The following is a 46,566-nucleotide window of genomic DNA, read 5'->3' as shown; positions in this document are numbered from 1 at the left end:
ACCGCCGCACCGGATCGTTCCTGCTGATCGACCCGGCCGACGGCACCACCCTCACCGCCGGCATGGCGGGCGAGGCCTTCGCGACCGTACGCACCACCACCGACGCCACCGACGAGGAGGACTGGGTCTGATGCCCAGCGAGGCGTTCTCGGGCATGGACAAGGAAGGCGGCCGCATCGGCAGCGGCGTCCTCGGCAGCGGCCAGGGCGGCCTGACCCGATGTGTGGGCCGACAGGGCTGAGAACGCTCTGTCACCGGGCCACCTCCCCTCGACCGGCCCGGCTTGCCCGGCATCCACGATGCCGCAAGCACAGCTTCCGAACTTCCGTCCCGAGACCGTCTCCTGACGGTCCGTCCGTGAACAGGACCTGCCATGGCACCGAACCCGACGCCTTCGCATACCCTCGTCCGCCCCAACGCCGGCCGGATCAGACGCTCCGCCGTGGCCGCGGTGGCCGGCCTCACCGCCGTGACCCTGCTCTCGGCCTGCAGCTACGGCTCCAAGGCCGACGACAAGAAGCCCGCCGCCGCGGGTGACGCCGCCTCCAGTGCCTCCGGCGCGAAGCTCTCCGCCGACACCGTGAAGATCGGCTACTTCGCCAACCTCACCCACGGCACCGCCCTGGTCGGCCTCCAGGAAGGCCTCTACCAGAAGGAACTCGGCGCCACCCAGATCAAGACCCAGGTCTTCAACGCCGGCCCCGCCGAGATCGAGGCCCTCAACGCCGGCTCCATCGACATCGGCTGGATCGGCCCCTCCCCCGCCATTAACGGCTACACCAAGTCCGACGGCAAATCCCTCAAGATCATCAGCGGCTCCGCCTCCGGCGGCGTCAAACTCGTCGTCAACCCCGACAGGATCTCCACCCTCGACGACCTCAAGGGCAAGAAGATCGCCACCCCCCAACTCGGCAACACCCAGGACGTCGCCCTCCTCAACTACCTCGCCGGCAAGGGCTACAAGGTCGACGCCAGCTCCGGCGCCGGCGACGTCAGCGTCGTGCGCACCGACAACAAGGTCACCCCCGACGCCTACAAGCAGGGCTCCATCGACGGCGCCTGGGTCCCCGAACCCACCGCCTCCAAGCTCGTCACCCTCGGCGCCAAGGTCCTCCTCAACGAGAAGGACGTCTGGCCCGACAGGAAGTTCGTCATCACCAACCTCATCGTCAGCCAGAAGTTCCTCACCGAACACCCCGACGTCGTCGAAGCCGTCCTGCGCGGCTCCGTCACCACCAACGCCTTCATCAAGGCCAACCCCGACAAGGCCAAGGCCGACGCCAACGAGGCCATCAGGAAGGAAGCCGGCAACGCCCTCGAACCGGCCGTCCTCGACCCCGCCTGGGCCGACATCGACTTCCTCGACGACCCCCTCGCCGGCACCCTCCAGGCCGAAGCCGACCACGCCGTCACCGCCGGCCTCCTCAAGAAGCCGAACCTGAACGGCATCTACGACCTCACCCTGCTCAACAAGGTGCTCAAGGAGAAGGGCCAGAGCCCCGTGGCGGACGCCGGGCTCGGTGCCAAGTAGCGCCGGGCAGCACCGAGTCCCGCTCCCCGACTCCGCGGTCCGGACCCCCGCCCGCCCGGTCGATCCACGATCGATGCCCACCGGGACGGGCGGGGCCGGGCCCCGGCCCCGAACCCGCCAGACCACTCACGCAGGAGGTGCCCGGATGACCCCGGCACTGACCACCTCGGCGGACGCCGCCGGCACCGACGCCCCCGTCGACACGCCCGCCGTCCGGATCTCGCACGTGCACAAGTCCTTCGGCCGCCCTGGCGCGCAGACCCACGTCCTGGACGACATCACCCTCGACGTCGCGCCCGGCGAGTTCGTCACCCTGCTCGGCGCCTCCGGCTGCGGCAAGTCCACCCTGCTCAACCTGGTGGCCGGCCTCGACCGGCCCACCGCGGGCAGCATCGAGGTGCCCGGCGGCCGCCCGGCCCTGATGTTCCAGGAGCACGCGCTGTTCCCCTGGCTCACCGCCGGACGCAACATCGAGCTCGCCCTCAAGCTCGCCGGCGTCCCGCGCGCCGAACGCCGCGCCGAGGCCGAGCGCCTGCTGGAACTCGTCCGCCTCAAGGGCTCCTACGGCAAGCGGGTGCACGAGCTGTCCGGCGGCATGCGCCAGCGCGTCGCGATGGCCCGCGCCCTCGCCCAGGGCAGCAAGGTGCTGCTGATGGACGAGCCCTTCGCCGCGCTCGACGCCATCACCCGCGACGTGCTGCACGACGAGATCACCCGGATCTGGGCCGAACGGCAGCTGTCCGTCCTGTTCGTCACCCACAACGTGCGCGAGGCGGTGCGGCTCGCCCAGCGCGTCGTGCTGCTCTCCTCCCGCCCGGGCCGGGTCGCCCGCGAGTGGCGGATCGACCTGCCGCAACCCCGCCGGATCGAGTCCGCGGGCGTCGCCGACCTGTCCATCGAGATCACCGAAGAACTGCGTGGGGAGATCCGTCGCCATGGCCAGCACTGACACCACTCCGGTCCTGGACAAGACCGACCGGACCCCGGCCGACCGGGCCGCCCCCACCGACACCGCGGACGTCGGCGCCGGCCTCGACGCCCTGGACGCCGTCTCCGCCCAGCGCGGCTCGCTCGGCGAGGCGCTGCGGGCCAAGGCACTGCCGCCGCTGATCGGCGTGCTGGTGGTGCTGGCGCTGTGGCAGGGCGCGTACAGCCTGCACCTCACCTCCGCCTACAAGCTGCCCAGTCCGGCCGACGTGTGGCACTCCGCCCAGGACCTCTGGTACCAGGGCACCCTGTTCTCCATCATCTGGACCAGCGTCTGGCGCGGCCTGTCCGGCTTCGTGCTGGCCGTCGTCATCGGCACCCCGATCGGGCTGGTCGTGGCCCGGGTGCGCCCGGTGCGCACCGCGATCGGGCCGGTGCTGCAGGGCCTGCAGTCGCTGCCCTCGGTCGCCTGGGTGCCGGCCGCGGTCATCTGGCTCGGCATCAACGACCGGATGATGTACGCGGTGATCCTGCTCGGCGCCGTCCCGTCGATCGCCAACGGCCTGGTGGCCGGCATCGACCAGGTGCCGCCGCTGTTCCTGCGGGCCGGCCGCACCATCGGCGCCACCGGCCTGACCGGCGCCCGGCACGTGCTCATCCCGGCCGCGCTGCCCGGCTACCTGGCCGGCCTCAAGCAGGGCTGGGCCTTCTCCTGGCGCTCGCTGATGGCCGCCGAGCTGGTGGCCTCCTCCCCCGACCTGGGCCTCGGCCTCGGCCGGTACCTGGAGAACCAGCGCGAGTTCTCCGACATGTCCGGGGTGCTGCTCGGCATCGTCCTGATCCTGTTCGTCGGCATCGCCATCGAACTGCTGGTGTTCACCCCGGTCGAGCGCCGGGTGCTGCGCAACCGCGGCCTGCTGGCCGCCGCCAAGTGAGGTGACGACCGATGACGCCCGCCCTGCTCCTGATCGCGCACGGTAGCCGCGACCCGCGGCACGCCGCGACCGTGGCCGCGCTCGTCGAGCGGGTGCGGGCGCGGCGGCCCGGCCTGGAGGTCGCCACCGCCTACCTGGACCACTGCGCCCCGCGGATCCCCCAGGTGGTCGGGCGGCTCGGGGCGGCGGTGGCGGTCCCGCTGCTGCTCAACCGGGCCTTCCACGCCAAGCACGACGTCCCGGGCGCGCTGCGGGCCGCCGGCTCCGGGCTGCCGGTGGCGGACGTGCTCGGGCCCTCCCCGCTGCTGCTCGCCGCCCTGGAGCGGCGGCTCGCCGAGGCGGGACTGGACGTGGGCTCCGCGGCCGTCAGGGCCCGGACCGGACTGGTGCTGGCGGCCGCGGGCTCCTCGGACCCGGCGGCCGACGCGGCGACCCGCGCGGTGGCCGACCGGTGGCGCCGCGCCCGGGGCTGGGCCGGCGTCGAGGTGGCGTACGCCTCGGCCTCCGGTCCGCGCGTACCCGCGGCGCTGGCGGCCCTGCGCGCGGCCGGGGCCGTGCGCACCGCCGTCTCGCCGTACCTGCTGGCACCGGGGCTGCTGCCCGACCGCATCGCGGCGGAGGCGGCGGGTGCCGACCTGGTCGCCGGGGTGCTGGGAGCCGCCCCCGAGGTGGCGGAGCTGCTGCTGGAGCGCTACGACGGGGCGCGGGCGGCCGCGCGGGCGGCGGTCCCGGCGCCGGCGGCGCTGTCCGCCTGAGCCCGCCCGGACGGCTGGCCGACCGGCTGGCCGACCGCTCGCCCACCCGGCCACCCGCTGGACCACCCGCCCGCGGCATCACCGGCCCGGTCGCGGATCAGGCCGCCGGGGCCCAGCCGGTGATCGCGAAGCGGCTGCCCTCGCGCCGGACCTCGGCCGCGCCGGCGCCGGCGAAGTGCGCGGGCACGACGAGTTCGCGGTCGTCGGCGGCGCGTTCGAGCACGCCGCGCCGGGTGGCGGCGGCCTGCTGCGGGGCCTCGCAGAAGCAGCTGCTGTGGCTGGGGTCGAGGATCTGCACGGGGCTGTGCATCAGGTCGCCGACGAACACGGCGCGGTCCGTCCCGGACCGTACCCGCAGGACGGCGGATCCGGGGGTGTGGCCGGGGGCGGCCTCGAGGGTGAGGGCGGCGTCGATGCGGTGGGTGCCCTCCCAGAGCACGGCCTGGCCGAGCACGGGGGCGATGCTGTCGGTGTAGACGAGCTCGTCGCCGGCCCGGGCGGCCCGCTCCTGCTCGTTCCGGGCGGCGGGGCGCCGGTGGGCGTTGCGGGGGTCGAAGTGGCGCTGGTCGGCGAGCGGGATCAGGTAGGTGGCGTTGGGGAACGTCGGCGTCCACGCGCCGTTCTCCAGCCGGGTGTTCCAGCCGACGTGGTCGTAGTGGACGTGGGTGTTGACGACGAAGTCCACGTCCTGCGGCCGGACGCCGGCGGCGGCGAGCCGGTCGAGGAAGTCGCCCTCGAGGCCGCTGAAGAGCGGGGCCTGGGGCCGGTCGCGGTCGTTGCCGACGCCGGTGTCGACGAGGACGACCTTGTCGGCGCAGTTCAGGATCCAGGTCTGGACCGCTCCGACGAGGTGGTCGTCCGCGGGGTTCCAGTGGTCGGGGGCCAGCCAGGCGGCGTTGTCCCGCCAGAGCTCGGGGGGCGAGCCCGGGACGACGGTGCGGGCGGGCGCGAACGGGCCCTGGAGTTCGACGATCTTGGTGACCTCGATCTCGCCGAGGTGGAAGGTCTGCATGACTCCACGTTAGGTCGGGCGGGCGAGCGTTCCGATGCCCGATCGGCTCGGATGATTGCGCGATCGTCTCGCCACCTGGCGCCCGTACGATGAGCCGGTGGACGTACTGAGCGACGCGATCGCCGCCATGCGCACCGGGCGGCCCTCCTCCGACCGGCTGCGGGTCCTCGGGCCGTGGTGCCAGCGGTTCGAGCCCTACGACGGGGCCGGGTTCCACGTCCTGCTGCGCGGCGCCGGCTGGCTTGTCCCCGAGCACGGCGAGCCGACCCGGCTGGAGGCGGGGGACGCGGTCCTGGTGCCGCACGGCGGCGCGCACGCGCTGTCCGACTCGCCGCGGGTCACGGGCCCGGCGCCGTTCGGCACGCTCGTCGACGGGGCGGACGCCCCGGACGGCGCCGCCGACTTCCTGTGCGGCAAGTACCGGCTGGACCGCACCCGCGCGCACCCGGTGCTGGCCGGCCTGCCGGAGGTGGTGCACGTCCCGGCCCGGCTCGGCCGCCACCCGGAGCTGCGCGCGGCGATCGAGCTGCTGGCCGCGGAGGCCTCCGGGGCCCGGCCGGGCCGGGACGCGGCGGTCTCGGGGCTGCTCGACCTGCTGCTGGTGTACCTGGTGCGGGCCTGGCTCGACGGGAACGCGCAGGAGGGGTGGCCGCTGGCACTGCGGGACCGCGAGGTGGCGGCCGCGTTGGAGGCGATCCACTCCGACCTGACCCGGCCCTGGCGGGTGGAGGACCTGGCGGCCCGGGTCGGGCTGTCGCGGGCGACGCTGGCCCGCAGGTTCACCGCGCTCACCGGGCAGCCGCCCATCGGCTACCTGACGTGGTGGCGGATGACCACGGCGGCGCGGCTGCTGCGCGAGACCGACCAGCCGCTGCCGGCCGTGGCGCGGCAGGTCGGCTACGGCTCGCCGTTCGCGTTCTCGCACGCCTTCAAGCGGCACGCGGGGCTCACCCCGGGCCGCTACCGCGCGGCGGCGGAGCGGCCCTGAGGCGGTGCGGCCGACGGCTCCCCGGAGGGGCCGCAGGAGCGTCGGCCGCACCGCCCCGCGCGGGGCGCCCGGATCAGACGGGCAGGTTCCACTTCTGGTTGGCGGCGCCGTTGCAGTCCCAGATGCCCAGCTGGTTGCCGTTGGTGGTGGAGAACCCGAGGTCGTCCAGGCAGCGGCCGGACTGCGGGTTGAGAAGCGAGCCGTCGGGGCGGGCCTGCCACTGCTGGGCGCCGGTGCCGTTGCAGTCGTAGAGCTGGGCGAGGGTGGCGTTGCCGGTGCCGCCGCCCTTGATGTCCAGGCACTTGCCGAGGGCGCGGACGGTGCCGTCGACGCCGATCCGCCACTTCTGGGCGACGCTGCCGTTGCAGTCGTAGATCTGCACGGGGGTGCCGTTGCCGGCGTTCGCGCCCTTCACGTCCACGCACTTGCTCGCGTAGCCGGTGATCTGGCCGGTCGGACCGGCGGGGGGCGTGGCGCCGAGGACGACGCGCGGGAACCAGACGGCGTCGCCGACCATGCAGCTCGCCGAGACGCTGCCGTCGCCCATCCCGAAGCCGCCGAAGGCCGGGCGGAAGAGCTGCATGGTGTGGTCGGCGTTCCAGTACTGACAGCTGGCCGTGACGGCCCAGGTCTGCATCGGGTCGAGGCCGGTGCAGGTGCCGACGGCGTTCCACGGGCCGGCGTAGACCGTGCAGGACGGGGCCGCCTGGGCGGCGGTGGCCGGAGCGAAGAGCGCGCCGGCGGCGGCGATCAGGGAGGAGGCGAGCAGGGCGGTGGTGCGGCGCATGGAACCGGTCCCCTTCGTGGATGACTGTTCGTCAGTCGGCTTGTTCGGCTTGGCCCGTGACAGTTCCGTGCGGAATGTGCGGGGCTCGTGAAGCCTCGGGGAAGCGGTATCGGGCGTCAACCGGCAGCTCGCCGGAACTGCCGGTCGCACCGCTGCTGAGCGGCCGCGGTGCGGCGACCGGCGGTTTCCGGCGGGGGCGGCCCGGACGGGCGCCGGTCGCCCGGTCGTTCGTGGGCGCGGGCACCGCCGCCACCCGCGCGGGCACTGCCGGTCGCCGCACCGGCACCCCGCGCGGGCACCGGCACCGCCCCGCCGGAACGCCACCGGCCCGGCACCCCCGTACTGCGGGGGGTGCCGGGCCGGTGTCCGTCCACGGGCTGCGTCAGTCGAACTTGCGCCGCTGGCGGCCGGTGCCGTAGTTGGAGCCGCTCTTGGCGCCGCTGCCGGGCTTGGCGCGGCCGGAGGAGCGGCCGATGAACCCGGCGGCCTGCGGGCGGTCGCCCTGGGCGGCGGCGCCCATCCGCTGCTTGGGGCGGGGGCGGCGCGGGTTGCCGTTCATGTCGACGTCGGTGGGCAGCCCGGAGCGCTTGCCGGCGCGGCGGCGCGGGGCGCCGGTCCGGCCCTCGGCGGGCTTGTCGGCCGCGGGTGCGGCGACGACCGGGACGGCGAGGGTGACCGCGACGCCGCTGGGGGTGCGGGCGCCGGTGATCTTGGCGAGGTCTGCGTCGCCGGGGCGGACCTTGGTGACGGTGGGGCGGATGCCCGCGACCGTCATCAGCCGGTTGACCTCGCGGCGCTGCTCGGGCAGCACGAGGGTGACGACGGTGCCGGACTCGCCGGCCCGGGCGGTGCGGCCGCCGCGGTGCAGGTAGTCCTTGTGGTCGACCGGCGGGTCGACGTTGACGACGAGGTCGAGGCCCTCGATGTGGATGCCTCGGGCGGCGACGTTGGTGGCGATCAGCGCGGTGACGTTGCCGTCGCGGAACTGGTCCAGGACCCGGTTGCGCTGCGGCTGGGACTTGCCGCCGTGCAGGGCCGCGGCCTTGACGCCGTTGGCGAGCAGCTGCTTCGCGAGCCGGTCGGCGCCGTGCTTGGTGTGCACGAACATGATCACGCGGCCGTCGCGGGAGGCGATGTGCGCGGTGGTGGACGCCTTGTCGGCCGGATCCAGCTGGAGGACGTGGTGGTCCATGGTGGTGACCGCGCCGGCCGAGGGGTCGACCGAGTGGGTCACCGGGTCGGTGAGGAAGCGCTTGACCAGGCGGTCGACGTTGCGGTCCAGGGTCGCGGAGAACAGCATCCGCTGCCCGCCCTCGGCGACCTGCTCCAGCAGCTTGCTGACCTGCGGCAGGAAGCCCATGTCGGCCATCTGGTCGGCCTCGTCGAGGACGGTGACGGCGACGTCGGAGAGGTTGACGTCACCGCGGCCGATCAGGTCGTCGAGCCGGCCCGGGGTGGCGACCAGGACCTCGGTGCCGCGCCGCACCGCGTTGGACTGCCGCCCGATGGACATGCCGCCGACGACGGTGGTGATCCGCAGGTTGACGGCGGTGGCGTACGGGGTGAGCGCCTCGGTGACCTGCTGGGCCAGCTCGCGGGTGGGCACCAGGACGAGCGCCAGCGGGTAGCGGCCGACGGCGCGCTTGCCGGCGGTGCGGGCCAGCAGCGGCAGGCCGAAGGCGAGGGTCTTGCCGGAGCCGGTGCGGCCGCGGCCGAGCACGTCGCGGCCGGCGATCGAGTCGGGCAGCGTGGCGCCCTGGATCGGGAAGGGCTCGGTGACGCCTTCGCGGGTGAGCGCGGCGAGGATGCCCTTGGGCAGTTCGAGCTCGGCGAAGGTGGCCGCCGGGGGCCGGGCCGGGGTGCCCTCGACGACGGTGAAGTCGGCGGCCTCGGGCGTGGTGGTGCGGGGGGCGCCGGCGCGGCTGCGCGGCTTGCGCGAGCGGTCGGCGCCGGTCGCGCGCGGGTTGTCACCGCGGCGGGCGCGGTCGGCGTTCTCGCCGCGGCGCGGGCGCTCGGTGCGGCGGGCCTGGTCGGCACCGCGGTCGGCGGTGCGGGCGGCGCGGTCGCGCGGGGGGTGGGCAGGCGTGGTCAAGGGGTCTCCGTCCGGAGGTCTACAGCCCCGGTGTCGGGGGCTGGTCGGCCGTCGGATTGGAGTTCGCCGCCCCGGCCGTACGGCGGCATGGGCGAGGGCCCGCACCGAGTGGTGCGGGCCCCCGCTTCGCGATATCGCGAGTCAGCGCGGAGGCTGACGTCAGCCGATGACGCGGATGTTCTCGGCCTGCGGGCCCTTCTGGCCCTGGGTCACGTCGAACTCGACCTGCTGGCCCTCGAGCAGCTCACGGAAGCCGTTCGCCTGGATGTTCGAGTAGTGGGCGAACACGTCCGGGCCACCCTCGGCCTGCTCGATGAAGCCGAAGCCCTTCTCGCTGTTGAACCACTTCACGGTGCCGGTAGCCATAACCGTCTCCTCTAAAACTGGGGCATCAGGGATCCACACCGTGTGGACCCCGGAGTAGCCGCGATCCCCATCCGGAGACTGAAACACCGGACAAAACAAATGCGCCTGTTGGTTGGAACCAGCAGGCGCACACATACGTTCATGGGAACCAAAACTGCAACTGAGTCGACTGTAGCACGGCGGCACCCCGATTGACCGGGGACTTTTCTGCCCGACAGATCACGTTTGGCGGCGCCGGGAAAGGGGCAGGCGGCGCCCCGCCGAAGCGGGGCGCCGCCTGTTTCCGGACGAACCGGTCAGCGCCGGCCGGCCGGCTCCGGCACGCCGTGCGAGCCCGCCACCGGAGCGGGGCGGCCGCCCTGGCCGTGGCCGTGGCCCGGGGTCGCGCCGTGACCGGGCCACCACGCGGCGTTGCCGATCAGCGCGGTGAGCGACGGGGTGAAGAACATCGCCATGACGAAGGCCGCCAGGATGATGCCGAAGGCCATCGCGAAGCCGAACTCCATCATGAAGGTGTTGCCCGCGAGCATGAACGTCCCGAACGAGGCCGCCAGGATGAACCCGGCCGCGGCGACGGTCGGACCGCCGTGGCGCAGCGCCTCGCGGGCCGCCTCGCGCGGGCTGCGGCCCTCGCGGGCCTCCTCGCGCAGTCGGGCGATGATCAGGATGTTGTAGTCCGTCCCGATCGCCACCACGAAGAGGTAGATCAGGATCGGCATCATGAACATCAGGCCGGTCTCGTGGCCGATCTTCTGGAAGAGCAGCGTGGTGGCACCCAGCGTGGCGCTGAAGCCGAGGCCGACCGAGGCCATCAGGTACCAGGGGGCGACCACGCTGCGCAGCTGGAGCGCCAGGATGAGCAGGATCAGCAGCCCGGCGATCGGGAAGACCAGCTTGTAGTCGTGGGTCATCGCCAGGTTGATGTCCTTGTACACCGAGGTGAGGCCGGCGACCTTGGCCTCGGTGCCGGCCGGGGCCTGGCCGTGGGCGACCTCGCGCAGCGCGGTGACGGCGTCGATCGCCTCGTTGCTGGCGGGCGCGTCCTTGAGCATGACGGTGAACTGGGCGGTGGTGCCGTCGGCGCTGACGCTCTTGGCCTCGGCGCTCGGCACGTAGACCTTGGACACCCCGGTGACGCCCTGGAGCTTGTCGGCGTAGGCCTGGAAGGAGGCCGGGTCGAGCTTCGCGCCCCCGGTGCTGCTCAGGTAGACCTGGCTCGGGTCGGCGGCGCCGGCGGAGAAGCCGGTGGCCATCTTGTCCTGGACGACCATCGACTCCTTGTCCTTGGGCATGGAGCTGCCGGCCATGTCGAACAGGCCGTTGTAGCTCAGCGCGCCGACGGACAGGGCGATCAGGACGGCGCCGGAGGAGGCGGCGACCAGCGCCGGACGCTTCTGGACGACGCGGCCGAGCGCGGTGAAGCGCGCGGTGCTCGGCTCGTTCATCCACTTCTTGCCGGGCCAGAAGACGGCGCGGGCGGGGATGACGGCGAGCAGCGCCGGGGCCAGGGTGAGCGCGGCCAGGGCGGTGACGACCACCGCGATGGCCAGCGCCGGGCCGAGGGCCTGGAACATGCCGAGGCTGGAGAGGATCAGCGCGGCGAAGGCGATGGTGACGGCGCCGGCGGCGGAGGCGATCGCCTCGCCGACCCGGCCGACCGCGTTGACCACGGCGTCCTTGCGGTCGTCGCCGGCCCGCAGCCGCTCGCGGTAGCGGAAGGCGAGGAACAGGAAGTAGTCGGTGCCGACGCCGAGCACGACGACGATCAGGATCGCCATCAGCACCGGTGTGCTCTTGAGGTCGAACGCCTTGGTGGCGTAGTTGATCATGCCCATGGAGGCGGGCAGCGCGACCACCAGCGAGACCAGGATCGGCAGCAGGCCGGCCAGGACGCTGCGGAAGATGATGCCGACGATCAGGATGACCAGCAGCAGGGTGGCCATGGTGATGATGCCCTCGGCCGAGCCGGAGGCGTCCTTCTGGTCGAGGGCCTGCGCGGCGGGGCCGCCGAGCTGGAACTTCAGCTCGGTGCTGCCGGCGAGCGACTTGCCCTCGTCGCGGATGGCCTTGGCCACGTCCGCGATCTGGTTCTGGTCCTGCTGCTTGGCCTTGTCGACCTCGATCATGGCCATCGCGTACTTGTGGTCCGGCGAGAAGCCGAACTGGTCGCTCGGCGGGACGATCTTCGCGACGCCGTCGATCTTCTTGGCGGTCATGTCGTCGACGAGCTTGCCCATCGCGGCCTTGTCGCCGTCGGTGAGCACGCCACCGTCGTTGCGCTCGAACAGGGCGAGCGCGGACGGGGTGAAGGCGGACGGGAAGGCCCGCTCCTGCACCTGCATGGCCTGGATGGACTCGTAGTGCTTGGGGAGGAAGGCGGCCTCGTCGGTCTGGGAGCTGACCTTCGGCGCCGTGGCGACGACGGCGATCATCCCGACCACCCACGCGATGATCACCCACCACGCGCGGCGGACGACGAATTGTCCTAGTCGGTGGAACATGCTCGATGCCTCCTGGGCATGGTTCACCGCAGCCCTTGGGGGACGGGACGCCGGGCGACGGCAGGACCGGCGGGAGACGCTCGTCGACGCTCCCTAGCCGGTCGGCAGGTAAGTAGGTCTGGGCGTCATCCTACGAGCACGTGCTTGCCGACCGGCAAGGAGCCCCCGTGTTCCAACCCCCGTCGGGCCGCCCCGAACCGGCCCCGACCCAGTCTCTCCCGAACGGACCCCTCTTGACCTCGTGCTCCGGGTGGAGACAGCTCCCCCTCAGGGTGGATCCCACCCCCTACCCCCGGGGAGGAGACATCAGGGTAGGACGGTAGGGAAAACCCCACCCCGCCCCCGAGGCAGGCCCCCGGGCGGGCTCACCCGCCAGCCGGATACCTGGTCAACGGCCGTTTCCCTACTGTCTGTTGCGGCGCCGGACCGCACCGGCGCCCGCTATCCGGCGGCCACCACCGGCCGGTCCGGCACCACCGCGCCGGCGACGACCGCCGCACTCCCCGGGGGGACCCACCATGACGACCAGATCCGGCACGGCCGCCGCCATCGGCGCCTGGAGCGCCCGGCACAGGAAGACCGCCGTCTTCGGCTGGCTGCTCTTCGTCGTGCTCGCCGCCGTCCTCGGCGGACTGCACGGCAGCACGCAGGTCACCGAGTCCGAGGCCATGCCCGGCCAGGTCTCCCGCGCCGCCAGGCTCCTCGACGAGGCCGGCCTCAAGAGCCCGGCCACCGAGAACGTCCTGGTCCAGAGCGCCACCCGCAAGGCCGACGACCCCGGCTTCCGGGCCGTCGTCGACCAGGTGACGAGCGCCGTCCGGGCCACCGGCAAGGTCACCGCGGTCCGCTCCCCCGCCGACACCGGAGCGGTCTCCGCGGACGGCCGTTCCGTCCTCGTCCAGCTCACGCTCGACGGCGACCACGACCGGGCGCTCGCCGACGTCCCCGCCGTCCTGGACGCCGTCGCGGCCGTGCAGCGGCAGCACCCCGACCTCACCGTCGTCGAGCTCGGCGACGCCAGCTCCGGCAAGTGGATCCAGGACCAGTTCGCCGACGACTTCGCGCGCGCCGAGTGGACGGCCGTGCCGCTCGCCCTCGGCATCCTGCTGGTCGCCTTCGGCGCCCTGGTCGCCGCCGTGCTGCCGGTGGTGCTCGCGCTCACCGCCTTCGTCGCGGCCGGCGGACTGGTCGCGCTGACCAGCGGCCTGCTGCACACCAGCAACGACGCCAGCTCGGTCATGCTGCTGGTCGGCCTCGCCGTCGGCGTCGACTACTGCCTGTTCTACCTGCGCCGCGAACGCGAGGAACGGGCCGCCGGCCGCGACCCGCACACCGCGCTGGCCGTCGCCGCCGCCACCAGCGGCCGGGCCGTGCTGGTCTCCGGCGTCACCGTGGTCGTCGCCATGGCCGGCATGTTCCTCACCGGGATCGCCGACTTCCGGGCCATGGCCTTCGCCACCATCGTGGTCGTCGTCACCGCCGTGCTCGGCTCGCTCACCGTGCTGCCCGCCCTGCTCTCCCTGCTCGGCGACCGGGTCGAGCGCGGCCGGGTGCCGCTGCTCGGCAGGCTCCGCCGCCGGGACACCGCGCACACCGGCGGCCGGTTCTGGAACGCCGTGCTGACCCCCGTGCTGCGCCGCCCGCTCGCCGCCACCCTGCTCTCCGGCGCCTTCCTGCTCGCGCTGGCCGCGCCGCTGCTCACCATGCACACCGCCAACCTGACCTTCCAGCAGCAACTGCCCCGCGGCAACGCCCTGGTGACCGCGGCGCAGCGGATCGACGCCGCCTTCCCCGGCAGCCCCTCCCCCGCGACCGTCGTCGTCAAGGCCGCCGACATCACCTCCCCCGCGATGACCGCCGCCCTGGCCGACCTCAGGGCGCGGGCCCTGGCCAGCGGCCGGATGCACGGGCCGGTGGACGTCACCGTGCACGCGGAGCACGGCATCGCCACCGTCGACGTCCCGCTCAACGGCACCGGCAACGACGCCACCAGCAACGAGGCGCTGCGGACCCTGCGCGAGGACCTGGTGCCGGCCACCGTCCTGCGGGTGCCCGGCACCGAGGCCCCGGTCACCGGGCAGACCGCCGGATCGTACGACTTCAACGCCCGGATGACCGGCTCGATGCCGCTGGTGTTCGGCTTCGTGGTCGCCTTCGCCTTCCTGCTGATGCTCACCTCCTTCCGCTCGCTGGCCGTCGCCGCCACCGCCGTCGTGCTCAACCTGCTCTCGGTGGGCGCCGCGTACGGGGTGCTGACCCTGGTCTTCCAGCACGGTGTGGGCGCCTCGCTGCTGGGCACCGCCGGGGTCGGGGCGGTCGAGTCCTGGGTGCCGCTGTTCCTCTTCGTGATCCTCTTCGGTCTCTCGATGGACTACCACGTGTTCGTGGTCTCCCGGATCAAGGAGGGCCACGACCGCGGCCTGCCCACCCGGGCCGCGATCGCCCACGGCATCCGCTCCACGGCCGGGGTGGTCACCAGCGCCGCGGTGATCATGGTGGCGGTGTTCGCGGTCTTCGGCACGCTCTCCATGCAGGCGATGAAGCAGATGGGCGTCGGCCTCGCCGTCGCCGTCCTGATCGACGCGACGGTGATCCGGGCCGTGCTGCTGCCCTCCGTGATGAGCCTGCTCGGCGAGCGCAACTGGTACCTGCCGCGCTGGCTGCACTGGCTGCCTGACCTCTCGCACGGCGAGGCGGCCCCGCCGGCCGGTGCCGGCGACACCCCGCACGGCGGTTCCACCGCGCCGCTCGGATCCGCCCCGCCGGTCGGTCCCGGCCCCGCGCCGGACGGCGGGCTGCCCGCCCCGGCCCCACAGGGCGCGCGGCACCGCCGGATCGGGGTCTGAGCCCCGGCGCCCGTCCCGCCGCCGTACCACCCGTACCACCCGCGCCGGCCCGCCGGCCCGCCGGCCGCCACGCACCGGTGCCGGACCCCGCAGCCCGCGGGGCCCGGCACCGGTGCGTCATGATGATCACGACCCGGAGGCCTCCGGATGAACGCCGGCACAACGGAGCACCCCATGATCCCCTTCGACGAGGGCCGCGCCCGGCTGCTGCTCGCCCGGGCCTGCACGTCCGCCGGCCTGCCCGGCCCCGACGACGCCCGGCTGCTCGCGCTCGGCGAGAACGCGGTCTTCGACCTCGGCGACCCGGCCGTCGTCGCCAAGGTCGGCCGCGGCCCCGAGCTGCAGGAGCGGGCGCGGCGCGAACTCGCCGTCGCCCACTGGCTCGCCGGGCAGGGCGTCCCGGTGGTGCGCCCCCACCGGGAGCTCCCGCCCGGTCCGCAGCTCGCCGACGGCCATCCGGTCACCTTCTGGCACCGGCTCGACCCCGCCGTGCGGCCCGCCCGGCCCGCGGACCTCGCCCCGCTGCTGCGCACCCTGCACCGGCTCCCGGCGCCTCCGCTGCCGCTCGGCCGGCGCGACCTGCTGGCCCCGGTCGAGCGCTGGCTCGCCGGCGCCGACGGCCACGTCGACCCGGCCGACGTCGACTTCCTGCGCCGCCGCCGGGACGCCTTCGCCGCCGCCCTCCCCGACCTCTCCCCGCACCTGCAGCCCGGGGTGATCCACGGCGACGCGCTGCCGCGCAACGTCCACGTCGGCCCGGACGGGCCCGTCCTGCTCGACCTGGAGACCGTCTCGCACGACCTGCGGGAGCACGACCTGGTGGTCCTCGCGCTCAGCCACGACCGGTACGGCGTGCCCGGGGAGGAGTACCGGGCGTTCACCGCGGCGTACGGCTGGGACGTGCGGGACTGGCCCGGCTTCGCGGTGCTGCGCGGGGCGCGGGAGACGGCCAGCGCCTCCTGGGTCGCCCAGCAGGCGCCCGGGAACCCGGCCGCGCTGGCGGAGTTCCGGCGCCGGGTCGAGTCGCTGCGGGAGGGGGCCACCGGGGTGCGCTGGTACCCCTTCTGACGCGGGGGCGGACGGGGCGCGAGGGGCGCCGGATAACCGCCGGACGGGTGGGGTGCCAACCCGGGCCGGTGTGAGAAGACTCCTACGGCGGTCCGGTCCGGCGCGCAACCGGGGCACGTACGATCGGCGTCCTATCGGACAGTCATCCTGACCGAGGGATCGGCCCCCGTCCATGCACCCCTCTGCGCCAACCGGAGCCGCCGCCATGCCCCAGCCCGCCCCCCGCGAAGCCACCCTCCCGACCCGCACGGCCCGCCGCCGGCGGCTGTTCGCGGGCTGCGTCGTGGTGGCCGCCGCCCTGGGCCTGGCCGCGTGCGGCACCGCGAACGGGGCGCTCCAGTCGCAGGCCGGCGGCAGCCCGGCCACCCGGCCGCCGATCACCATCACCCCGGACACCGGCGCGCCGACCGGGACCCCGGCCGGGACCATCGCGCCCACCCCCGGCTCCGACGCCGTGGCGGGCTCCCCCGCCGCCCCGCCGGCCACCCCGAAGCCGCGCACGCCCAAGCAGCCGGGCACCCCGGCCGGATCCCCGACGGGCTCCCCGGCCGGATCGACGACCGGATCGACGACGGGGTCACCGGCAGGACCGGCGACCGGCGCGCCCAGCGCCGTCCCCGCCGTGCCGGCCGACTCCTCCCACCCGGCCACCCCCGCACCGCCGGCCCCCACCGCGCCCGGGGCCCCCGGCCACGCCAAGCCCGGCACCGTCCTGTCCTCCACCGCCTCCGGCGGCCGCACCGTGGCACTCACCTTCGACGACGGCCCCGGCCCCGCCACCGGGCAGATCCTCGACCTGCTCGCGCAGTACCACGCCAAGGCCACCTTCTGCGAGATCGGCCAGAACGCCGCCGCCAACCCGGCCCTGGTCAAGCGCGTCCTCGCGGCCGGCCACCGGCTCTGCGACCACAGCGTCCACCACCCGCAGCCGTTCGCGAAGCTCCCCCACGACAAGGCCGCCTACGAGATCTCCGCCGCCAAGGACATGATCGTCCAGGCCGGCGGCCCCGGCACCCAGGTGACCTGGTTCCGCGCCCCCGGCGGCGGGTTCAACGCCGACAACGAGCAGATCACCGCGGGCCTGGGGATGTCGTCGCTGGGCTGGTCGGTCGACCCGCGCGACTGGTCGCGCCCCGGCGTGCCCGCCATCGTCTCCACCGTGCAGAACCAGCTGAAGCCCGGCGGCGTGATCCTGATGCACGACGGCGGCGGCGACCGCAGCCAGACCATCGCCGCGCTCAAGCAGCTGCTGCCCTGGCTGGTGGCCCAGGGCTACACCTTCGACTTCCCGGCCGCCTAGCGGAGCCGACGGCCCCGCCGCGCCCGGCCACCACGGCGCGGAACAACGCCGGGGCCCGGCCCGCACCCGGCGCGCCCTCCGGCCGCGGGCCCGGCCGCGGGGCACGGGGACCACGGACCGACCACTCGGCCATCGGCCACTCGGCCCGGAGGCCCGGACGGCACCACCGCCCGCGCGCTCCGGCGGCGGTCATCTCATCGGCCACCGCGGATCCACCACGGCCTGCGGGTCCTTGCCGCGGCGCAGCCACTCCTGCAGGCCCTCGGCCCACTCCCGGTACCAGCCGATCTGCCGCTGGTGCAGCTCGGCCGCCGGGACGTCGCCGACCTCGGCGCGGTAGCGCTCGGCGAGCGCGACCGCGACCCGGACGGCGGCCAGCGCGTCGCTGCCGGCCTCGTGCGCGTCGGTCAGCTCCACGCCGTACACCTCGCAGACCCGCTGCAGGGTGCGCGAGCCCTTGCGGTACCTGTCCACGGCCCGGTCGACGACCAGGGCGTCCAGCACCGGCGCGACCGGCCCGCCGAGGCGCTCCGCGAGCGGCGCCAGCCCGTGCCGGCGCAGCTCGGCGTCGAGCAGCGACAGGTCGAAGGGGGCGTTGAAGGCGACCACCGGGTGCCCGGCGGCGAGCCGCTCGCAGAGCGCGGCGGCTATCTCCTCCACCGCCTCCGCGGCCGGCCGGCCCTTGCCGCGGGCCACGTCGTCGCCGATGCCGTGGATCGCCTCCGCCTCCGCCGGGATCGGGACCCCGGGATCGAGCAGCCAGTGCGCGGCCCCCACCCGGCGGGCCCCGACGGTGTCCACGAGCGCGGCCGTGACGATGCGGTCCACGGCCGGGTCGGTGCCCGTGGTCTCCAGGTCGAAGCCGACCAGTGGCTGCTGCCACCAGCTCATAGGGGTGTGTCCTTCCGTCCGGCCGCTCGAATCAGCCCCTATCATCACCCGCCCCACCGACAACCCGGCCGCTGGGTGGGGCCGCGGCCGGTCCGGCGGGGGCGGCGCACGAGCGGCCGCGGCCGGCCACGGACCGCGTCCGGGGGCCCCAACGGCGGCGACGCACGGTGTGGTTGGGCACACAACCGCACGGGCGACCGCGGGCCGCGGACCACGCACACCGAGGCCGCGGCGGCCGACACCACGGCGCACGGGGCGGAGGCCGCGTGGCCCCTGAGCGCGTGGACGGCCGCCGGGCCGGTTCCTCAGGGGCGGTGCACGTCTTCGAGACGCGGTGCGCCGCCGTCGTCCCCCGTGATCGGCACGGGGGCTCCGCCCACCGCGGCCCGCACCGCCCCGACCGGGGGCCACCCGGCGGGCGGCGTCCTCAGGAGACGGGCCGGGAGTCGCCCCAGACGCCCTCGAACTCCTCGCGGTAGACCTCCAGCAGCCCGGCCTCGGTGCCGCCGGGCTGCTGGCCGGCGCCCCCGCGCAGGACCAGGGCGGGGGACTCCATGCCGCGGGAGCGGCGCAGGTAGGGCTGGATGACGCCGAGGTCGCGGGTCTGGCGGCGGCCGCCGATCTGGCCGGCCGGGCGGGGGCCCTCGACCAGGTAGGCGGTGAAGCGCGGGGTCTCGTCGAAGACCCGGATCTCGAAGCCGCCCTGGTCGCGCAGCCGGGCCCGGACCCGGCGCACGTGCATGATGTTCATCTCGATGGACCGGGACAACTCGTTGCGCCCGAGGCCGAGTTCGCGTTCGCGCCGGCGGACGGCGCTGCTCGCCGGGTTGAGGAAGAGCAGCCGGACCCGGCAGCCCTCGCCGGCCAGCCGGACGAGCCGTTTGCCGGTGTAGTTCTGGCAGAGCATACCGAGGCCGATGCCGAGCGCGTCGAGCCGCCGGGCGCCGTCCAGGAGGTCCTCGACGGGCAGGTCGCGCTGGAGGCGGACCCGGTCGGCGTGGACGGCGACGACGTCGGCGTAGCGGCCGGCGACGAGGGACTCCACGACGTCGGCGGGCACCCCGCCGGCGCCGCCGTCGAGGACGGCGAGCAGGCGGGCGGCGGCGCGTTCGGTCTGGGCGAGGACGGTCGGGGTGAGCACCCGGTTGCGGGAGACCACGTGCCGGGCCACCTCCAGCTCGTCCAGGGCGAGTTCGATCTCGCGCCGGTCGGCCAGGTAGGGCTCGAAGCAGGGCCAGTGCTGGACCATCAGCTCGCGCAGCTGGGGCAGGGTGAGGAAGACCAGCGGGTCGTCGTCGGCCGGGTCGAGCAGGTAGCCCTTGCGGCGGCTGACCTCGCGGACGGCGCCGGCCCGGTGGGCCCACTCCTCGCCGGCGGGGCCGGCGGCCGCGGTGACCCAGTCCTCGCCGTGGGCGGGGGCGTAGATGGGGTGCAGGACCTCGTCGACGAGGGAGCGCAGCCGCTGTTCGACGAGGTTGAGCCAGACGTAGGCGCGGCCGGACAGCCGTACCCGCTGGTAGGCGTCCTCCCACTCGGCGACGGACCAGGCGAGGGCGGGGACCTCGACCGGGCCGCCCTGGGCGGGCACCAGGGCGCGGCCGGTGGAGGTGGGGCGCATGACGACCGTGGGCGCCTCGCTGCGGGCGCCGCCCCGGTCGGGGCCGCCGGGCTCCGAGCCGCGGCCGCCGGCGGGGAACACCATGCGCCACCTCATCTGGTCTGCTGCTGCCTTCTGACCCCGATCGGCTGATGGACCGCCACCGGCCCGGGGCGGCCGGACGATCAAGGGTACTGCCCGCCGCGAGCGGTGCGCAGCCGGATGGCCCACCGGGCCCGGGGCCACCACCAGGCCCACTCTTCACAGGAACGGCCGCCGGACACCCGTTCGGGCGAACCGGGATCACATGTCCCGGCCGCCGGGGGAAGGCTCGGGGAGTATGCGCACTGTGCCGTGCGTCACGGCGCACGGGCGCCGCACATGCCCGGCCGCCCGGCCGGGAAGAGAGCGTCCGGGTCCGGGGCAGATTGTCGGACTACCTGTCAGTTTCATTCAGTGGCAAGGAAGTTGAGGACTCATGCAGGTCTGGCCGGGTAAGCCCTACCCCCTCGGTGCCACCTACGACGGGGCCGGCACCAACTTCGCGGTGTTCTCCGAGAGCGCCGACCGCATCGAGCTGTGCCTGATCGGCGAGGACGGCTCGGAGACCGCCGTCGAACTGCGCGAGACGGACGCCTTCGTCCGGCACGCCTACCTCCCCGGCGTGCAGCCGGGCCAGCGCTACGGCTTCCGCGTCCACGGCCCCTACAACCCCGGCCTGGGCCTGCGGCACAACAGCGCCAAACTGCTGCTGGACCCGTACGCCAAGGCGATGAGCGGCACCATCGACTGGGACGAGGCCGTCTACGGCTACCACTTCGGCGCCCCCGAGCGCCGCAACGACCTCGACTCGGCCCCGCACACCATGCACTCGGTGGTCATCAACCCGTACTTCGACTGGGGCACCGACCACCCGCCGCGCACCGACTACCACCGCACCGTCATCTACGAGGCCCACGTCAAGGGCCTCACCCAGCTGCACCCGGGCATCCCCGAGGAGATCCGCGGCACCTACGCCGGCCTGGCCCACCCGGCGGTGATCGAGCACCTGGCCAAGCTCGGCGTCACCGCGATCGAGCTGATGCCGGTGCACCAGTTCGTCCGCGACCACCGGCTGCGCGACCTGGGCCTGTCCAACTACTGGGGCTACAACACCATCGGCTTCTTCGCCCCGCACTCCTCGTACTCCTCCAACGGCGACCGCGGCCAGCAGGTGCAGGAGTTCAAGTCGATGGTCAAGGCGCTGCACGCGGCCGGGATCGAGGTGATCCTGGACGTCGTCTACAACCACACCGCCGAGGGCAACCACCTCGGGCCGACGCTCTCGCTGCGCGGCCTGGACAACGTCTCCTACTACCGTCTCGCCCGGGACCAGCGCTTCTACGAGGACACCACCGGCACCGGCAACAGCCTGCTGATGCGCAGCCCGCACGTGCTCCAGCTGATCATGGACTCGCTGCGCTACTGGGTCACCGAGATGCACGTCGACGGCTTCCGCTTCGACCTCGCCGCCACCCTGGCACGGCAGTTCCACGAGGTCGACCGGCTCTCCTCCTTCTTCGACCTCGTCCAGCAGGACCCGGTGGTCTCCCAGGCCAAGCTGATCGCCGAGCCCTGGGACCTCGGCGAGGGCGGCTACCAGGTCGGCAACTTCCCGCCGCTGTGGACGGAGTGGAACGGCATGTACCGCGACACCGTGCGCGACCTGTGGCGCGGCGAGAACGCCACCCTCGCCGAGTTCGGCTCCCGGCTCACCGGCTCCTCCGACCTCTACCAGGACGACGGCCGCCGCCCCATCGCCTCCATCAACTTCGTCACCTGCCACGACGGTTTCACCCTGCGCGACCTGGTCTCCTACAACGACAAGCGCAACCAGGCCAACGGCGAGGACAACCGCGACGGCGAGTCCTTCAACCGCTCCTGGAACTGCGGCACCGAGGGCCCCAGCACCGACCCTGCCGTCGAGGACCTCAGAGCCCGCCAGCAACGCAACTTCATCGCCACCCTGATGCTCTCCCAGGGCGTGCCGATGCTCTCCCACGGCGACGAGCTCGGCCGCACCCAGCAGGGCAACAACAACACCTACTGCCAGGACAACGAGATCTCCTGGGTGCACTGGCCGCAGGACGACGGCCCGCAGGCCCGGCTGCTGGAGTTCACCCAGGGCATGATCTGGCTGCGGCGCGACCACCCGGTGTTCCGGCGGCGGCGCTTCTTCCACGGGCGCCCCGTCTCCGGCCGGCCGGGCGCGGGGGCGCCCGCCACCACCGGCGGGCACGACGACCTCACCGACATCGCCTGGTTCACCCCCGGCGGGGAGGAGATGACCAAGCGCAACTGGGGCGCCAGCTACGCCAAGTCGCTGACCGTCTTCCTCAACGGCTACGCCATCTCCGAACCCGACCGGCGCGGCGGGCGGATCGTCGACGACTCCTTCCTGCTGATGTTCAACGCGCACTTCGAACCGCTGGAGTTCACCGTCCCCGCCGACCACGGGCAGGAGTGGCAGGTGGTGGTCGACACCGCGCAGCCCCGGCTGCCCGCCCCGGGCACCGGCGCCCGGGTCAAGGCCGGCGACACCCTGTGGCTCACCGACCGCTCGCTGATGGTCCTGCAGCGGCCCGCGTGACCGGCCCCGGTCACCTGTTCGGGTCAGCAACGGGTCTTGGCGGCGGGCTCCCCCGGGTACTCATGGACCTATGACCTCCGCCGCCGAGCCCGCGCAGCCCCGCCCGGCCGCCACCGTCCCGACGTCCACCTACCGGCTCCAGCTCCAGCCCGGCTTCACCCTGCACGACGCCACCGCCGCCGTCCCCTACCTCGCCGCCCTCGGCGTCTCCCACCTGCACCTGTCCCCGCTGCTGGAGGCCGCCCCCGGCTCCACCCACGGCTACGACACCGTCGACCACGGCCGGATCAGCGAACAGCTCGGCGGCGAGGGCGCACTGCGCGCGCTGGCCGCCGCCGCCCACCGGCACGGCCTGCGGCTGATCGCCGACGTCGTCCCCAACCACATGGCCGTGCCCGTCCCCGAACGGCTCAACCGGCCGCTCTGGGAGGTGCTGCGGGACGGCCCCGACTCCCCCTACGCGCCCTGGTTCGACATCGACTGGACCGCCCAGCCCGGCCCCGCCGACGCCCCCGGGCGCGGCCGGGTGCTGCTGCCGCTGCTCGGCGACCGGCTCGGCGCCGTCCTGGACCAGCTGGCCGTCGACGGCCCGGTGCTGCGCTACCACGACCACGAGCTGCCGCTGCGCCCCGGCACCGAGGGCCTGCCCCTGCCCGAGCTGCTCGCCCGCCAGTGGTACCGGCTCGCCTGGTGGCGGCTGGCCCGCACCGAGCTCAACTACCGCCGGTTCTTCACCGTCAACGAGCTGATCGCCGTCCGGGTCGAGGAGCCCGAGGTCTTCGCCGCCACCCACGCCGTCCTGCTGCGGCTGCACGCCGACGGCGTCCTGGACGGCTTCCGGATCGACCACCCCGACGGACTCGCCGACCCGCGCGGCTACCTGCGCCGCCTCGCCGAGGCCACCGGCGGGGCCTACACCGTGGTCGAGAAGATCCTCACCGGCGACGAACGGCTGCCCGCCGACTGGCCCTGCGCGGGCACCACCGGCTACGACGCGCTGCGCCGCATCGACGGCGTGCTCACCGACCACGCGGGCGCCTGCCGGCTGGCCGGGGCCTACCCCGCCTTCGTCAGCGGCGCCGCCGACACCACCGCCGCCGGCGAGCCCTGCGCCGACCCGCACCCGGCCGTCGCCGCCGCCCGGCGCGGCCGGGCCGACATGACCGGCCCGCGGGGCGAGCTGGCCGCCGAGGTCGACCGGCTGGTGCGCACCGCGCTGCGGATCGGCGCCACCGACCCGGCGCACGCCGACCACGCACCCTGGCAGCTGCGCGACTCCGTGCGCCGGCTGCTCACCGGCTACCCCGGGTACCGGCCCTACGCGCGGCCCGGAGAGCCCGTCCCGGCGGCCGCCGAGGCCGGACTGCGGGCCGCGCTGGACGGCTCGGCCGATCCGACCGACCGGCTGGTCGCCGCGCTGGCCCTCGGCGCGGCCGGCCGCGGGCCCGAGCACGACGAGTTCTGCGAGCGCTTCGCGCAGACCGCCGCCGCGGTGGCGGCCAAGGGCGTCGAGGACACCGCGTTCTACCGCTGGAACGCGCTGCCCGGCCTCAACGAGGTCGGCGGCGAACCCGCCCGGCCGGGGCTGCGCCCGGCCGACTTCCACGCCTGGTGCCGCGAGCTGGAACAGCACTGGCCGGGCAGCATGACGGTGCTGTCCACCCACGACACCAAGCGCAGCGCCGACGCCCGCGCCCGCCTCGCCGTCCTCGCCGAGCAGCCCGGGGCCTGGGCGGCCGAGGCCGCCGCCTGGTCCACCGCCGCCGGGCCCGGCCCCGACCGGGACGGCGACTGGCTGCTCTGGCACACCCTCGTCGCGGCCTGGCCGATCGACCCCGACCGGCTGGTCGCCGCCCTGCTCAAGGCCGCCCGCGAGGCCAAGCTGCGCACCTCCTGGACCGCCCCCGACCCCCGCTACGAGCAGGACGTCGAGGCCCGCGCCCGCGCCGTGTACGCCAACCCCGGGCTGCTCCCCCGGATCGAGGGCACGGTGCACGCCATCGCCCCGTACGCCCGCGCCAACACGCTCTCCGCCGCGCTGCTGCACCTCACCATCCCCGGCGTGCCCGACCTCTACCAGGGCAGCGAGGAGCCGCTGTACACCCTCGTCGACCCGGACAACCGGCGCGCCGTCGACCTCGGCGCGCTCGCCGTCCGGCTCACCGACTCGGCCACCCCCCGCCCCGGCGACCTCGCCCGCGAGAAGCTGCACCTCACCACCACCGCCCTGCACCTGCGCCGCGCCCGCCCGCTCGGCCGCTACCGGCCGCTGGCCGCCACCGGGCCCGCCGCCGACCACCTGCTCGCCTTCGCCCGCGGCGAGGACGTGATCACCGCCGTCACCCGGCTCCCGTACGGGCTGGAGCGCTCCGGCGGCTGGCGCACCACCGCCCTGGAGCTGCCCGCGGGCGGTCCGTGGACGGACCGGCTGACCGGCCGCCCCCACCCGGCCGGGCCGGTCCCGGTCGCCGAGCTGCTGGCCGCCCACCCGGTGGCGCTGCTGACCCGGCCCGCCGCGCCCGGGGCGGCCTCCACCGCGACCACCGACCCGACGGAGAGCGCGTGAACCAGTACGAGGTCTGGGCCCCCTTCGCCACCGACCGCGTCGACGTCCGGGTCGACGGCACGGACCACCCGCTGGCGCCCGACGCGGACCGCGACGGCTGGTGGTCCGGCGAGGCCCCGGACGGCGACTACGCCTTCCGCCTCGACGGCGGTCCGCCGCGGCCCGACCCCCGCTCGCCCCGGCAGCCGCACGGCCCCGACGGCCCCAGCCGCCGGGTCGACCACGCCGCGTTCCACTGGTCCCGGACGGGCTGGCGCGGCCGCCCGCTGCCCGGCGCGGTGCTGTACGAGCTGCACATCGGCACCTTCACCGCCCGCGGCACCTTCGAGGCCGCCGCCGAACACCTCGACCACCTCGTCGGGTTGGGCGTCGACTTCGTCGAGCTGATGCCGGTCTGCCCGTTCCCCGGCCGGCACGGCTGGGGCTACGACGGGGTCGCGCCGTGGGCCGTGCACGAGCCCTACGGCGGGCCCGAGGGGCTGAAGCGCTTCGTCGACGCCGCCCACCGCAAGGGCCTCGGCGTGGTCCTGGACGTCGTCCACAACCACCTCGGCCCGTCCGGCAACCACCTGCCCGCCTACGGGCCGTACTTCACCGAGCGGCACCACACGCCCTGGGGGGCGGCGGTCAACCTGGACGCCCCCGGCTCCGACGAGGTGCGCCGCTACCTGATCGGCAGCGCCCTGGCCTGGCTGCGCGACTACCGGATCGACGGCCTGCGGCTGGACGCCGTGCACGCCCTCGCCGACGACCGCGCCGTCCACTTCCTCGAGGAACTCTCCCACGAGGTCGACAGGCTGGCCGTCGCCACCAACCGCCCGCTGTTCCTGATCGCCGAGTCCGACCTCAACAGCCCGCGCACCACCGCCGCCCGCGAACACGGCGGCCACGGCCTCACCGCCCAGTGGAGCGACGACCTCCACCACGCCCTGCACTGCGCGCTCACCGGCGAATCCCAGGGCTACTACGGCGACTTCGCCCGCCGGCCGCTCGCCGCCGTCGCCAAGACCCTCACCCGGGGCTACTTCCACGACGGCACCTGGTCGAGCTTCCGCGGCCGCCACCACGGCCGGCCCTTCCCGCCCGAGGGCGGGCACCGGCTGCTCGGCTACCTCCAGACCCACGACCAGATCGGCAACCGGGCGCTCGGCGACCGCCTCTCCACCGCCCTCCCGCCCGGCCGGCTCGCCTGCGGCGCCGCCCTCGTGCTCACCTCGCCGTTCACCCCGATGCTGTTCATGGGCGAGGAGTGGGGCGCGGCCACCCCCTGGCAGTACTTCACCGACCACACCGACCCGCAGCTCGCCGAGGCCGTCCGGCAGGGCCGGCGGCGGGAGTTCGCCGAGCACGGCTGGGCCGCCGAGGCCGTCCCGGACCCTCAGGAGCCGGCCACCGTACTGCGCTCCGTCCTCGACTGGACCGAACCCCGGCGCGCGCCGCACTCCGAACTCCTCGACTGGTACCGGACGTTGATCGCGCTGCGGCGCGACCGGCCGGAACTGTCCGACCCGGACCTCGGCGCCGTCCGGGTCACCCACGACGAGGCCGCGCGCTGGCTGGTGGTGCACCGCGGGCCGTACCGGATCGCGGTCAACCTCGGCACCGCCGAGGCCGCGGTGCCGCTGGGGGCGGCCGGGCGGGAGGTCGTCGCGGCCTTCGGACCGGCCCGGCTCGACGGCTCCGCGGTCCGGCTCGCGGCGGACTCCGTCGCCGTCGTGGCGGTCTGAGCGGCCCGGCGCCGCGGCGCGACCGCCCGGGTCACCCCCGGCCCGGCACCGCGCGCGACCGCCCGGGTCACCGGAGGAAGGTGCCGATCCGCTCCCGCAGCGAGGCCGCGTCCAGCCCGTAGGCCGCCAGGTGCTCCTCGATCGAGCCGTAGTGCCGGTGCTCCTCCCGCGGCACGCCCAGGCCCAGCACCCGGTGCGCCCGGTCGGCCAGCGCCGCGTGCGCCTCGTTCGACGAGGTGCCCGCCAGGTACGGCTCGACCAGCACCACGTCCGTCCGCTCCCCCACCGCCGCGCGCAGCCCGGCCGCGTCGAAGGGCCGCACCGTCGCCGCGTACAGGACCGTGACGTCCAGCCCCTCGGTGGCCGCCAGCACCCCGTCCAGCATCGGCCCGACCGCGAGCACCACCCCGCGCGAACCGCTCCGCACGGTGGTGAACCGCCCCGCCTCCACCGGCACGGCGGCCGCGTTGCGGTGCGCGGACAGCCGGACGTAGACGTTGCGGTCGCCGTCCGCGGCGGCGTGGCGCAGCAGCTGCTCGGCCTCGTCCGGGTGGCCGGGCACGTGGACCGTCCAGTCCGGCAGGGTGTCCAGCAGGGCGACGTCGCCCGGCGACATGTGGGTGCGGCCGCCGGCCGGCCAGTCGTAGGAGCCGGCCGCGCTGACCAGCACGGCGCCGACGCCCTGGTGCACCAGGTCCAGCTTGACCTGCTCGAAGGGCCGCTCGATCAGGAAGCTCGCGAAGGTGTGGGCGATCGGGCGCATCCCGGTCAGCGCCAGGCCGCCGGCCGCGCCGATCAGCAGCTGCTCGCGGATGCCGACGTTGACCACCCGGTCGGGGTGCCGCTCCCGGGCCGGACCGAAGGAGGCGGCGCTGATGTCGGCGAGCACCAGGGCCAGTCGCGGGTCCTCGTCCAGCAGCCGGGAGGTGACGTCGATGAAGCGGTCACGCATGGTTTCCATCAGGTGGTGCCTTTCACGGTGTGCGTCCTGGTGTGCCGGTCGGTGCTCCGGCGCTCTGTGCTCCGGCGCTCTTGGCCCCGGCCCGGCGGTGCTCGGTGCCGGGGCCTGGCCGGGCTCAGGAGTCCTTGGGCTCGACCCGGGCGACCACCGCGTGCGGGCGGCCGGGGTGTTCGACGGTGAAGGCCTCGTACAGCGCCTCGTGGTCACGGCCGTCCACCGTCCGGGTGGACCAGCCCTCGGCCGCGAACCGGGCCGCGATCCCGCCCTGCCAGCCGTGCGTGGCCGAGGAGTTGTCGATCACCACCACGTGCAGCCGGTCCAGCCCGTACGCGCCGGCGAACGCCACCGCCTCGTGGTTGGAGCCCTCGTCGAACTCGGCGTCGCCGACCAGCACCCACACCGCCGGATCGGCCAGCCCCTGCGCCCGCAGGCCCAGCGCGGTGCCGACGCCCAGCGGCAGCCCGTGGCCCAGCGAGCCGGAGGCGATCTCCACCCCGGGGACGAGCAGCCGGTCCGGGTGGTGGCCGAGCGGGGAGTCGTAGCCGCCGAAGCCCGCCAGCACCGCCGGGTCGACGAAGCCCTTGGCGGCCAGCACCGCGTAGTAGGCCATCGGGCCGTGGCCCTTGGAGAGCAGGAAGCGGTCGCGGTCGGGCGCCTCGGCGCGGTCCGGGGTGACCCGCAGCACGCGGTCGTACAGCACCCAGAGGGCGTCCAGGGTGGAGGTGGCGGCGGGCCCGTGCTTCTCGTCGCCGGTCATCAGGCCCATCAGGCCCGGCAGGTCCTCGAAACGGGTGCTGACCGCGGTCGCGTTCGTCGTCATGACCACGATGGTGCAACTTCAAGCCGGCTTAAGGTCAAGCGGCTACAGTGGGCGTCCATGACGGCGACACCCGACCACGGCCGCGCCCCCGGGCCGCACCGCAACGACCTGCTCACCATCGGGCAGCTCGCCCACCGCAGCGGCCTCGCCGCCTCCGCCCTGCGCTACTACGAGAGCCTCGGCCTCATCCACGCCACCCGCACCTCCGGCGGCCAGCGCCGCTACACCCGCGGCACGCTGCGCCGGATCGCCTTCGTCCGCGCCGCCCAGCGGGTCGGCCTCTCCCTCGACGAGGCGCGCGTCGCCCTGGACCGGCTCCCCGAGCGCCCCGCCCCCAGCGGCAACGAGTGGGACCTCGTGGCCGCGTCCTGGCAGAGCCGCATCGACGAGCAGATCGCCGAACTGGAGCGCCTCAAGGCCAAGCTCAGCGGCTGCATCGGCTGCGGCTGCCTGTCGCTCTCCCGCTGCTCCCTCTACAACGCCGCCGACCGCGCCGGCGAGGCCGGCCCCGGCGCCCGCTACCTGCTCACCCCCGGCACGGACACCGCACCGGCCCCCGACCCCGGCCGCTAGGAACTCTCAGGGCCGGGGGTCGGTGCGCAGCAGGCTGTAGCGGACGACGTCCCGCCAGGCGCCGTCCCGGAACGTCGCGCTGCGCCGGACGCCCTCACGGGTGAAGCCGCACTTCTCCAGCGCCCGCTGCTCGGCGAGGTTGGTGTCCTCGGTGTCGGCCTCCAGCCGCATCACCGGGGTGTGCGCGAACAGGTAGTCCACGAGCAGGCGTTGGGCCTCGGTGCCGATGCCGCGCCCGCGCGCCTCGGGCCGCAGCTGGGCCCCGATGTTCCAGCAGGACGCCAGGCCGACCGAGCCCTTGCGCCGCCAGGCGACGAAGCCGGCGAACCCGCCGCCGGACAGCACCGCGAGCACCGACTGGTCGTCCCCGAGCAGGCCGTTCTCCAGCCAGCGGCGCCGGAAGCGGCCCGGGTCCCGCCAGCCGAACCACTGGTACTCGCCGAGCGCCTGCGGGTCGGCCAGCAGCGCTTCGAAGAGGGGCAGTTCGGCTTCGGTGACGGGGCCCAGGGAGATCCGTTCATCGTCCATGAGGAGCCCAACGGGCCGCCGGTCGAGGCGGTTCCCACAACGGCCGGGGTCAGGCCGGCAGCCTTCCGGCCCGTCTGCTGGCGTCCGCCGCCCGCCGGGCCGAGGATGGCTACCGTCCGAACGGCACGAAAGGCGGCGGCACCCATGGCGGGAACGAAGGTCAGCACGGTGGTGGAGGCCCCCGCGGAGCGGGTCTGGGCCCTGGTGCGGGACTTCCACGGCCTCGGCGGCTGGCACCCGCACCTGCCGGAGAGCCGGCTCGGCAACGAGCTGACCGGCAACACGATCGGGTCGGTCCGGGTTTTCGGGTTCGACGGCGTCATGCTGCGCGAGACGCTGCTCGCCTACGACGAGGAGGCCCGCAGCTACACCTACGGCTTCCCCGACGGCACCTTCGGACTGGACCGCTACCGGGCCACCCTGCGGGTCACCGAGATCACCGAGCTCCGCGCCAGCTTCGTCGAGTGGACGGCCCGCTACGACGTGGCGCCCGAGCACCGCGAGGCCGCCGCCGGCCGGGTGCACGGCGTGTTCACCTCCGGTTTGGCGGCCCTGCGCGAGCACTTCGCCGGCTGAGGCCGGCCGGCCCGCGGCGGCGGGCACCGTGCCGCCCGCGCGGCCCCGCGCCGCACCCGCCGCGACGGCCCCGGCGCGGCCCCGGCGCGGTCTGCGGGCCCGCCCCGCGGTCCGTGCCCCAACCGTGATCCGGGCGCCCCCACAGCGCCTCCCGGGGCCGCTCGCAAAGGCCTCCTGACGGGCCGCCACACCCTCGCCGCCGCCCCGCCGCCCCCGCCCCGGCGCCCCCCGGCCGACCCCCGCCCAGCCCCTGCCGCAGCCCCCGCCACACCCCTTCCCAGCTGCGGTGACGCCCCTGTCGGCGGCCGTCCGCGATCACTACGCTCGACCTCATGAACCGCAGCATCCGCACCACCGAGGACGTTCTCGACCTGCTCGACCGGCTCTTCCCGCCGGCCGCCGACCGCTGGACGGACGGGGCCACCGCCTGGTGGGACGGCTTCTACGCCGACCGCTCCGCCGACCGCCCGTTCTTCGTCCCCAAGCCGGACGAGAACCTGGTCTCCTACCTCGACCGCGGCCTGCTCTCCCCGGGGCGGGCGCTGGACCTCGGGTGCGGGCCGGGCCGCAACGCGATCCACCTCGCCTCGCTCGGCTTCGACGTGGACGCCGTCGACCTCTCGCCCACCGCGATCGCCTGGGCCGAGGAGCGCGCCTCCGACGCCGGCACGGCGCGGCGTCCGCGGTTCCACCGCGGCGGCATCTTCGACGTCGAACTCCCGCACGCCCGGTACGACCTGGTCTACGACTCGGGCTGTCTGCACCACCTCCCGCCGCACCGCAGGATCAGCTACCTGGCCCTGCTCGACCGCGTCCTCGCCCCGGGCGGGCACTTCGCCGTCACCGCCTTCGCGGCCGGCGCGATGGGCTCCGAGCGCCCCGACGAGGAGCTCTACCGCCTCGGCGGGCTGGAGGGCGGCCTGGCCTACTCCGCGGACGAACTGCGGGCGCTCTTCGCCGACTTCACCGCCTTCGAGGTCCGCCCGATGGCGGCCCAGGAGGCCGGCTCGCCGCTGTTCGGCATCCCCGTTCTCCTCACAGCCCTCTTCCAGCGTCCTACCAGCCTTTCATCCGCTTCTCATCCTGCGCGCCTAGCCTCCGCCGGATGAACGTCTCCCTGCTCGGCGGCTGGTTCCCGTGGACGGTCCAGGCCGCGGCCCTCGCCCTGTTCCTGGCCGCCCTGGGGTGGCGGGACCGGGCCTGGCGGCGGAGGCGGGGCCCGATCGCCCTGGGGGCGGCGCTGGCCCTCACCGCGCTCGCGGCCGCCGGCGTGCTCACGCTCTCCGGCATCACCGACCCCGTCCCGTTCGGGGTGTGGCCGTGGGGCGGCGTGGCCGTCGCGGCGCTCAGCGTGCTCGGCTTCGGCTGGCGCGGCGCCCGCTGGTGGCGGCGGGCGCTGGCGCCGCCGGCCGCGCTGCTGGCGCTGTTCTGCGCCGCGAACAGCGTCAACGCGGCCACCGGCTACTATCCGACCCTCCAGGACGCCGTCGGCGAACTGACCGGGCAGCCGCTGCCGCAGCAGGTCACGCTCGCCGAGCTCGGCTCGATCCACGGCAGGACCACGACCGGCCGGATCGTCCAGGTCGACATCCCGGACACGGCGAGCGGCTTCGCCCACCGCCAGGAGCTGGTCTACCTGCCGCCCGCGTGGTTCCGCAGCCAGAACCGGCCCAAGCTGCCGGTGCTGGAGATGATCGGCGGCGAGTTCGCGGCCCCCGACAACTGGGTCCGCTCCGGCAACGCGGTGCGCACCGTGGACGACTTCGCCGCCCACCACAACGGGTTCGCCCCGATCCTGGTCTTCGTCGACGCCACCGGCGGGTTCCGGGTGGACACCGAGTGCGTGGACGGCCCGCACGGCAGGGCCGAGAGCCACCTGCTCAAGGACGTCCCGCCGTTCGTCCAGAAGACCTTCAACGCCGCCACCGACCCGCACAGGTGGGGCGTCGCCGGCTGGTCGATGGGCGGCACCTGCGCCGTCGACCTGACGGTCGAACACCCCGACGTCTTCACGCACTTCGGCGACTTCTCGGGCGACCGGGGGCCGTACATCGGGGACCGGGACCACACCGTCCAGGAACTGTACGGCGGCGACACCGCTGCCTGGGCGGCCCACGACCCGCTGACCGTCCTCGCCCACCACCCCCGCTACCAGGGCGTCTCCGGCTACTTCGGGCAGGGCGACGAGGAACACGCCCAGATCGAGTCCGCCCGGGCCCTCGACGCGGCGGCGCGCAAGGACGGCATCCGCACCACCACCGCCGTCGGCTCCGGCAAACACAGCTGGCAGACCGGCGCCGCGACCTTCGCACGGGCCCTGCCCTGGCTGGCCCAGCAGCTCGGCGTCCCCGGCACCCGCGCCTGACCACGGTGCCACGGCGGCGGCGCCGCCCTGGGGGAAGCCTTGGTGCCGGAGCCGCCCGGCGCCCCCGGCCGGGCCACCCGCCCGCCGCCCGGCCGATGGCCCGGACGGCGCGGGGGACCCGCCCCGGGCAGCGGGGATCCCCGCCGGGGCGCCGTCCGGGCGGTCAACGCACCGCCTGGCATGCCCATTTCGGCCACCGCAGCGCGACCATGGCTTCCGACACGCCCGCACACATGTTCACCACCATCCCGCTGCAACCGCCGGGGGCCGCGGGCCACCCGCCGCAATCCCGCTTTGCTCCCGGCGGCCCGGTGGCATAAGTTTCGACCGCCGTCGACACAGCCGACCCTGACCGCCCCTCAGACCAGAGGTGCGCGGCGGAGCCAGGGGGCCGGACGGCGGGAACCACGGGGGAAGGAAGAGCCATGCCGAGTGCCCGCGACCGCGGGTCGGCCTGGCGGCGAGGACGGAAGGCCGGCACCGCGCACACGCGGCCCGCGCCCACCGCGCGCCCGACCCCGATCCACCACACCGGACACTTGGGGAATCGTCAGTTGCGTAGCACCGGACCGGCCGCCACCGCCGTGGCGGCACTCGTCTGCCTGGGAGCGCTCAGCGCCTGCGGACCGGACACCAGCGGCCAGGACGCGGGCCGGACCGCCGCGCCCACGCCCACCTCCGCGGCACCCTCCGCCGCCGCCACCGGCGCGGCCACCCCGGGCGCGACCAAGCCCGCCGCCGGCGGCGCCGACAAGGGCATCCCGGCCGCGGCCTGGATGGACACCAAGAGCGTCCCGATGGACGAGACGTACCACTACGCGCCGCTGGCCGCCAACGCCAAGCCGGTGACCGGCGCGGTCGCCTTCAAGGGCATGGAGCTGTGCCGCGCCGTGCCCGCCAAGGACGACGAGGGGCTGTTCACCGGCGTCGCCGCGAAGGCATCGGTCGGGTTCGGCGGCGACCGCTGGACGGCCCAGCAGACCGTGCTCTCCCACGGGGACCCGACCCACAGCAGCGGCACCAAGCAGCTCACCAACCTGGCGGACGCGCACCTCGTGGACGCCCTCAAGGGCTGCGCCAGGACCACCCCCGGCGCCACCGTGAAGGTCGTGAGCGCGGACGGCGCGCCGTACTTCGCCGCCATGCTGACCGTCCCTCAGCCGGACGGCTCGACCGCCACGCTGCACGAGTACGTGGTCACCGACGGCGGCTTCGTCAGCGAGCTGTCCGTCTGGGCGACCACCAAGGGCGGCGCCCAGCCCAAGGACGCCTGGAAGGCCCCCGAGGACCGGTACGTCGGCACCGGCATGACGGCGCCGCTCTGCGAGGCCCTGCCGGGGTGCGACGGGCACCAGTGACGCCCGGGGCGCACCCAGGGCTCCGGGAGCACCGCGAGCACCCGGAGCCCCGGGGGTTCGAGCGGTCCCCGTAGTCCAGCACCACCCACAGACGGCCGCCCGGCCCGTCCGGCACAGGGGACCGGACGGACCGGGCGGCGCTCGTTCAGCCGGTCACAGCCCCAGCCGCCCGAGCGCCGTGGTCCAGTCGCTCGCGATCGCGCTGCGGGCCGCGGCGAGGGTCACCCGGCCGTTGCACACCGCGTTCTTGAGCTTCGTCTCGACGCCGTCCTTGCCGGTGGCCGTCTGGCTGCCGTAGCGCGGCTCGGGCCACAGGTTGCGCGGGTCGCGCGGGGCGCCGCCGAGCTCGAGCGGGACGAAGTGGTCCTCCTCGTAGTCGGACGGGTTGGTGTCCGAGAAGCCGTACTGGGCGATCTGCTGGGTCTTCAGGGCGTTGGTGTAGCTCGTCGGCGGGCGGACGGTGGCGGTCCAGCCGGAGACGCAGATGGTCCGGCCGATGGTGGCCTGGGTGACGTCCGGGTTGTAGGCGCCCGGGGTGCAGGACGGGTCGGGCAGGGGCAGGTAGGCCTGCGAACAACTCGCCGCGAGCGGGCGGGTCTTGACCGGTGCCGCCTTCGCGGGGGCGGCCTGCGCGGTGCCGGCGGCGAGCCCGGCGGCGGCGAGGGCGGTCGACGCGGCGACGACGGTGAGGCGCTGACGGAGCATCATGAGGGCGGTCTCTCCTGGGCCGGCCCGGCCTCCCGCCGGGCGGATGCGCCCATGACAGCACCGCGGAGGCGACCGCCGTCAGGCCCGGGACGTGAACGCCTGGTGCGTCCGTCTCCACAACGGCGGCCCGGCGGCCCCCGCCCGCCCACGGCGTCCACGGCGTCCACACCCACCCACTACCCGACCAGCAGCCGCGCCAGCAGCGCCGCCGGCCCTTCCGGCAGGCTGCCGTGGACGAGTTCGGTGCGGTGCACCAGCCGCGGGGCGGCGATCGGCGCGGAGGCGACGCCGGCCGCCCCGGCGAGGACCGGGGCCGGCAGCAGGGTGAGCCCGTGCCCGGTGGCGACCAGGGCCAGCAGCCCGTGCACGTCGGTGCCCCGGTAGCGGGTGGCCGGCCGGAAGCCGTCGACGCCGGCCGCGGCGCGCAGCCGGTCCGCGGTGGGGGTGAGGTCGGGGGCGTCCAGCCAGCGGGCGGCGCTGAGGTCGGCGAGGGCGACGCCGGCGCGGCCGGCCAGCGGGTGCCCGGCCGGCAGGGCGACGGCGACGGGCCGCTCGTCGACGGCGACGGTGCCGAGCGGGCCGACGTCGGGCAGCGACAGCGGGTCGCTGGGCGCGGCCAGGCCGTCGACCAGGGCGAGATCGACCTCGCCGGTGGCGACCCGGGCGGGCAGCACGTCCTGGGCGAGGACCCGCACGACGAGGTCGACGCCCGGATGGGCCCGGCGCACCTCACCGAGCACGCGCCCCAGCTCCGCCCCGACCGCCAGCGGGGTGGCTCCGAGCACGAGCCGGGCGCTCGGGGCGCCGGCCAGGCGCGCGACGTCGGCGCGCGCCGCGTCGAGCCGGATCAGCAGCGGCGCCGCGTGCTCCAGCAGCCGCCGGCCGGCTCCGGTGGGGCGGACCGGACGCCGGTCGAGCAGGCCCGCCCCGAGGTCGGCCTCCAGGGCGGCGATCTGCTGCGAGACCGCGGACTGCGTGTAGCCGAGTGCGCGCGCCGCCTCCGAGAAGGAGCCGAGCCGGGCGACGGTGACGAAGGTGCGCAGCTGCTGCGGATCCACGGCGGCATCAACTCTTCTGATCGATGGGTAAGAAATCATCGTTGGCGCTGATCTCGGGTGCGGCGCCAGGATAGCGGCATGACGTACCTGACCCCCCGGATCGCCCTCGTCGGCGACCGCTCCCCCGCCGTCCGCTCGCACGCCCGCGTCCCCGGCCTGCTCGACGCCCTCGCCGAACGCGACCGGCTCGTCCTGGACGCCTACTGGATCCCGACCGAGGAGGCCGCGGCACCCGGCGCACTGGCCGGCTTCGACGCGATCTGGCTGCTCCCCGGCAGCCCCTACCGCAGCGAGGCGGGCGCACTGGCCGCCGTCCGGACGGCCCGCGAGCGCGGCATCCCGTTCCTCGGCACCTGTGCCGGCTTCCAGCACGCGGTGCTGGAGTTCGCGCAGAACGTCTGCGGCCTCGCCGGGGTCGTCCACGGCGAGGAGCACCCGCAGGGGGACGAGCAGGTCATCGTCCCGCTCGCCTGTTCCCTGGTCGGGCACGAGGGCGCCGTCGCGATCACCCCCGGCACGCTCGCCGAGCGGGTCCTCGGCACCACCCGCACCCAGGAGCGCTACCACTGCAACTACGGCCTGAACGCGGACTACCTGGAGCGGCTGCGGACGCACGGACTGCTGTTCAGCGGCGCGGACGACAGCGGCGAGACGCGCGTCCTGGAGCTGCCGGACCACCCGTTCTTCCTGGCCTCGCTGTTCCAGCCGGAGCTGTCCGGCGACGGCAGCCGGCCGCACGCCATGATCCGGGCGCTGGCCGCGGCCGCCGTCGCGCACGCGGCGGGGGCGCCGGCCGCGGTGTGACGGCTGAGGCGTGGACCGTCACGGCGGGACCACCACTGCGGGACCGCCGCAGGGTGCACACGACGCGGCCGTCGCAGGACGGCCGCCGGGCCGCCGGGTGCGCCGGGGGGCGCTCCCCTGCGGCCCGGGCACGGCGTCACATCGGCAGCGAGCGCAGCCGCACCGGCCCCTCCGGCCATCCGGCACCCGCCGCCAGCGGCGCCCACATGGTGCGCAGCGGCATCACCGCCAGCCGCCCCCCGGGCTGTTCCACCGTCACCTCCTCGGCGACCTCCCGGAATCCCAGTCCGCGGTAGAAGGCGGCCAGCGGCGGGCGGCAGAACAGCAGGGCGTGCCGGTGGCCGAGCTCGCGGGCGTGGTCGAGGGCGGCCCCGACGACGACGCCGGCCAGGCCGCCACCGCGCCGGTCGGGGGCCACACAGACCCCGCCGACGCCGATCACGACCAGGTCGGTGCCGCCCACGGTGAGCGGCAGCGGCAGCAGGCCGGTGTGGGCGATCAGCCGGCCGTCGGCGGCCCGGATGCCGAAGTGGACGTCCTTGGGCAGGAAGGTCAGCCCGGTGTGGGCGACGCCGTACGGGTCGTCGCCGGGGCCGAGGATCTCGTCCTGGTCGGCGCGGGCGTACTGCGGGAGTCTCACCACGGCCGGCGGAGCGAGCAGCGCCGGTGCGGCGGGCGACGGCACGGGTGACGAGGAGGCAGGCGACGGCAGCACGGGTGACGAGGGCGCGGAAGTCGGCGGCGCGGAAGTCGGCGGCCCGGGGGAGAAACGATCATCCATCCGTCCATGATCCCGTCCCGGAAGGGCGAGTTCCAGGCTGTTCCCGGCCACTGAGCCCCCGGCCACTACGCCCCTGGCCGCTACGCTCCCGACCTTCGCGCCCCCGGCCGGAGGCTCAGGCCGCGGCGCGCGCGGCCAGCTCCGCCCAGACCTCCTCGACCCGGGCCTCCAGGGCGTCCAGCGGCCCGCCGTTGTCGATCACCACGTCGGCGATCGCCAGCCGGTCCGCCCGCGAGGCCTGCGCCGCCATCCGGGCCCGGGCCTCCTCCTCGGTCATCCCCCGCAGCTCCACCAGCCGCCCGACGCGCACCTCGTCCGCGGCGTCGACCACCACGACCAGGTCGTACAGCGGCGCCAGCCCGTTCTCGGCGAGCAGCGGCACGTCGTGCACCACCACCGCGTCCGGGGCGGCGGCGGCCTCCAGTTCGGCGGAGCGGGCGCGCACCAGCGGGTGGACGACGGCGTTCAGCGCGCGCAGCCGGTCCGGGTCGGCGAAGACGACCGCCCCGAGGGCCGGGCGGTCCAGCGCGCCGTCGGGCCGCAGCACCTCGGGCCCGAACTCGGCCACCACGGCGGCCAGTCCGGCCGTCCCCGGCGCGACCACCTCGCGGGCGATCACGTCGGAGTCCACGATCACCGCGCCGCGGGCGGCGAACAGCCGGGACACCTCGCTCTTGCCCGCCCCGATGCCACCCGTCAGTCCGATCTTCAGCATGGCGCCAGGCTACCGGCGCCCGGCTGCCGCCGTCAGCCGAGGTCCAGGCTCTCGCCCTCCCCGAGGACGCGCAGTTCGGCGCCGGCGACCCCCGGCCCGTCCGGCCCGAGCAGCCGGGTCTGCACCGCGTGGCCGATCGGACTGAGCGTCGCGTCGTGCACCGGCACCGCGCGGCGCGGGCCGGCCTCCCGGACGTAGTCGATCACCTCGGAGGCCTTGCTCCACGGCGCCGCGAGCGGCAGCAGCAGGGTGTCCACGGCGTGCGGCGGCACGGTGAAGGCGTCGCCGGGGTGGAAGAGCCGGCCGTCGAACAGGAAGCCGATGTTCTTCACCCGGGGGATGTCCGGGTGGATCACGGCGTGCCACTCGCCGTGCACGCTCACCCCGATGCCGCCGACCTCGAAGGCGTCGCCCTCGCCGACCACCGAGACCCTGCTCCGCACGCCCTCCAGCTGGGCGGCCACCGCGGCGTTGGTCCACACCCGCAGCGTCGGGTCGGCCTCCAGTGCGACCCGCAGCCGGGACTCCTCGAAGTGGTCCATGTGTTCGTGGGTGATCAGCACGGCGTCGGCCCCGGCCAGGGCGGCGGGGTCGCTGAACGCCCCCGGGTCGACGAGGACGGTGGTGCCGTCGTGCTCCAGGCGTACGCAGGCGTGTCCGAACTTGGTGATCTTCATGCACCAAAGAATACAGCAAGGCTGCACAGTTTTGCTGCACACTTCTTCGATAGGCTTCTCCCATGGACACCCCCGCCCCAGCCCCCGACGCCCCCGTCCCCGCGGCCCCGGCACCCGAGACCCTCGAACTCGCCGCCGACCTGCGCACCGCCGTCGGCGAGCTGGTCCGCTCCCTGCGCCCGGACGACGCCCTGCCGCAGAACCAGGCCGGCGTCCTCGGCCTGCTGGTCCGCGACGAGCGCTCCTACACCGTCGCCGAACTCGCCGCCCGCCAGCGCGTGCGCCACCAGTCGATGGCCCGCACCGTCGCCCTGCTCACCGATGCCGGCCTGGTCACCCAGCAGCCGCACCCCACCGACGGCCGCAAACTGCTGGTCGCCGTCACCGGGCCCGGCCGGGCCGCCCTGCTGGACCAGCGCGCCCGCCGCGAGGCCCGGATCGCCGCCGCCATCGAGGCCCGGCTCACCCCCGAGGAGCGCGACCGGCTGCGCGCCGCCGTCGGCCTCCTCGCCCGTCTGCACTGACCGCACCGGCCGCGCCGACCGCCGGCGGGCACCCGCCGGGGCCCGGTCAGGGCTTGACGGCCCCCGCCAGCTCCACGCGCTCCACGAGCTCCACCGGCTTCCCGTCCGCCGGCTCCCGATCCGCCCGCTCCCGATCCGCCCGCTCCCGATCCACCGGCGACTGCGCCGCGGCCGGGCGCTGCGCCGGAAGGGTCGCCGGCGCGATGTCCGGCAGGTCGACGTGTTCGCTCAGCCCGAAGCGCCGGTGCAGTCGGCGCAGCGGTGCGGGCGCCCACCAGTTGAACTCGCCGAACAGGCTCATCGCGGCGGGCACCAGCAGACAGCGCACCAGGGTGGCGTCCACCGCGACGGCGACGGCCAGGGCGATGCCCATCTGCTTCACCATGAGCATGTCCCCGAGCGCGAAGCCCGCGAAGACGATGACCATCAGCAGGGCGGCCGAGGTGATGATCCGGCCGCTGCGCTGGACGCCCAGCTCCACCGACTCGGCGCAGCCGTACCCCTTGTCCCGCAGCTCCTTGATCCGGGCGAGCAGGAACACCTCGTAGTCCATCGAGAGCCCGAACGCGAAGGCGAAGACCAGCACCGGGATGAAGGTCTCCAGGCCGCCGGTGGGGCTGAAGCCGAGCAGTCCGCTGAAGTAGCCGTCCTGGAACACCAGGGTGAGCGCGCCGAGCGAGGCGCCCAGCGAGAGCAGGTTCATCAGCAGCGCCTTGACCGGCATGACCACCGAGCCGGTCATCAGGAACAGCAGCACCAGCGTGCCCGCCGCGACCAGGCCGAGGGCCCAGGGGCCGCGCGACATCAGCTCGTTCTTGAAGTCGACCACGGAGGCCGCACCGCCGGTGACGTAGGTCTTCAGCCCGCCGCGGTGGTCCCGCAGCTCCTGGACGACCTTCTTGGCCTCGCCGCCCTGCGGGTCGCCGTGCACGAGCACGTCGACGGTGGAGACGGAGTCGCTCACCGGGGTCACCGCCCGTACCCCGCTCACCCCGGGCAGCTTGGCGACGACGTCGTCCGCGTAGGCCTGGGCGACGGTGGCGCCGCCCTCGACGACGACGGTGATCGGCGCGGCGGAGGCCTGCGGGAACCGCTGGTCGACGGTGTCGGCGACCTGCCGGCCGGCCGAGGAGGCGGGCAGTACGGCGGCGCCGGAGTTGCGCATGTCGGCGTGCAGGAAGGGCGCGCCGGCGGCCATCAGCACCGCGACGCAGGCGAGGGCGACGAGCACCGCGCGCTTGCGGACCCGGCGGACGGTCCGGCTGAAGAAGCCCTCGTCCGGGACGGGTGCGGCGGGCGTCTTGATCCGTGAGCCGGCGAAGCCGAGCAGTGCGGGGACGAGGGTCAGTGCGGCCGCGACGGCGATCACCACCACGCTCACCCCGGCCGCGGCGACCGCCCCCAGCACCGGGCTGGTGAAGACGAACAGGCCGGAGAGCGCGACGGCGACGGTGAGCCCGGAGAAGGCGACGGTGCGTCCGGCGGTGGCGGCGGTGCGTTCGACGGCGGCGGCGATGCCGGCGCCGTGGCCCCGTTCCTCGCGGAAACGATTCACCATGAGCAGCGCGTAGTCGATGGAGAGCCCGAGCCCCAGCACCGTGGCGATCGGCAGCACGCTGGTGTCGATGTCCATGATCTTGCTGAAGCCGAACATGGCCAGCAGGGCACCGCCCACCGAGGCGACCGCGCCGATCACCGGCAGCGAGGCCGCCGCGAGGCCGCCGAAGACCAGCACCATCACGACCAGGGTGAGCGGGAGGGTCACCATCTCGCCGAAGCGGGTGTCCTTCTCGGTCTGCGTCTTGACCTCGTCCTGCAGCACCAGGTCCCCGCCGACCGTGACGTGGGCGCCGGTCTCACCGTCGAGCGCCGCGAGCCGCTGGGTCACGGCGTCGGTCTGCGCGGAGGTGCTGGTGTCGGCCATCCGTACGGAGACCAGGCTCGCGGTGCCGTCGGCGGAGCGCAGCGCCGCCGGGGCCGGGCCGGTGCCGTAGGCGTCGAGCGCGGAGGAGACGCCGGGCAGCGCGGTGATCTCGGCGGTCGCCTTCTCGACGGCCGCCCGCACCCCCGGATCGTCGACCGGTTTGCCGTCCACGACGGCGGTGACGGTGCCCTTGGCCGGATCGGCCGCGGCGACCACCGCGTTGCCGCGGTCGCCCTCGGCGGTGGCGGAGGAGGCCCCGGCCACCGAGCCCTCGAAGACCCGCCCGCCGATCAGCACCCCTATGACCAGGATGACGGCCCAGAAACCGAGGACCCACCGCCGGTGCCGGAAGCAGAACCGGCCGAGGGCGGCGAGGCGCCCGCGGACCTGGTGGTCGGCGGACGTCGCGGGGGGAGGAGTCACTGCGGTGCTACGGCGCATGTGCAGGGGGTGCCTAGCGTGCGGGGCCGGGTGAGCGACCCATCGGGCAACTCCTCCCAAGGTAGGTGCTCACCCCGGAAACACCCATAGCCACCCCATGAGCCCCTTATCACAAAAATCCATGAGATAAGGGACAAATAAGTGAACGGGAAAAACAATGGGCCCCACCCGGATCTCTCCGGGTGGGGCCCACCGTTCAACTACGCGCCAGGGACTGGCAGCGGATCAGAGCTTCAGCTCTGGCCGCCGGCCAGCTTCTCGCGCAGGGCGGCCAGGGCCTCGTCCGAGGCCAGGGCGCCCGAGCCCTCGTCGCTGGAGGACGAGTAGGAGCCACCGGCGGCGGCGGCGACGGCGTCGCCACCCTCGGCAGCGGCCTCCGCGTCGGCCTCACGGCTCTTGATGACCTGGGCCTGGTGCTGCTCGAAGCGGGACTGCGCCTCGGCGTACTGGCGCTCCCACTCCTCGCGCTGCTTCTCGAAGCCGGGCAGCCAGTCGTTCGCCTCGGGGTCGAAGCCCTCCGGGTAGATGTAGTTGCCCTGGTCGTCGTACGAGGCGGCCATGCCGTACAGGGTCGGGTCGAACTCGACCTCGGCCGGGTTGGCACCCAGGGCCTCGTTGGCCTGCTTCAGCGACAGGCTGATGCGGCGGCGCTCGAGGTCGATGTCGATGACCTTGACGAAGATCTCGTCGCCGACCTGGACGACCTGCTCCGGGATCTCCACGTGGCGCTCGGCCAGCTCGGAGATGTGGACCAGACCCTCGATGCCCTCGTCCACGCGGACGAACGCACCGAACGGAACCAGCTTGGTGACCTTACCCGGGACGACCTGACCGATCTGGTGCGTACGGGCGAACTGCTGCCACGGGTCCTCCTGGGTCGCCTTCAGCGACAGGGAGACGCGCTCGCGGTCCATGTCCACGTCGAGAACCTCGACGGTGACCTCCTGGCCGACCTCGACGACCTCGGACGGGTGGTCGATGTGCTTCCAGGACAGCTCGGAGACGTGCACCAGGCCGTCGACGCCACCCAGGTCCACGAAGGCACCGAAGTTGACGATCGAGGAGACGACGCCGGAGCGCACCTGGCCCTTCTGCAGGGTGGTGAGGAAGGTCTGGCGGACCTCGCTCTGGGTCTGCTCCAGCCAGGCACGGCGGGACAGGACCACGTTGTTGCGGTTCTTGTCCAGCTCGATGATCTTGGCCTCGAGCTCCTTGCCCACGTAGGGCTGGAGGTCGCGGACGCGACGCATCTCGACGAGCGAGGCCGGGAGGAAGCCGCGGAGGCCGATGTCGAGGATGAGACCACCCTTGACGACCTCGATGACGGTACCGGTGACGATGCCGTCCTCTTCCTTGATCTTCTCGATCGTGCCCCAGGCACGCTCGTACTGAGCGCGCTTCTTGGACAGGATGAGACGACCCTCCTTGTCCTCCTTCTGGAGAACCAGGGCCTCGATGTTGTCACCGACGGCGACGACCTCGTGGGGGTCGACGTCGTGCTTGATCGAGAGCTCGCGGGACGGGATGACGCCCTCGGTCTTGTAACCGATGTCGAGGAGCACCTCGTCACGGTCGACCTTCACGATGACGCCCTCGACGATGTCGCCATCGTTGAAGTACTTGATGGTCTCGTCGATGGCGGCGAGGAACGCCTCGGCGTCGCCGATGTCGTTGACCGCGACCTGCGGGGTGGTGCTGATGGAGGAGTCGGTGGGGCTCGTCATTAGGAAAAGGGCTCCGGTACGGACATGAAGTCGTAGGTAATGCCACGCGGAGGGCCCGTATCGCTCCCACCGAACACCCGGACAGCCCAAGACGCGGCCCACCGGACTTCCCGCCATAGGCGAGAACCGGCGTCCGTCTTGCGACCGTGGGGGTCTTCGACAGAATGCGAGCGCGACCTGCTCCGTCCGAGGCGCGCAGGCCCGCAGCGCAACTTGTAGCATACGGGGACGGCCAGGCACGGTCAACGCCAAGAACGGCAAGACGGTGGAGCCCGGTACGGATCAGGCCATATCCTCCGATTGCGCACCTCACGGTGGCGCCCGCAGGGAGCCCTTCCCCGGATGCCACCGCCAGGATCCGGACCCTGACGGGCCCGGTCGCGGCAGCGGCGCTTCCGCACCCACACCCTACGCGATGGGCATTATCACCGTGGCCACCACCCCCCAGTCCGAGCTCCACGATCTTGACGCCGACGGCGACGACGCGGTACGGCGCGAGGCCGGCAGCGGGGAGAGCAGCCGGGCCAGCCGGCACTGGTGGGACCGCAACGCCGACGAGTACCAGGACGAGCACGGCGAGTTCCTCGGCGACGACCGCTTCACCTGGTGCCCCGAGGGCCTCGACGAGGCCGACGCCCGGCTGCTCGGCGAGGTCGCCGGCAAGGACGTCCTCGAACTCGGCGCCGGCGCCGCCCAGTGCTCCCGCTGGCTCGCCGGCCGCGGCGCCCGCCCCGTCGCCCTGGACATCTCCCACCGCCAGCTCCAGCACTCCCGCCGCATCGACCTCGGCCGCGGCACCGCCCCCGTCGCGGTCGTCCAGGCCGACGCCGCCGTGCTCCCCTTCGCCGACGCCTCCTTCGACCTCGCCTGCTCCGCCTACGGCGCCGTCCCGTTCAGCGCCGACACCGCCGCCCTGATGCGCGAGGTGCACCGCGTGCTGCGCCCCGGCGGCCGCTGGGTGTTCTCGGTGACCCACCCGATCCGCTGGGCCTTCCCCGACGAGCCCGGCGTCGAGGGCCTCACCGCGGTGGCCTCCTACTTCGACCGGACCCCGTACGTGGAGGAGGACGAGCAGGGCCGCGCCACCTACGTCGAGCACCACCGCACCCTCGGCGACCGGGTCCGCGAACTCGTCGCCGCCGGCTTCCGGCTGGTCGACCTGGTCGAGCCCGAGTGGCCGGCCGGCCTGGAGCAGGAGTGGGGCGGCTGGTCCCCGCTGCGCGGCCGGCTGATCCCCGGCACCGCGGTCTTCGTGACCGAGCGGGGCTGAGCCGGCTTGCTGCCCGACCGATCGGCGGGGGCCGCCTGGCGCGACCTCCCGGTCCGCACCGCCCTGCCCGCCCTGCACGAGGCACTCGACGGCACCGGCACCGCCGTGCTCGCCGCGCCGCCCGGCACCGGCAAGACCACGCTGGTGCCGCTCGCCCTGGCCGGGCTGCTCTCCGACGGCCGGCCCGTCCGGCGCGTCCTGGTCGCCGAACCGCGCCGGCTCGCCGTCCGGGCCGCCGCCCGCCGGATGGCCTGGCTGCTCGGCTCGTCCGTGGGCCGCGAGGTCGGCTACACCGTGCGCGGCGAGCGCCGGGTCGGGCCGGACACCGTCGTCGAGGTGGTCACCACCGGCGTGCTCCTGCAGCGCCTCCAGCGCGACCAGGAACTGCCCGGCGTGGACGTGGTCGTGCTGGACGAGTGCCACGAACGGCACCTGGACGCCGACACCGCGCTCGCCTTCCTGCTCGACGTCCGGGCGGCGCTGCGGCCCGACCTGGGAGTGGTCTGCGCCTCGGCCACCTCCGACACCGAGGCCTGGGCCGAGCTGCTCGGCGGCGCCCCGGTGGTGGAGGCGCACGGCGTCTCCCATCCGGTGGACGTGGTCTGGGCTCCGCCACCGCGCGCCGTCCGGCCCGCGCACGGCACCCGGGTGGACTTCGCACTGCTCGACCACGTCGCGGCCGTCGTGCGGCGGGCGCTGGTCGAGCGGGAGGGCGACGTGCTCTGCTTCCTGCCCGGCGTCGGCGAGATCGCCCGCGTCGCCGGGCAGTTGGGCTCCGTCGGCGCCGAGGTGCTGCACCTGCACGGGCGCGCGCCGCAGGACGTGCAGGACGCGGCGCTGACGCCTTCCGATTCCCGGCGGGTGGTGCTCGCCACCGCCGTCGCCGAGTCCTCCCTCACCGTGCCCGGCGTCCGGGTCGTGGTCGACGCCGGGCTCGCCCGCGAACCGCGCACCGACCACGCCCGGGGGCTGGCCGCCCTGGTCACCGTCCGTGCCTCGCTCGCGGCGGCCCGCCAGCGGGCGGGGCGTGCGGGGCGCGAGGCCCCGGGCACGGTCTACCGGTGCTGGCACGAGGCGGAGGACGCCCGCGCCGCACGGTTCCCGACACCCGAGATCGCCCTCGCCGACCTGACGTCGTTCGCGCTCCAGGCCGCCTGCTGGGGCGACCCGGACGCCACCGGGCTCGCCCTGCCCGACACCCCGCCCGCCGGAGCGATGGCTGCCGCCCGGGAGACGCTGCAGGCCCTCGGCGCCGTCTCCGCCGACGGCCGGGCGACGAAGCGCGGCGTCCGGCTCGCCCGCACCGGGCTGCACCCCCGGCTGGGGCGGGCACTCGTCGACGGAGCCCCCGCCGTGGGCGCCCGCCGGGCGGCCGAAGTCGTCGCCCTGCTGTCGGAGGAACCGCCGCGGGCGCTCGGGGACGACCTCGGGGCGGTCTGGCGGGCGGTGCGCTCGGCGCGCGACCCCTACGCCGGGCGCTGGCGCGACGAAGTCCGCCGGCTGCAGCGGGCGGCCGACGACGAGCCCGCCACCGCGCTCGACGACGCGACCGCCGTCGGGCTCGTCGTCGCCCTGGCGTTCCCGGAGCGGATCGCCAGGGCGCGGGTCGAACGGCCCGCACCCGGCGAGCGCAGCCCGTACCTGATGGCGTCGGGGACGGCCGCCGAACTCGCCCGCGACACCCGGCTCGGCACCCTGCCCTGGCTCGCCGTCGCGGTCGCCGACCGCCCGGCCGGGTCGCACTCGGCGCGGGTGCTGCACGCGGCGGCCCTGGACGAGTCCACCGCCGTCCTCGCCGGGGCGGCCCTGCTCGGCTCCCGCGAGGAGGTCCACTGGGACACCCGGCGAGGTGAAGTCGTCTCCCGCCGGGTGGAGTCCCTCGGCGCCATCGAACTCACCGAGAAGCCGCTGGCCCGGCCTGACTCCTCCCTCGTCCGCGCCGCCGTCCTCGAAGGCCTCACCCGCGAAGGCGTCAGCGCCCTCCTGACCTTCCCGTCCAACCTCCGGGAACGCCTCGCCTTCCTCCACACGGCGCTCGGCGACCCCTGGCCCGACGTCTCCGACGCCCCACTTCTGGAACGCGCCGAAGAGTGGCTGGAACCCGAGCTCTCCCGCGCCCGGCGCCGCGCAGACCTCGCGAGGATCGACACGACGGCAGCCCTCCAGCGCCTGCTCCCCTGGGCGAGCGGACAGGCCGGGCGGCTGGACGAGCTGGCCCCCGAACGCATCACCGTGCCGTCC

General features: G+C 74.7%; 37 protein-coding genes (1 of these 37 running past the window's edge). 20 read left to right on the top strand and 17 right to left on the bottom strand.

Annotated features, from left to right (window positions below; genetic code table 11):
* Positions 1 to 373: 373 nt before the first annotated feature.
* The 4 genes from ACIRS1_RS31680 (at position 374) to ACIRS1_RS31665 (ending at position 4,148) form a co-directional block, all read left to right on the top strand.
* Positions 374 to 1,531 carry an aliphatic sulfonate ABC transporter substrate-binding protein gene (locus tag ACIRS1_RS31680; RefSeq protein ID WP_402845617.1) on the top strand — a complete coding sequence of 386 codons (1,158 nt, stop codon included), beginning with the start codon at positions 374 to 376 and terminating at the stop codon, positions 1,529 to 1,531.
* Between the two features lie 145 nt (positions 1,532 to 1,676).
* Positions 1,677 to 2,480, top strand: coding sequence for an ABC transporter ATP-binding protein (locus ACIRS1_RS31675; protein WP_402845615.1), 804 nt, complete (start codon positions 1,677 to 1,679; stop codon positions 2,478 to 2,480).
* A complete protein-coding gene (locus tag ACIRS1_RS31670; RefSeq protein ID WP_402845613.1) occupies positions 2,467 to 3,393 on the top strand; it encodes an ABC transporter permease in 927 nt (308 codons plus the stop codon). Before ACIRS1_RS31675 ends, ACIRS1_RS31670 begins: the two co-directional genes overlap by 14 nt.
* 11 nt (positions 3,394 to 3,404) lie before the next feature.
* Positions 3,405 to 4,148: a sirohydrochlorin chelatase gene (locus ACIRS1_RS31665; protein ID WP_402845612.1), complete on the top strand. Its 744-nt coding sequence runs from the start codon at positions 3,405 to 3,407 to the stop codon at positions 4,146 to 4,148.
* Between the two features lie 97 nt (positions 4,149 to 4,245).
* Here the strand turns inward: ACIRS1_RS31665 and ACIRS1_RS31660 are convergent, their stop codons facing one another.
* Positions 4,246 to 5,160, bottom strand: a complete 915-nt coding sequence (locus ACIRS1_RS31660; protein WP_402845610.1) for an MBL fold metallo-hydrolase — start codon at positions 5,158 to 5,160, stop codon at positions 4,246 to 4,248.
* A 97-nt stretch (positions 5,161 to 5,257) separates the two neighbouring features.
* Between ACIRS1_RS31660 and ACIRS1_RS31655 the strand changes: the two genes are divergently transcribed.
* Positions 5,258 to 6,148, top strand: a complete 891-nt coding sequence (locus tag ACIRS1_RS31655; RefSeq protein WP_402845608.1) for an AraC family transcriptional regulator — start codon at positions 5,258 to 5,260, stop codon at positions 6,146 to 6,148.
* A gap of 73 nt (positions 6,149 to 6,221) precedes the next feature.
* Here the strand turns inward: ACIRS1_RS31655 and ACIRS1_RS31650 are convergent, their stop codons facing one another.
* From ACIRS1_RS31650 to ACIRS1_RS31635, 4 genes are all read right to left on the bottom strand, one after another.
* A complete protein-coding gene (locus ACIRS1_RS31650) occupies positions 6,222 to 6,935 on the bottom strand; it encodes a ricin-type beta-trefoil lectin domain protein (RefSeq protein WP_402845607.1) in 714 nt (237 codons plus the stop codon).
* Between the two features lie 382 nt (positions 6,936 to 7,317).
* Complete coding sequence (locus tag ACIRS1_RS31645; protein ID WP_360212357.1) at positions 7,318 to 9,027, bottom strand: DEAD/DEAH box helicase; 1,710 nt, start codon at positions 9,025 to 9,027, stop codon at positions 7,318 to 7,320.
* Positions 9,028 to 9,186: 159 nt separating this feature from the next.
* Complete coding sequence (locus tag ACIRS1_RS31640; protein ID WP_360212358.1) at positions 9,187 to 9,393, bottom strand: cold-shock protein; 207 nt, start codon at positions 9,391 to 9,393, stop codon at positions 9,187 to 9,189.
* Between the two features lie 296 nt (positions 9,394 to 9,689).
* Positions 9,690 to 11,894, bottom strand: coding sequence for an MMPL family transporter (locus ACIRS1_RS31635; RefSeq protein WP_402845605.1), 2,205 nt, complete (start codon positions 11,892 to 11,894; stop codon positions 9,690 to 9,692).
* 518 nt (positions 11,895 to 12,412) lie between these two features.
* Here ACIRS1_RS31635 and ACIRS1_RS31630 point away from each other — a divergent pair.
* The 3 genes from ACIRS1_RS31630 (at position 12,413) to ACIRS1_RS31620 (ending at position 17,108) form a co-directional block, all read left to right on the top strand.
* The gene (locus tag ACIRS1_RS31630) at positions 12,413 to 14,740 is read left to right on the top strand and encodes an MMPL family transporter (protein WP_402845603.1); all 2,328 of its coding nucleotides are present in this window, start codon (positions 12,413 to 12,415) and stop codon (positions 14,738 to 14,740) included.
* Positions 14,741 to 14,914: 174 nt separating this feature from the next.
* Positions 14,915 to 15,808 (top strand): phosphotransferase enzyme family protein, encoded by an 894-nt coding sequence (locus ACIRS1_RS31625; protein WP_402845601.1) that lies wholly within the window; start codon positions 14,915 to 14,917, stop codon positions 15,806 to 15,808.
* 205 nt (positions 15,809 to 16,013) lie between these two features.
* Positions 16,014 to 17,108 (top strand): polysaccharide deacetylase family protein, encoded by a 1,095-nt coding sequence (locus tag ACIRS1_RS31620; RefSeq protein ID WP_402845599.1) that lies wholly within the window; start codon positions 16,014 to 16,016, stop codon positions 17,106 to 17,108.
* A 189-nt stretch (positions 17,109 to 17,297) separates the two neighbouring features.
* Here ACIRS1_RS31620 and ACIRS1_RS31615 read toward each other — a convergent pair whose 3' ends face one another.
* Positions 17,298 to 17,999, bottom strand: coding sequence for an exonuclease domain-containing protein (locus tag ACIRS1_RS31615; protein ID WP_402845597.1), 702 nt, complete (start codon positions 17,997 to 17,999; stop codon positions 17,298 to 17,300).
* A 427-nt stretch (positions 18,000 to 18,426) separates the two neighbouring features.
* A complete protein-coding gene (locus ACIRS1_RS31610) occupies positions 18,427 to 19,701 on the bottom strand; it encodes an SAV2148 family HEPN domain-containing protein (protein ID WP_402845595.1) in 1,275 nt (424 codons plus the stop codon).
* Between the two features lie 373 nt (positions 19,702 to 20,074).
* Here ACIRS1_RS31610 and glgX point away from each other — a divergent pair, with 373 nt between their 5' ends.
* The 3 genes from glgX to treZ all read left to right on the top strand — a co-directional run bounded on the left by glgX (position 20,075) and on the right by treZ (position 26,518).
* Positions 20,075 to 22,225: a glycogen debranching protein GlgX gene (gene glgX, locus ACIRS1_RS31605; protein WP_360212372.1), complete on the top strand. Its 2,151-nt coding sequence runs from the start codon at positions 20,075 to 20,077 to the stop codon at positions 22,223 to 22,225.
* A 70-nt stretch (positions 22,226 to 22,295) separates the two neighbouring features.
* Entirely contained in the window at positions 22,296 to 24,791 is a 2,496-nt protein-coding gene (gene treY / locus ACIRS1_RS31600; RefSeq protein WP_402845594.1) for a malto-oligosyltrehalose synthase, read from the top strand.
* Positions 24,788 to 26,518, top strand: a complete 1,731-nt coding sequence (gene treZ / locus ACIRS1_RS31595) for a malto-oligosyltrehalose trehalohydrolase (protein WP_402845592.1) — start codon at positions 24,788 to 24,790, stop codon at positions 26,516 to 26,518. Before treY ends, treZ begins: the two co-directional genes overlap by 4 nt.
* Before the next feature lie 67 nt (positions 26,519 to 26,585).
* Here the strand turns inward: treZ and ACIRS1_RS31590 are convergent, their stop codons facing one another.
* Both ACIRS1_RS31590 and ACIRS1_RS31585 read right to left on the bottom strand, forming a co-directional pair.
* Positions 26,586 to 27,479 carry a transketolase family protein gene (locus tag ACIRS1_RS31590; RefSeq protein WP_402845591.1) on the bottom strand — a complete coding sequence of 298 codons (894 nt, stop codon included), beginning with the start codon at positions 27,477 to 27,479 and terminating at the stop codon, positions 26,586 to 26,588.
* A 115-nt stretch (positions 27,480 to 27,594) separates the two neighbouring features.
* Positions 27,595 to 28,299: a transketolase gene (locus tag ACIRS1_RS31585; protein ID WP_360212378.1), complete on the bottom strand. Its 705-nt coding sequence runs from the start codon at positions 28,297 to 28,299 to the stop codon at positions 27,595 to 27,597.
* A gap of 57 nt (positions 28,300 to 28,356) precedes the next feature.
* Between ACIRS1_RS31585 and soxR the strand changes: the two genes are divergently transcribed.
* Positions 28,357 to 28,872, top strand: a complete 516-nt coding sequence (gene soxR, locus ACIRS1_RS31580; RefSeq protein WP_402845589.1) for a redox-sensitive transcriptional activator SoxR — start codon at positions 28,357 to 28,359, stop codon at positions 28,870 to 28,872.
* A gap of 6 nt (positions 28,873 to 28,878) precedes the next feature.
* Here soxR and ACIRS1_RS31575 read toward each other — a convergent pair whose 3' ends face one another.
* On the bottom strand, positions 28,879 to 29,400 hold the full coding sequence (locus ACIRS1_RS31575; protein ID WP_402845587.1) for a GNAT family N-acetyltransferase: 522 nt from the start codon (positions 29,398 to 29,400) through the stop codon (positions 28,879 to 28,881).
* Between the two features lie 144 nt (positions 29,401 to 29,544).
* On the opposite strand from ACIRS1_RS31575, the gene ACIRS1_RS31570 reads away from it, so the two are divergent.
* The 4 genes from ACIRS1_RS31570 to ACIRS1_RS31555 all read left to right on the top strand — a co-directional run bounded on the left by ACIRS1_RS31570 (position 29,545) and on the right by ACIRS1_RS31555 (position 33,699).
* Complete coding sequence (locus ACIRS1_RS31570; RefSeq protein ID WP_402845586.1) at positions 29,545 to 29,976, top strand: SRPBCC family protein; 432 nt, start codon at positions 29,545 to 29,547, stop codon at positions 29,974 to 29,976.
* Between the two features lie 332 nt (positions 29,977 to 30,308).
* Complete coding sequence (locus tag ACIRS1_RS31565; protein WP_402845585.1) at positions 30,309 to 31,085, top strand: class I SAM-dependent methyltransferase; 777 nt, start codon at positions 30,309 to 30,311, stop codon at positions 31,083 to 31,085.
* A complete protein-coding gene (locus ACIRS1_RS31560) occupies positions 31,082 to 32,341 on the top strand; it encodes an alpha/beta hydrolase (protein WP_402845584.1) in 1,260 nt (419 codons plus the stop codon). The genes ACIRS1_RS31565 and ACIRS1_RS31560 overlap by 4 nt, the downstream gene beginning before the upstream one ends.
* Before the next feature lie 554 nt (positions 32,342 to 32,895).
* The gene (locus ACIRS1_RS31555) at positions 32,896 to 33,699 is read left to right on the top strand and encodes a hypothetical protein (protein WP_402845583.1); all 804 of its coding nucleotides are present in this window, start codon (positions 32,896 to 32,898) and stop codon (positions 33,697 to 33,699) included.
* Positions 33,700 to 33,852: 153 nt separating this feature from the next.
* On the opposite strand, the gene ACIRS1_RS31550 is transcribed toward ACIRS1_RS31555, so the two are convergent.
* Both ACIRS1_RS31550 and ACIRS1_RS31545 read right to left on the bottom strand, forming a co-directional pair.
* Positions 33,853 to 34,407 carry a hypothetical protein gene (locus tag ACIRS1_RS31550; RefSeq protein WP_360212392.1) on the bottom strand — a complete coding sequence of 185 codons (555 nt, stop codon included), beginning with the start codon at positions 34,405 to 34,407 and terminating at the stop codon, positions 33,853 to 33,855.
* Between the two features lie 176 nt (positions 34,408 to 34,583).
* A complete protein-coding gene (locus ACIRS1_RS31545) occupies positions 34,584 to 35,465 on the bottom strand; it encodes a LysR family transcriptional regulator (RefSeq protein ID WP_402845582.1) in 882 nt (293 codons plus the stop codon).
* Between the two features lie 78 nt (positions 35,466 to 35,543).
* Here ACIRS1_RS31545 and ACIRS1_RS31540 point away from each other — a divergent pair, with 78 nt between their 5' ends.
* Positions 35,544 to 36,269 (top strand): glutamine amidotransferase-related protein, encoded by a 726-nt coding sequence (locus ACIRS1_RS31540; RefSeq protein WP_360212394.1) that lies wholly within the window; start codon positions 35,544 to 35,546, stop codon positions 36,267 to 36,269.
* Between the two features lie 136 nt (positions 36,270 to 36,405).
* Here the strand turns inward: ACIRS1_RS31540 and ACIRS1_RS31535 are convergent, their stop codons facing one another.
* From ACIRS1_RS31535 to ACIRS1_RS31525, 3 genes are all read right to left on the bottom strand, one after another.
* Positions 36,406 to 36,912 (bottom strand): GNAT family N-acetyltransferase, encoded by a 507-nt coding sequence (locus ACIRS1_RS31535; protein WP_402845621.1) that lies wholly within the window; start codon positions 36,910 to 36,912, stop codon positions 36,406 to 36,408.
* 253 nt (positions 36,913 to 37,165) lie between these two features.
* Entirely contained in the window at positions 37,166 to 37,765 is a 600-nt protein-coding gene (gene coaE / locus ACIRS1_RS31530; RefSeq protein ID WP_387898588.1) for a dephospho-CoA kinase, read from the bottom strand.
* A gap of 32 nt (positions 37,766 to 37,797) precedes the next feature.
* Positions 37,798 to 38,442: an MBL fold metallo-hydrolase gene (locus ACIRS1_RS31525; RefSeq protein WP_402845580.1), complete on the bottom strand. Its 645-nt coding sequence runs from the start codon at positions 38,440 to 38,442 to the stop codon at positions 37,798 to 37,800.
* Between the two features lie 62 nt (positions 38,443 to 38,504).
* On the opposite strand from ACIRS1_RS31525, the gene ACIRS1_RS31520 reads away from it, so the two are divergent.
* On the top strand, positions 38,505 to 38,966 hold the full coding sequence (locus tag ACIRS1_RS31520) for a MarR family winged helix-turn-helix transcriptional regulator (RefSeq protein WP_402845578.1): 462 nt from the start codon (positions 38,505 to 38,507) through the stop codon (positions 38,964 to 38,966).
* Positions 38,967 to 39,012: 46 nt separating this feature from the next.
* Here ACIRS1_RS31520 and ACIRS1_RS31515 read toward each other — a convergent pair whose 3' ends face one another.
* Positions 39,013 to 41,331 carry an MMPL family transporter gene (locus ACIRS1_RS31515; protein WP_402845576.1) on the bottom strand — a complete coding sequence of 773 codons (2,319 nt, stop codon included), beginning with the start codon at positions 41,329 to 41,331 and terminating at the stop codon, positions 39,013 to 39,015.
* 233 nt (positions 41,332 to 41,564) lie between these two features.
* Positions 41,565 to 43,055 carry a 30S ribosomal protein S1 gene (gene rpsA / locus ACIRS1_RS31510; RefSeq protein WP_360212406.1) on the bottom strand — a complete coding sequence of 497 codons (1,491 nt, stop codon included), beginning with the start codon at positions 43,053 to 43,055 and terminating at the stop codon, positions 41,565 to 41,567.
* Between the two features lie 415 nt (positions 43,056 to 43,470).
* Here rpsA and ACIRS1_RS31505 point away from each other — a divergent pair, with 415 nt between their 5' ends.
* Both ACIRS1_RS31505 and hrpB read left to right on the top strand, forming a co-directional pair.
* Positions 43,471 to 44,325, top strand: a complete 855-nt coding sequence (locus ACIRS1_RS31505; RefSeq protein ID WP_402845574.1) for a class I SAM-dependent methyltransferase — start codon at positions 43,471 to 43,473, stop codon at positions 44,323 to 44,325.
* A gap of 6 nt (positions 44,326 to 44,331) precedes the next feature.
* Positions 44,332 to 46,566, top strand: partial view of an ATP-dependent helicase HrpB gene (gene hrpB / locus ACIRS1_RS31500; RefSeq protein WP_402845573.1) — the 5' portion only. It continues 294 nt past the right edge of the window; 2,235 of the gene's 2,529 nt are visible here — the first part of the coding sequence; its start codon is at positions 44,332 to 44,334; its stop codon lies off the right edge, out of view.

The sequence above is a fragment of the Kitasatospora sp. NPDC101176 genome (genome assembly GCF_044768035.1).
Taxonomy (GTDB): Bacteria; Actinomycetota; Actinomycetes; order Streptomycetales; family Streptomycetaceae; genus Kitasatospora.
This window is presented reverse-complemented; position numbering and strand designations above follow the sequence as displayed.

Coding starts and splice junctions, on each gene's coding strand:
- ACIRS1_RS31680 (WP_402845617.1), top strand. CDS start 374: ATGGCACCGAACCCGACGCCTTCGCATACCCTCGTCCGCCCCAACGCC.
- ACIRS1_RS31675 (WP_402845615.1), top strand. CDS start 1,677: ATGACCCCGGCACTGACCACCTCGGCGGACGCCGCCGGCACCGACGCC.
- ACIRS1_RS31670 (WP_402845613.1), top strand. CDS start 2,467: ATGGCCAGCACTGACACCACTCCGGTCCTGGACAAGACCGACCGGACC.
- ACIRS1_RS31665 (WP_402845612.1), top strand. CDS start 3,405: ATGACGCCCGCCCTGCTCCTGATCGCGCACGGTAGCCGCGACCCGCGG.
- ACIRS1_RS31660 (WP_402845610.1), bottom strand. CDS start 5,160: ATGCAGACCTTCCACCTCGGCGAGATCGAGGTCACCAAGATCGTCGAA.
- ACIRS1_RS31650 (WP_402845607.1), bottom strand. CDS start 6,935: ATGCGCCGCACCACCGCCCTGCTCGCCTCCTCCCTGATCGCCGCCGCC.
- ACIRS1_RS31640 (WP_360212358.1), bottom strand. CDS start 9,393: ATGGCTACCGGCACCGTGAAGTGGTTCAACAGCGAGAAGGGCTTCGGC.
- ACIRS1_RS31635 (WP_402845605.1), bottom strand. CDS start 11,894: ATGTTCCACCGACTAGGACAATTCGTCGTCCGCCGCGCGTGGTGGGTG.
- ACIRS1_RS31630 (WP_402845603.1), top strand. CDS start 12,413: ATGACGACCAGATCCGGCACGGCCGCCGCCATCGGCGCCTGGAGCGCC.
- ACIRS1_RS31625 (WP_402845601.1), top strand. CDS start 14,915: ATGATCCCCTTCGACGAGGGCCGCGCCCGGCTGCTGCTCGCCCGGGCC.
- ACIRS1_RS31620 (WP_402845599.1), top strand. CDS start 16,014: ATGCCCCAGCCCGCCCCCCGCGAAGCCACCCTCCCGACCCGCACGGCC.
- ACIRS1_RS31615 (WP_402845597.1), bottom strand. CDS start 17,999: ATGAGCTGGTGGCAGCAGCCACTGGTCGGCTTCGACCTGGAGACCACG.
- ACIRS1_RS31610 (WP_402845595.1), bottom strand. CDS start 19,701: ATGGTGTTCCCCGCCGGCGGCCGCGGCTCGGAGCCCGGCGGCCCCGAC.
- glgX (WP_360212372.1), top strand. CDS start 20,075: ATGCAGGTCTGGCCGGGTAAGCCCTACCCCCTCGGTGCCACCTACGAC.
- treY (WP_402845594.1), top strand. CDS start 22,296: ATGACCTCCGCCGCCGAGCCCGCGCAGCCCCGCCCGGCCGCCACCGTC.
- ACIRS1_RS31590 (WP_402845591.1), bottom strand. CDS start 27,479: ATGGAAACCATGCGTGACCGCTTCATCGACGTCACCTCCCGGCTGCTG.
- ACIRS1_RS31585 (WP_360212378.1), bottom strand. CDS start 28,299: ATGACGACGAACGCGACCGCGGTCAGCACCCGTTTCGAGGACCTGCCG.
- soxR (WP_402845589.1), top strand. CDS start 28,357: ATGACGGCGACACCCGACCACGGCCGCGCCCCCGGGCCGCACCGCAAC.
- ACIRS1_RS31575 (WP_402845587.1), bottom strand. CDS start 29,400: ATGGACGATGAACGGATCTCCCTGGGCCCCGTCACCGAAGCCGAACTG.
- ACIRS1_RS31570 (WP_402845586.1), top strand. CDS start 29,545: ATGGCGGGAACGAAGGTCAGCACGGTGGTGGAGGCCCCCGCGGAGCGG.
- ACIRS1_RS31565 (WP_402845585.1), top strand. CDS start 30,309: ATGAACCGCAGCATCCGCACCACCGAGGACGTTCTCGACCTGCTCGAC.
- ACIRS1_RS31560 (WP_402845584.1), top strand. CDS start 31,082: ATGAACGTCTCCCTGCTCGGCGGCTGGTTCCCGTGGACGGTCCAGGCC.
- ACIRS1_RS31550 (WP_360212392.1), bottom strand. CDS start 34,407: ATGATGCTCCGTCAGCGCCTCACCGTCGTCGCCGCGTCGACCGCCCTC.
- ACIRS1_RS31540 (WP_360212394.1), top strand. CDS start 35,544: ATGACGTACCTGACCCCCCGGATCGCCCTCGTCGGCGACCGCTCCCCC.
- coaE (WP_387898588.1), bottom strand. CDS start 37,765: ATGCTGAAGATCGGACTGACGGGTGGCATCGGGGCGGGCAAGAGCGAG.
- ACIRS1_RS31525 (WP_402845580.1), bottom strand. CDS start 38,442: ATGAAGATCACCAAGTTCGGACACGCCTGCGTACGCCTGGAGCACGAC.
- ACIRS1_RS31520 (WP_402845578.1), top strand. CDS start 38,505: ATGGACACCCCCGCCCCAGCCCCCGACGCCCCCGTCCCCGCGGCCCCG.
- ACIRS1_RS31515 (WP_402845576.1), bottom strand. CDS start 41,331: ATGCGCCGTAGCACCGCAGTGACTCCTCCCCCCGCGACGTCCGCCGAC.
- rpsA (WP_360212406.1), bottom strand. CDS start 43,055: ATGACGAGCCCCACCGACTCCTCCATCAGCACCACCCCGCAGGTCGCG.
- ACIRS1_RS31505 (WP_402845574.1), top strand. CDS start 43,471: ATGGGCATTATCACCGTGGCCACCACCCCCCAGTCCGAGCTCCACGAT.